The 57,671-nt window shown below is 50.4% G+C and carries 13 protein-coding genes and 2 pseudogenes (1 of these 15 running past the window's edge); 14 read left to right on the forward strand and 1 reads right to left on the reverse strand.

The annotated features are described in order from the left end of the window. A partial coding sequence (locus tag IQ256_RS30315) for an energy transducer TonB (RefSeq protein ID WP_193854951.1) occupies positions 1-1,316 on the reverse strand: 1,316 nt, incomplete at its 3' end. A gap of 512 nt (positions 1,317-1,828) precedes the next feature. On the opposite strand from IQ256_RS30315, the gene IQ256_RS07660 reads away from it, so the two are divergent. The 14 genes and pseudogenes from IQ256_RS07660 to IQ256_RS07720 all read left to right on the forward strand — a co-directional run. Next, positions 1,829-2,488: a MotA/TolQ/ExbB proton channel family protein gene (locus IQ256_RS07660; RefSeq protein WP_193854952.1), complete on the forward strand. Its 660-nt coding sequence runs from the start codon at positions 1,829-1,831 to the stop codon at positions 2,486-2,488. After that, complete coding sequence (locus IQ256_RS07665) at positions 2,469-2,879, forward strand: biopolymer transporter ExbD (RefSeq protein WP_193854953.1); 411 nt, start codon at positions 2,469-2,471, stop codon at positions 2,877-2,879. Before IQ256_RS07660 ends, IQ256_RS07665 begins: the two co-directional genes overlap by 20 nt. 458 nt (positions 2,880-3,337) lie before the next feature. Then, positions 3,338-7,456 carry an AMP-binding protein gene (locus tag IQ256_RS07670; RefSeq protein WP_193854954.1) on the forward strand — a complete coding sequence of 1,373 codons (4,119 nt, stop codon included), beginning with the start codon at positions 3,338-3,340 and terminating at the stop codon, positions 7,454-7,456. After that, the gene (locus IQ256_RS07675; RefSeq protein ID WP_193854955.1) at positions 7,453-15,195 is read left to right on the forward strand and encodes a type I polyketide synthase; all 7,743 of its coding nucleotides are present in this window, start codon (positions 7,453-7,455) and stop codon (positions 15,193-15,195) included. The genes IQ256_RS07670 and IQ256_RS07675 overlap by 4 nt, the downstream gene beginning before the upstream one ends. Then, complete coding sequence (locus IQ256_RS07680) at positions 15,195-22,985, forward strand: type I polyketide synthase (RefSeq protein WP_193854956.1); 7,791 nt, start codon at positions 15,195-15,197, stop codon at positions 22,983-22,985. Before IQ256_RS07675 ends, IQ256_RS07680 begins: the two co-directional genes overlap by 1 nt. A gap of 49 nt (positions 22,986-23,034) precedes the next feature. Then, positions 23,035-27,726, forward strand: coding sequence for a type I polyketide synthase (locus IQ256_RS07685; RefSeq protein ID WP_193854957.1), 4,692 nt, complete (start codon positions 23,035-23,037; stop codon positions 27,724-27,726). Further along, positions 27,716-28,798, forward strand: coding sequence for an LLM class flavin-dependent oxidoreductase (locus tag IQ256_RS07690; RefSeq protein ID WP_193854958.1), 1,083 nt, complete (start codon positions 27,716-27,718; stop codon positions 28,796-28,798). Before IQ256_RS07685 ends, IQ256_RS07690 begins: the two co-directional genes overlap by 11 nt. Before the next feature lie 86 nt (positions 28,799-28,884). Continuing rightward, positions 28,885-33,747: a non-ribosomal peptide synthetase gene (locus tag IQ256_RS07695; RefSeq protein ID WP_193854959.1), complete on the forward strand. Its 4,863-nt coding sequence runs from the start codon at positions 28,885-28,887 to the stop codon at positions 33,745-33,747. Then, positions 33,744-41,747: a non-ribosomal peptide synthetase gene (locus IQ256_RS07700; RefSeq protein WP_193854960.1), complete on the forward strand. Its 8,004-nt coding sequence runs from the start codon at positions 33,744-33,746 to the stop codon at positions 41,745-41,747. The genes IQ256_RS07695 and IQ256_RS07700 overlap by 4 nt, the downstream gene beginning before the upstream one ends. Further along, positions 41,744-45,178: a non-ribosomal peptide synthetase gene (locus IQ256_RS07705; RefSeq protein ID WP_193854961.1), complete on the forward strand. Its 3,435-nt coding sequence runs from the start codon at positions 41,744-41,746 to the stop codon at positions 45,176-45,178. The genes IQ256_RS07700 and IQ256_RS07705 overlap by 4 nt, the downstream gene beginning before the upstream one ends. Beyond that, positions 45,175-49,821, forward strand: a complete 4,647-nt coding sequence (locus tag IQ256_RS07710) for a type I polyketide synthase (RefSeq protein ID WP_193854962.1) — start codon at positions 45,175-45,177, stop codon at positions 49,819-49,821. Before IQ256_RS07705 ends, IQ256_RS07710 begins: the two co-directional genes overlap by 4 nt. After that, positions 49,818-56,720 (forward strand): annotated as a pseudogene (locus tag IQ256_RS07715) (amino acid adenylation domain-containing protein); the annotation flags it as partial. The gene IQ256_RS07710 and the pseudogene IQ256_RS07715, both read left to right, overlap by 4 nt. Positions 56,721-56,813: 93 nt before the next feature. Continuing rightward, positions 56,814-57,158, forward strand: a pseudogene (locus IQ256_RS30320) (phosphopantetheine-binding protein); the annotation flags it as partial. Further along, on the forward strand, positions 57,155-57,671 hold the beginning of the coding sequence (locus IQ256_RS07720; protein WP_193854964.1) for a non-ribosomal peptide synthetase. 7,394 nt of this gene lie beyond the right edge of the window; only the first 517 of its 7,911 coding nucleotides appear in the window; it begins with the start codon at positions 57,155-57,157; its stop codon lies off the right edge, out of view. The pseudogene IQ256_RS30320 and the gene IQ256_RS07720, both read left to right, overlap by 4 nt.

The following is a 57,671-nucleotide window of genomic DNA, read 5'->3' on the forward strand; positions in this document are numbered from 1 at the left end:
GGGCTTGAGGGTGCTGGCGTCTCTGGTGGAACGGTAGATGGTGAGCCAGGGAGATTGAGCAGTGAGGCGGGTGCTGGCGTTTCTGTTTCTGGTGTTGGAGCGTCTGGTGTCGGAGTGCTTGTTGTTGGAGTGATGGGCGTGGATGGCCCTGACTCGGTCGCAGGCTCTGTCAAATTCTCCTCAACTAAAGAGTTGCTAACTTCACTTTGATGGGTAGTGTCAGTCTCTGAATCGTTAGCATCTGAGGTTCCAGTATTCAGGTTTTCAGGGTCTTGGTCTTGAGTGTCTGAATCTCCAGTCTCTAAATCTTCAGTATTTATAGAGTCAGTGTCAGAATCAATATCTTGGTCTATGGCATCTTGACTAGCGTCTTGACTTGTAGCCGACGATCGAGTGGTTGGCGGCGCAGTCTGATCGGGCGAAATATCTCGAACCTGCTGACCTACGGGTAGCTCTACCGCGCGAATCTCACCCGCCTGCTCGGCCTCTTCAGACTGCTCAGAATCATCGATCACATAGACTACATCCACCGAGATCTGACCGCCTAGCCCCATCGGATCTTGAAAGCGCCAGTTCCTTCTGGCTTCTTCTAAAGCCGCTTGATCAAAGGCCGCATTGCCGCTAGACACTTCAATCTCTGCTGAAATGACTCTACCGTTCGTATCAAAGATCGCGTTGATCACAGGCTGGCCTTCAACTTTCTCTCGGCGAGCCGTCATTGGGTAGTCTGGCAAAGTGCAAGGGTTACAGCTCACTACACGGGAGGACGGTGCTCGGCGAGCGGCTAAGGAAATCTCTTCTACCGGAGCGCGGGGTCTGCTCGGGGGCGCTTGCGGCGGGGGCAGATTAATGTGATCGCCTGTTACCGGCTCACCCGAACCCGGCACCAGACCCACAGCAGTAGAGTCTCCGACCGCGCCTTCCCCATCGATCTCTCCATTTTCAGTTGCGATCGCTGGGGCCGCCGCCACCGTATCGGCAGCAGCGACCTCAGGCGTGGGGACTGGCTCCGCGTTGGTTGCCAGCGGCGCGGCAGACGGTCTTGATGCAGAGGCCGCTGGCTCCGGCTCTGGTTCGGGCGGCTCCGGCTCTGGTTCGTCAGGTGCTTGCTGTACCAGCTCCTCTTCTACTATGATCTCAACCGGCACAGCCGTTACCTGGGGATCATCAGTGGGCGCACCAGAAATCATCCGAGAGATGAACGGCAAAGAGAAAAAATGAACGCCACCAGCCACCAGCGCTCCCACACCGAGAACACGCCACATGATGCGGATTTCTCGACGATATTGTTCAAATGTATCTTTAGAAAATCCCACTAAAAAACCTCACTGAACATTGGCTTACCCTCTGCTCACAACAGAAATACGGTCACCGGGCTCAAGCTTGCTATGCCAAAGTTTCTGATTTCTCCACCGCTCATGTAGCTTATCAGTAATTCCTCCTGATTAGATACTATCAATTAAGGAAGTTAGTATAAAAATGAAGCTACCTCTATGTATCTATTTATTTAATGTACCGACTCAGTACTGATAGAGAAGGAATAGAGCTTGAATAAACCGCTTGATGGTTAAAGGTTCTCAGCCGCTGCCCACGCACTAAGCTTAGATAGCTTTGGTAAAGCGGGTCTTTCAGATAGGCGTTTAAGCGCGAGAATTGCGGCTGGCAACGCTTTCTACTTGACAATAAATTTCATTTACAGATAAGCTAACAGGACTATAAAATTGTCCTAGTGTTGAGAATAACTCAGTGTGCGCTGCTCAACAGTGTGCGCTGCTCATCGCTGGGGTGGCCCTTCCCCCATTACTAGTATCATAGGACTAGATTATCGATGTCTACGAGTGAAATGTTTGCTGCGGGTGGCATCGTCATGTGGCCCCTGCTTTTGTTTTCGGTGCTAGTTCTGATTCTAGCGATTGAGCGAGCTGTCTTTTGGAGCCGTATTAGAAGGCGGCAGCGTTCGCTAATCAAGCGGGCGCTAGTGCTGTACGAAGAAAGACCTGGAGATGCGATCGCCTTGCTCAAAAAGAGCTTGAACTTTCCAATCGCTCGGGTCTTCTTAGAGGCACTAGAAGTTAAAAACGCCTCTCCTAATCAGTTTCGACTGGCCTTAGAAGGCGCTACGCATGGAGAAATTCCGCTGCTCAAGCGATTTTCAAGTGTGTTTCAAACGGTCATTGCGATCGCCCCCTTACTAGGTCTGCTAGGCACTATCTTGGGCCTAATTAGATCGTTTGCGGCGGTTCGCATTGGCGAGATGGGCGCTGATGCGTCTCAGGTGACAGGCGGTATTAGCGAAGCTTTGGTCTCTACGGCAGCGGGTATGGTGGTTGCCATCTTTGCTCTAGCCGCTTTCAACATATTCAGGTCGTGCTATCGTCGTCAGCTCTCTCTTTTACAAGAATATAGCAGCCAGCTAGAGATTCTGTACGAGCGCCATAACAGTTACCACTATTCAAAAGAGTCGGCCTATGCGTCTGTTCAACGATGACCTAGAAGAAGAAGTCTCAGTTAATATTCTGCCGATGATAGACGTTATCTTTGCGATATTGTCTTACTTCATTATTTCCTCTCTCTTTTTGACTCGGGCTGATGGTCTACCGATCAATCTTCCCAACGCCCAGACCTCTCAGCAGCAGCCTGATGCTAACTTCACCATCTCAGTAGACGCAGACGGCCAGGTTACTCTCAATCAGTCGCCTATTCAAATCTCAGAGATTCAGAGCGTCATCGAAGAGCAGCTCGATCCTGAACAGGCTGCTGTTGTCACCATTCGTGCAGACGAAGCGGCTTCTCATGGAGAAGTGGTTGGGGTAATGGACGAAGTGAGGCAGATTGAAGATGCGAGGTTGGCGATCGCCACTCGCCCCGGCGATCGCTAGCACCTCATATCATGATGGGTTTTGACGGCTTCAGAATTATTTAATATTTCAGCATAGGCTAGATGATAGGTCGAAGCCGCGCCGTACTTACATCTGTGACCTCAGAGAAACTACTGAGAAAAACGATCAAAATAGGGGTGAATGGGTCTATACTTATTGACAACGATTACTAATTAACTTCGTGGGTCAGAAAGCGCATTCTCGTAGCTCACGAAATTTTGCCCCTTCTCAGCAGACAACGCCTTTGGTGGACAGGCTGCTCAGATGGAGATATTTATCTGTGGAATACGTCTTTTCCTCCGAAAGACTTTCTCTTTTGCCAAAGGGCTTTCTTTTTCAGAATGTTTGTGAACCACTCAACTATCGACAGCTCACGAAAAGGTCATGAACGAGGTATTGACAACCATTCTCTGTGGCAACAACCTCTGGGGCAAAGTGCAGGTTGGCCCTTAGTACAAATGAGCACTCAGGGGAGCACTCAGGCAGCGACACCACTTTTGGACAGGCTCTACTGGCGCGCCGCTCACCAGCCTGAACGGATTGCCTATCAGTTCTTAGCCGATCAGCCTGCTGCTGTTGCTCAGTCAGATCTAACGGTTTGGACGTACCGAGACTTATTTTTGCAGACTCAGCAGGTTGCTCAGTCAATTTTGACAGTATTTGGTGAGAAGTGCGGTGAGAATACTGTTGAGGATGCCTCAGGTCAGGATGCTTTAGCCCGGCAAGTTCTACTGGTGTACCCGCCGGGGTTAGAGCTGGTTGCAGCGTTTTTGGGATGCCTGTCGGCAGGGATGGTCGCGATTCCTGTTCCCCCACCGCGTCGGCACGAAAGCCGATCACGCTGGCAGCACATTCTTTCTGATGCGAAGGTTGACAGCATCTTAACCACTCAGTCACTATCCGATGAGCTAGCACCTTTGATTCAAGCTGCCTGTGGGCAAAAGCAGGCAGCTTCTATTGGATGGATTATTACAGATGCCCAGACAATTACTAAGCCAACGTCAAAAATAGCAAAAGATACGCTGCATACGCCTCTAGAACAGAAGGATTTAGAGAAGAAAGATCTAGAACAGAAAACAAGCAACCCGGCAGACGTTGCCTTTTTACAGTACACGTCTGGCTCTACCAGTCAGCCTAAAGGCGTGATGGTGACGCATGGAAATCTGGCGCACAATTTACAGCAGATACAGCAAGCCTTTGGCCATAGTGAGCAAACTCGCTGCGTCATTTGGCTGCCGCCGTATCACGATATGGGACTGATTGGCGGCATATTGCAGCCCCTCTACGGGGGATATCCGGTGACGCTGATGTCGCCTGCTTCTTTCTTGCGGCGACCGGCGCGATGGTTAGAGGCAATCTCTCACTTTGGCGGCACGACCAGCGGCGGGCCAAACTTTGCCTACGACTACTGCGTTCAAAAGATTTCACCCGCCGATCGGCACAAGCTAGATCTTTCCACGTGGCAGGTTGCCTTTACTGGCGCTGAACCTGTGCGATCGCAGACGCTTCGGCGCTTTACTACCGCTTTCTCTGGCTGTGGATTTAGAGCCTCTGCTTTCTATCCCTGCTATGGGCTAGCTGAGGCGACTTTGTTGGTCTCGGGCGGATTGCCTACGACTGCGCCTAATGTTGTTACGCTTGATCGTCAGGCACTCCTCGGCAACCAGGCTGTAGACGTTGAGCGGGTTTCCGATTCGTTCGAGGCGACAGAAGACGCTGATAGAAAGGCATTGGTTAGCTGTGGTAAGGCTGTAGATCAACAGATTAGAATTGTTGATCCCCAAACAGGTATTGCTTGCAAAGAGAAAGAAATTGGCGAAATTTGGCTGACGGGTGAGAGCGTTGCTGCGGGCTATTGGAATCGGGAGAGAGAAACGCAGCAGGTTTTTCAAGCTACGCTACCAGACAGCGATCTTTTGTTCCTAAAAACAGGCGATCTAGGTCTTCTTTTTCGAGATGAACTGTTCGTCACCGGACGGCTGAAAGATTTAATCGTTATACGCGGTCAGAATTACTACCCTCAAGATATAGAGCAGGTTGTTCAATCAGCTCATGCTGGCTTTGCTTCAGTAAGCGCGGCCTTCAGCCTAGTAGAAGACGGTAAAGAGAAGCTGATCGTCGCGCAAGAGGTGACACGATCGGTAGTGCGATCGCTTCGCAAAGGAACAATAAAATCGGCTGATATGATGGCCGCTATTCGCGCCGCCGTCTCGAACGAGTTTGGCATTCAAGTCGGCGCGATCGCCCTGCTTAAACCAGGTAGAATTCCTAGAACCACTAGCGGCAAAGTGCAGCGACACCGCTGTAAAGCGCTGTTTGAGTCGGATGAATGGGACGCGATCGCTCAAGATGGGCAAGTACAAAGCGGACAAAAGCAAGAACAAGAGATAGCGCATTCGGCAGACAGCGAAAAAGAGCAGAAAACTGTCGCCGAACTGCTGAGCTGGCTAAGAGACTACGCGCATGAGCAGATTGACTCTCGGCAGATGGACGAACGCCGCTGTCTCAACCCTGGCCTGATCCTAGACTTTGGCAACAAAGGATTACTCGGCATGCAGGTGCCCGAAGCCTATGGCGGACTGGGGCTAGGGCATCAGGCGACGCTCGATATTATTCAGCAGCTCGGCGCAATTGATCTGACGCTGGCGCTCTTTGTGGGGTTGAACAACGTACTCGGCATTCGCCCGATCCTGCGCTACGGCTCAGACGAACTTAAGGCAAAATGGCTGCCCAAATTAGCCACTGGCCGCGAGCTAGCCGCCTTTGCCCTGACCGAAGCAGGCGCTGGCTCTCATCCGGTTGGCATAGCGGCTCAGGCACTGCCGACTGCAGCGGGCTGGCAGCTTCAAGGAGAGAAAATTTGGAGCGGTTCAGCGGCGTGGGCTGGCATTATCAATGTGTTTGTTCAACAGGTTGATGATGCCGGTCGTCCGCTGGGGATTACGGGCTTCGCGGTAGAGAAAGGAACGCCTGGGCTGAAGCAAGGGCCAGAGGCGCTGACCATGGGCATGCGGGGCATGGTGCAAAACACGGTGCTTCTAAATCAGGTGCCAGTAAAAGATTCACAGCGACTAGGAGAGACTGGTGCGGGAATGAGCGTGGCGCAAGATGCAATGCGCTATGGACGACTGGCGATCGCAGCCGCCTGCGCGGGTGGAATGAAGCGCTGCGCTCAGCTGATGCTGCGCTATGCCCAGCGACGACAGATTTCTACCGGGCGGCTGATTGATAATCCGGTGATGCTGACCCGGCTAAACTGGCTAAGTCAGGCCACAGCAATGGTGGAAAGCCTGGTGACGCTAATGGCGACTCGACTCGATCGATCGCTATCGGTGCCAGAAGATCTCTACGCCGCTTGTAAAATCATCGCCCCAGAGCTCTACTGGCAGGCGACTGACGACTTGGTGCAGTCGCTGGGCGGGCGAGGATATATAGAAACAAACCTAGCACCGCAGATGATGCGAGATGCAAGAGTGCTGCGGGTGTTTGAAGGGCCGACAGAGGCGATCGCGATGCATTTAGGTGCTCGAACGATGGCTCAGTCTAACCATCTCCAGGCGTTCTGGACGGATATTGAACAAACAGAAGTTGGCCAGCGACTGTCTGATGCAATCTTGCCGCTAAATACCGCTCGTCAATCGTCGAGTCACTCAGAACAACAATCAAAACAACGAGTAGAACAACAAATAGAACGAGGAATAGAGCAGCGAACAGAGCGGCAAATGAGCCAGTATCAGGTAGGGCAAATTACGGCTTGGGCCATCGGCGTAGCTGCGTTGAAGCATACCCAGGCACCGCACGCATCGATTGCCTGGGGCGAACAGCAGCTCGATCAACAAATTGAGCAGGCTTTGCGACTCAGCGCTGATCAAACCACGGCACTGAGCGCTGAACAAATCGCTCGACGAATTGAGGACTATCAGGCAAACATTGGCTGCGTAGATCCTTTGGCAGCAGTGGCTGGGCTAGACGAGTGGCTGCAACCTGATCCTTCTGGTTCTTTTGGAGATCATCTAGGCGATCAGCGCTTTCAGGCTGAAAGTCAGCTGCAAAATTCTGTTCTATCTCATGTAGGTTCTAGCGCGGGTTCTGAGGCGATCGCAAAACCCACCGTCAGCCGCGCCGCTGCCCAGCCAGAAAAACAATTAACCCAGTGGATAGTTGCATGGATGGCAGCGCAGCTTGGAATTGAACAAACTCAAATCGACCCAGATAGAGCCTTTGCCGACTATGGATTAGACTCGGTAATGGCGGTTGAACTCGCAGAAGCTCTTACTCAGCATCTAAAGCTCGCAGCGCCACTAGAAGCGACTTTGGCTTGGCACTTTCCAACCCTCTCAGCGATGGTAACTCACCTGATAGCTGTGGCATCGCCCAAGAAAGAGATATTGAAAAAACAGCCAGAAGAACAGTCGAAACAGATAGCAGAGAAAGACTCTGAAAAGAGCGCGCTTCTAGAGAGAAAACCGCTGGCGATCGCAGGCGACCATACAGCCGAGCTCAGTCAGCTTTCAGAAGCCGAGCTAGCCGCCACACTTTCAGCCGAACTAGCCGCCGCTAAGGGAGGCAACCCATGACCTACCCACGCGCTTTTAACAACAGAGTTAACCGCGATCAGCAGTCTGCTGGCCTCGCTCCGGCTAACTACCGCGACCTTTTGCAAGAAGCCACCATTCAGCTTCGCAAACTGCGCGGTCAGATCGGTGATTTAGAACAGAAGCAGATCGAGCCGATCGCCATTGTCGGTATGGCCTGCCGATTTCCGGGCGGTGCCAACAGCCCAAAAACCTATTGGCAACTGCTACGAGATGGAATAGACGCGGTTAGTGAGATTCCGGCTCAGCGCTGGAATGCAGATGCCTATTTTGATAGCGATCCTGATGCTGTTGGAAAAATGTACACCCGCAGCGGCAGCTTTATCGATGGTGTCGATCAGTTCGACCCGCAGTTCTTCGGAATCTCGCCCCGCGAAGCACATCAGCTCGATCCGCAGCAGCGCCTTTTGTTAGAGGTGAGCTACACAGCCCTAGAGAATGCTGGACTGCCACCGTTTGATTTACAAGGTAGCGCCACGGGCGTTTTTATTGGACTTTGTTTTGATGACTATGCCCAGCGCAGCGTTCACTCAGGCGATTTGACTCGCATTAACGCTTTTAGCAGTTTGGGCAACACGCGCAGTATCGCCGCTGGCCGCATTTCCTATACATTCGGCTTCCAGGGGCCAACTTTACAGCTCGATACTACCTGTTCTTCTTCTTTGCTAGCGGTGCATCTAGCCTGTCAGAGTCTGCGTACTGGGGAGTCTAACTTGGCACTAGCAGGTGGTGTAAACCTGATGCTATCGCCAGAAGTGACGGTCGGCTTTTGTAAGCTAAAGGCGCTGTCTGTGGACGGACGCTGCAAGCCCTTTGATCAGAGTGCGGATGGCTATGGCCGAGGAGAGGGCTGTGGCATAGTAGTGCTAAAGCGGCTATCAGACGCGATCGCCAACCAAGACAATATCCTGGCGCTAGTGAAAGGCTCTGCTGTCAACCACGACGGTGTGAGCAATGGCCTTACCGCTCCAAATGGCTCGGCGCAAACCGCTGTGATTCGACAGGCGATCGCCAATGCCAAGCTAAACGCCGACCAAATTCAATACGTAGAAGCCCACGGCACCGGCACGCCTTTGGGCGATCCGATAGAAATTCTCTCTTTGAACCGGGCAATCGGGCAAGAGCGCTCAGCGCCGCTGTGGGTCGGGTCGGTGAAATCGAACTTTGGTCACTTAGAAGGCGCGGCGGGCGTGGCTGGCCTGATCAAAGTTATTCTCTCTTTGCAGCACCAGCAGATCCCACCTCACCTGCACTTTTCAGCACCGAATCCGCGCATTCCCTGGCAGCAGATACCCATCGAAATTCCTAGTCAGCTTACCCCTTGGCCAGAGACATCAGAGCCTAGACGAGCGGGCCTTAGCGGATTTGGCATGAGCGGCACCAACGTTCATCTGATTATCGAAGAAGCCAATGTTGCATCTGACGACGTATCACCTATTCAGCTAGCCGAGCCAGAAGCATTCTCAAGCGATCGCCCGGCTCATCTCTTGGCGATATCAGCTCGCAGTCAAAAAGCGCTGCGGGCACTGGCTCAGCAATATCTCGAATGGTTGCCCACAGCGGCTGTCGACCCAGCAGACATCTGTTTTACGGCCAACACTGGGCGATCGCATTTCTCTTGCCGCCTCGCGCTAGTTGGCTCAGACAAGCCGCAGCTGATTCAACAGATCCAACACTTTCTTAATGACAGCGCGGCTCGTACAGGCAAGTCGCGCTCTGTTGCCCAGCCGCAGCTCGCTTTCCTTTTCACCGGACAAGGTGCCCAATACGCTGATATGGGCCGACAGCTCTATGAAAATGAGCCTGTCTTTAGCGCTGCGCTCGATCGCTGCGCCGATCTGCTCAAAGCAAATGGTGAGGGGAGAAATATTGACCTACTCTCTGTTCTATATCCAACATCATATCCAACATCAACAGATAGCGAAGAGACTATTGATCAAACGACATCTGCCCAGATGTCGCTATTTGCAATTGGCTACGCGCTCACCGAGCTTTGGGCCGATTGGGGGATCTATCCAGACTACGTTCTAGGTCATAGCGTTGGAGAATACGCAGCGGCAGTGGCGGCTGGCGTGCTCAGCCTAGAAGATGGACTGAAGCTGGTTGCCGCCCGAGGCCGACTGATGCAGTCACTGCCCGCAGGCGGCGGTATGGTCGCGGTGATGGCCTCAAGCGAAACGCTTGAATCTCTAGGCGCGAGCAAAGAGTCAGATACCGCCCTACTTAATGATGTCGAAATCGCGGCGGTTAACGGGCCTGAGAATACAGTGATTTCGGGCGAGTTAGCGGCACTTGACAGGGCGATCGCGCAGCTAAATTCACGCGGTATCAAAACAAAACAGCTACAGGTTTCTCACGCTTTTCACTCGGCGCTAATGGAGCCAGTGCTAGAGGTCTTTGAACAGATTGCTCATACCGTCCAATACCACCCGCCTCACAGATGTGAATTTGTCTCTAGCATGACGGCCAGCATGACAGGTAGTGCAGTGGAAGCGAATGAAGATTGGCCCCGCTATTGGACGAACCAAATTCGCCAGCCCGTGCAGTTTGCCGCCGCCATGCAAACACTCGCACGGCAGGACTGCACTCACTTTATCGAAATCGGGCCAAAACCAACGCTGCTAGCGATGGGACAGGTCTGTGTGCCGTCTCTATCGGCGGCCTGGTTACCGAGTCTTTCACCTGCTAGAAAACAGACTGCTCAACAACAGACCTCCGAACAACAAACTGCCCGAAAACAAACAATTGCAAACGATGCTGAAACCATTCTCTCTAGCCTAGGCAGGCTGTATGAAACGGGCGTCAGTATAGACTGGGCTGGATTTGACCGGGTCTATCCAAGGCAGACGGTGATTATTCCTAGCTATCCGTTTCAAAAGCAGCGCTACTGGATAGAGACGGATGAACCCATAGTACGATCTGCGAGCAAGAAACCTATAGACGCTCGAAGAATACATCCGCTGTTAGGGCGATCGCTTTCCCTAGCGGGCAATATCCAGTGTTTTGAAGCTGAAATCGGTCTTGGCTCGCCGCTCAGATGGGCAGAACATCAGGTATTTGGCACCGCGCTAGTGCCGACCGCCGCCTATCTTGAGATGGCGCTAGCTGCTGGAGAGGTGTGCTTCCAAGGTAATTGCGAGATAGAGGCTATGACCCTCCATAAGGGACTATGGATCGACTCTTCAGCGTCTTATCGTCTACAGACACAGCTCGCTCAAAAAGGGTCAGCAGCTTACACCATTACGATCTACAGCGCAAAAATAGAAGACGAGCAAACAAAAGATTTGGACTGGACGCACCATGTCACAGCAACGCTAAAGAGAAAACCCAGCGTAGTCTTTCCAGCGTTTTCTCTTACGGAAATTCAGGAGCGCCAAACGGATATGCTCTTGGCTCCCCAGCTTTATCAGATGTTCTCTCAGCGTGGCATTGACTACGGCGCTGAATTCAAAAGCATGAGACAAGTTTGGTTTCAGCCAAATTGCGAGGCGATCGCAGCCGTTCATCAGGCGGACTTCACTCAGGTAGATTCTTCTACTGAAACTGTCGCTTTCCAGTTTCATCCTATGCTTCTAGATGCGGGCTTGCAGCTCGCGGGCGTTACGCTCTCTGGCGAGGCAGGCAACTATTTGCCAGTCGCTGTTGAACAGTTCTGTCAGTCTCATTCTGTACCGAAGGGCGAGATCTGGGCGCATGCAAGCCGCTGTGATGATGGTGACGCGATCAAAGCAAATGTTTGGTGGTATGGCGAGAACGGACAGCCCTTCGCTGAGATGAAGGGACTGACGCTTCAACCAGTGACATCGATCCAAGTAAATGATCAGCCAAATAGCCAGCTAAATAACCAGATTCAGTGGCTACACAAAATTGATTGGCAGCGTTCGAGTTTGCCTCAAGCGCCTACTGATTGCTTGCTGGCTCCAGAAGAGGTGAAGCGGGCGATCGCACCTCAATTCACCCAGCTTATCCAGCAGCCTGACTTCCTCACCTACCAATCTCTGCAAGGCGAGCTCAACAAACTTGCCAGTGCCTACATTCAACAGGCACTAGCCGCTTTAGGATTAGATATCCTATCTACATCGCCGAGCGCAGTTGATTTAAATGTGGCCCTTCAGCATACACAGCTCCTCAACCGCTGCTTCGCTATTCAGTCGGCAGCAGATGCCAGCGTGATAAACGCAGCGCAACAGCACGAACAGCTACAGCAAAATCACCCAAGCCTTAGGTCTGAGCTGAGCTTACTAAAGCGCTGCGGAGAGAATTTGTCTGCTGTCTTACAAGGCCATATCGATCCAGTTGCAATTCTGTTTCTAGAGGGCGACTTATCTGAGCTAGGAGAGCTTTATCAAAACTCGGTTGGGCCACGGGTGATGAATCAAATTGTGCAGGCGGCTATTCGTGCGATCGCCTCCCAGGTGACAAACCAGGTGACACTCGATAGACCGCTACGAGTTCTTGAGATTGGCGCGGGCACAGGTGGAACAACTGCCTATCTGTTGCCGGAGCTAGCAAAGCTGCCTTGCGAAGTAGAGTATTATTTCACAGATATCTCACCTCGATTTATCAGCGCTGCTAAGACGCAGTTTCAAGCGTTTGACTGGATGCGCTACGGCCTGCTGAATATTGAAGATGAGCCGCAGGGAAAGGAATTCTCTGACTTCGGCTCTGAGTTCGACATTGTTATCGCGGCGAACGTTCTTCATGCGACGGCTGATTTGCAACAAAGCCTGTCGCACGTAGGCGAACGGCTGGCTCCCGGCGGACAGCTCATCCTGCTAGAGGGTACGCAGTCTGTGGCTTGGATAGATCTAATCTTCGGATTAACCCCAGGCTGGTGGCGATTCACCGATAAAGACCGACGCCCTGAGCATCCTTTGATTTCTGTCGATAGCTGGAAAAGCGTTTTGGCATCGGCAGGATTTGAAACATCTGTTGAATTAGTGCCTGAAAGCAGAAATGAAACAGACATAAAACGCGCTCAGTCGGTAATCGTGGCCCAGTGGAAGGAGCGGAAGCCCGCACAGTGGACAGTTACTGGTGCGAACGCAGGTTCTGTTGTATCGCTATTGAGAGAGAATTGCCAGAACGCTGAAGCTGTTTCTTTGCTAGAGGCGGCTGATGGAGACACTGTTTATGACGATTATGTTGTCTATTGTCTTGATAGTGAAGAGACCGTGGCGGATAGTGCGATCGCCCCTACAGCAAGCGCCACCTACAGCCGAGCCTTGAAGCTGATTCAATCCATCGCACAGCAGCCCCATGCGCCCCGGCTCTATTTCACAAGTATCGCATCTAATCCCAAAACGCAGCTGATTCACTCTGGCCTATGGGGTCTACTGCAAACCGCACAGCTAGAGCACCCCGACCTCTGTTGTTCTTATATTCAAGTAGAAAACTTAGCGCAACTTACCCAAGAGCTGCTGGCTGATTCACCCGAGACTCAGGTGCTCTATCAAAATGGACAGCGAAAAATTGCTCGAATAGAGGATTTCTCTCCAGATAACGCACCTACAGAATTGCCTACTCAGCTTTTCATTAGCAACCCCGGCACGCTTTCTAGCTTGAGCTGGCAGTCTGTATCCCGCCGCCAGCCGAGCGCTAACGAAGTTGAAATAAAAGTCAGCGCCACAGGGCTAAACTTCCGCGATGTGCTGATTGCAATGGGTCAGTATCCCGAAGCCGCGCCATTGGGCTGCGAATGTACAGGCGAAGTGGTTGCCATTGGCCAGCAGGTGAGCGATTTAGAGATTGGGCAACAGGTGATGGCGATCGCCCCCGACAGCTTCGCCCAATACGTAACGCTTAACCGCGCACTGCTCGCACCCATTCCCAAAACAACAACCCTTGTAGAAGCAGCCACTCTGCCAGTCGCGTTCACGACGGCTTACTACAGCCTGTGTGAGCTAGCACAGTTAAAAGCAGGGGATAAGGTCTTAATTCACGCGGCCACTGGCGGTGTGGGACAGGCCGCGATTCAGATCGCCCAGCAAATCGGCGCAGAAATATTTGCAATTGCTAGCCCTAGCAAGTGGAATACGCTACAGGCAATGGGCATCACTCACATCATGAACTCTCGTACCCTGTCATTTGCTGATGAGATTATGGCCGCGACAGCAGGTAAGGGCGTAGATGTGGTGCTCAATTCTCTTCCCGGCGAATTTCGCGCTAAAAGCCTTGAATCGCTTGATAAGAAAGGCCGATTCATTGAAATTGGTAAAGGCAATGGCCTAAGCGTAGAACAGATTGCTCACATCCGCCCGGATGTAGATCATTACACTGTTGATATCTCTGAGCTGTGTACGCAGCAGCCTCAACAGGTTCAGTCTATTCTTCAGCATCTGAAAGCAGAGGTTAAACAAGATAGATGGCAAACAATCCCCTTTACCTCTTTTGCTCAAGCCGACACGGTTCAAGCCTTTCGCACCTTGCAGCAAGCGAAGCACACAGGCAAAATTGTTCTCAGCCAAAACACGCAAGCATCAGAAACGCAAGCACCAGCGCCACAAATATCAGCTAACAGCACGTATCTGGTCACGGGCGGATTAGGCGGACTGGGCCTACTCACGGCGCAGTGGTTAGCAGACCAAGGAGCTAAGCGTATTGTACTGTTGAGTCGCAGTGAGGCAAGCGATACGGCTCGATCTGTTGTTGATCAGCTAGAGTCTCAGGGCGTGAGCGTTGAGATGATATCGGCAGATGTCGCGAATAAGGCTGCTATGGAGCGCGTGATGGTGAATCTTACAGGCTCACAGTATCCTCTGAAAGGAGTGATTCATGCTGCTGGCGTGCTTGACGATGGGCTGATGCAGCAGCTCACAGAAGAACAGCTTGAAACTGTACTAGCGCCTAAAGTGACGGGCGCTTGGAATTTGCATACACTCACTCAAAGCTGTGAGCTAGATTTCTTTGTTCTCTTTTCTTCTGCCGCCGCGCTGCTTGGCTCTCCTGGCCAGGCAAACCATGCTGCTGCCAATGCCTTTTTAGATGGTTTGGCCCACTATCGCCAGCAGCAAAACTTGCCTGCACTTAGCATTAACTGGGGCGCATGGTCTACCGTTGGCTCAGCGCTTAGATACCAGCAGCAGGGCAGGCTTGAGCAGTTTCCGGGTGTAGACATTATTACCCCAAAAGAGGGCATCGCCCAGCTCGAAAGCATTTGGAGGACAACAGCCGCTCAAGTAGGAATTGTACCGATTAATTGGCAAACGTTTCTCTCAGTTCCTACGGCTAAAAATCATCCTCTGCTTAAGGGAAAACCTGCAGTGACATCTCGTCCCGCCATCAGCACAGGTGGAGCAACCTCTAACTTTCTAGCCAAACTCAATAACGCGCCTACAGCGCGAAAAAGAGAGATACTTGACAGCTACGTTTGTAAGAAAATCTGCCAGTTACTTGGGTTCTCTGCGAATGAGCTAAATCGTCAGACCGGATTTTTTGACTTGGGCATGGACTCACTCACCGCCCTAGAGCTGAAAAACAGCTTACAAACAGATTTAGAACTTTCTTTGCCCAGCACCCTCGCTTTTGACTATCCGACGGTAGAGGCATTGCTAGACTATCTCTCAGATCAGCTCACACCAGAGCCAACAGAAGCCGAATTCAGCACAGTTGAGAATTCCTTTAGCAATCTACTTGAAGACGATCTGATGGCCCAAGTAGAAGCCCGGATGGATCAAAAGCTTTCTGATCTCGACAGTCTTTTTGAGGAGGATGCACCCTAATGAAGCCGACCTCCTTACAGTCAGCAAACAGCAGTCAAAGCAACAATCAGCAGCGGATGACCCGCGCTTTGCAAGCAATAGAAAAACTTCAGGCCAAGCTCGCTAAATTAGAAGCTGCTCTAGGATCTATCAAGTCAGAACCAATTGCGATAGTGGGCATGGGCTGTCGTTTTCCTGGCGGCACGAACAGTCCAACAGATTTTTGGAAGGCTTTATCACAAGGGAAAGATGCCATCACACAGGTGCCGAGTGATCGCTGGGACGCTGATGCTTACTACGATCCTAATCCAGACACTCCGGGCAAAATCATCACCCGCGACGGAGGGTTTGTCGATCACCTGAAAACTTTCGACGCCGATTTCTTTGGTATCTCGCCCCGTGAAGCCGTCAGCCTAGATCCTCAGCAAAGGCTGCTGCTGGAAGTGAGCTGGGAGGCGATGGAGCATGGCGGCATTGTGCCGAGCCGATGGACGAACCGCCCGGTTGGAATTTTTGTTGGCGTTAGCAGTAACGACTATTCACAGTACCTCTCAAGCCGCGCTGAAGAGGAGATTGGTGCCTATTTAGCCACGGGGAATGCTCACAGCGTGATTGCAGGCAGACTTTCTTATAGTTTGGGGTTCACCGGGCCTAGTTTGGTGGTAGATACGGCCTGTTCTTCTTCTTTGGTGGCGGTGCATTTGGCCTGTCAGAGCCTGCGAAATCAAGAATGTGAGATGGCGATCGCAGGCGGCGTAAATCGCATTCTTGCACCCGAGTTCAGCATCAATTTCTCTAAGGCACACATGCTCTCGCCCGACGGACGCTGCAAAACGTTTGATGCGGCTGCCGATGGGTTTGCGCGGGGCGAAGGCTGCGGCGCTGTTGTGCTGAAGCGGCTATCAGATGCGATCGCTCACGGTGACAACATTCTGGCGCTCGTGCGCGGCGCGGCAGTGAATCAGGACGGTCGCAGCGGTGGTTTGACTGTACCTAACGGGCCATCGCAGCAGGTGGTGATTCGTCAGGCTTTGGCGAGTGCTGGGGTGAAGCCGGCGCAGGTGAGCTATATCGAAGCGCACGGTACGGGAACAGCGCTAGGAGATCCGATTGAGATCGGCGCTTTGGGTGCTGTGTTTGGGCAAAGTCATTCTGTTGAAAATCCTTTGAAAATTGGCTCGGTGAAAACAAACATTGGGCATTTAGAAGCAGCGGCTGGTATGGCGGGGTTGATTAAAGTTGTGCTGGCGATGCAGCATGACACGCTACCTGCACATCTGCACTTCAACACGCCGAGCCCTCACATTGACTGGGCCGCGCTGCCTGTTGAAGTCACTCAGAAATCAACCGCCTGGAGCAACGATAGCGATTCGAGATTTGCAGGCGTTAGCTCCTTTGGATTTAGTGGCACTAATGCCCATGTTGTTGTGGAATCTGCGCCTAAATTAGCTGTATCCAACAAAGTAAGAGCACCTAAAGCGGGCCAGCCTGAAACCGACTCTCACTTACTCACGCTGTCAGCGAAAGATTCAGCAGCACTAAGAGAATTAGCCGCGCAGTATGCTGAGCGGTTAGCACAGACGAGTGACGATCTGACTTTGAGAGATTTTTGCTGGAGTGCGGGTACCGGGCGATCGCACTTCTCCTATCGCCTCGCCCTTGTTACTGACTCTCTTTTTGAAGCTCAAAATCAGCTTGCCGCATACGCGCACGGCTCCGCAAGCGAAGCGACTATAAACAACGCTAGCTGGCAACTGGCCAACGTCGCTTTTCTCTTCACCGGGCAGGGCGCACAGACGGTGAGAATGGGCCAGGGGCTATACGACAGCGAGCCTATTTTCCGAGCCACCATCGACCGCTGTGACAAGATCTTAACTACAGAGTTTGATCGCTCTCTTTTAGGCATTCTCTATCCTTCAGATGCCTTATTAAAAAATGCTGAGGCGCTGATTGACCAGACCGAAAACACGCAACCGGCGCTGTTTGCGATCGCCTACGCCCTCGTCGAACTTTGGAAATCTTGGGGCATCAATCCCAAGTGCGTTCTAGGTCATAGCGTTGGAGAATATGCGGCAGCCGCTGCTGCTGGCATCATGAGCTGGGAAGATGGGCTAAGGCTGATCGCTCATCGCGGACGGCTTATGCAAAAGCTGCCTGCCGGGGGTGGCATGGCCGCAGTCATGGCCGCAGCGACTCAGATACAGCCATATCTACAGCCGGGCGTTGCCATCGCAGCGGAAAACGGCCCTACTAATACGGTGCTATCTGGATCGCAAATGGCTTTAAAAGCTGTGCTGTCGTCGATAGCGGCCAAAGGCATTCAGACTCAAAAACTCAAAGTTTCCCACGGGTTTCATTCGCCCTTAATGCAGCCAATTTTGAAAGAATTCGAGGCGATCGCGCAAAAATTCACCTACCATCGCCCTCAACTCGAAATGATTTCTACCGTCACTGGAGAAAGCGTAGGCGCTGTCAGCGATTGGCCCAAGTACTGGACAAAACATATTCAGCAGCCGGTTCGATTTTGGAAAGGCATTGACACGCTGATAGAAAAGTATGAGCAGTTTGTAGAGATTGGACCTAAGCCTATTCTGTCTGCGATGGGGAAAGCTTGTTCCGCTCAAACAAGCAATCTTCAGCATCAGCGTCAGCAAGATCAATCAACAGAAACATCTTCTGTAAAACGAGAAAAGCGGTGGCTGCCGAGTCTCTATCCTAATCGCTACAGCACAGAGAACGACAGACAAACGATACTTTCTAGCCTAGGCCATCTGTATGTTCAGGGCGCAAACATCGCTTGGCCACGCGAAGCGACTTATCGGGTTGAGTTGCCAACCTATCCATTCCAAAGAAAGCGCTACTGGATAGATATTGATAAATCTCATCAGACGGCAAATCATACTCCACCAAGATTAGGTTCAATAGCAGCGCATCCGCTGGTAGGTCAACCGATTCCGCTCGCAGGGACTCACACGCTTCGTTTTCAATCGTTGATTACGCCGACAGCTATTCCCTTTTTGCAAGAGCATCAGGTTTATGGCAAAGCCGTACTTCCTGCCGTCGGCTACCTAGAAATGGCACTGAGCGCTGTGCTAGAAGGGCAGAGTAACCCGCGATCGCTTAACAATATCAACTTCTATCAGGCGCTGCTGCTCGATCGGCCTCAAACCTTACAGACTGTCATCACACCGCTTGAAGCAGACACAGCACAGCAGAAGTTTGAAATTTTCAGTTTGCAAGATCATCATCAATGGCAGCTTCACGCCAGCGGCTATCTCACCAGTCAAGAGCGCATCGTTCATCACGACTCATTAGAACAGTTACAAAAGCGCTGCAATACAGAGGCTTCTGTTGCCAACTGCTATCAGCGTTTAGAGCGTAGAGGCATTACCTATGGGGATAGTTTTCGCGCTATTCAACAGATTTATGTGGGCGATCGCAATGTTCTCAGCCGCTTGCAGCTACCCGTCAGCTTGCAGACAACTCTGAGCGACTACCAGTTCCATCCGGTGCTGCTAGATGCTTGCTTGCAGAGCATTGTAGCCGCGTCTGAGGATGAGCAGGAAACAGAAACTTACCTGCCAGCGGCAATAGAACAAATACATGTTTACGTTGAAAAGATTGAAGCTGTTGCAGCTTGGAGCTATGTAGAAGTTTCTACCGAGCAGCAGTGGCCAACTGCAAATATACAGCTCTTTTCTCTAGCGGGTGAGCCGCTGATCAGCATTGTTAATCTGCGCCTTCAGCCAGCGACAAAAGAGAAAGTCATCGGTGCGATGCAGCCCGCTCAGACTGTTGAAAATTGGGCTATTGAAGACTGGTTCTATACAATTAACTGGCAGGCGCAGCCGCTGCCGGAACCTGTGAATGTATCGGCGCTCATCCATGCGCTAGCCGATGATTTTGGGGATGCGATCGCCCAACCCGCTATTCAGTCCTATCTCGCCTTTCTGCCGCAGCTCGAAGCCCTCAGTCTCAGCTATATTAAAGCAGCGCTAGCTCAGCTAAACGAGAATGTAGACATCAGCCCTGTCCATCATCCTCTCTTCCGCAGGCTGCAAACCATTGCCTCAGCAAACCCACCAATAGTTTCAACACCATCCACGCAACAGCAGATACTTTCACAGTATCCAGAAGCGAGAGCAGAGCTGTCTTTAATTCAGCGCTGCGGAGAGAGTTTGGCTCAAGTGCTTCAAGGCAACGTTGACCCGCTAACGCTCCTGATACCGTCCGGCGACCTCAGCGATCTGACTCAGCTCTATCAAGCTTCTCCAGGCGCTCTTCTAATGAATCAACAGGTTCATCAGGTCGTAGAAAGGCTGATCGCGAACAACCCCCAACCCATCCGCATCTTAGAAATTGGTGCGGGCACAGGCGGCACCACAGCTCACCTGCTACCGCTGCTAAGCGAAGCAGCCTACACATTCACCGATATTTCGCCGCTGTTTCTGGCCAAGGCAAAAGAGCGCTTTGCTGATTATTCAAATCTCATCTATCAACAGCTAGATATAGAACAATCGATTGAAGCACAGGGCTTCTGTCTTAATAGCTACGACTTAGTTATTGCGGCTAACGTGCTTCATGCCACTGCAGATATTGAACAGGTTCTGGCACGGGTGCGATCGCTCCTCATCCCTGGCGGACAGCTCATCCTGCTAGAAGGCACTCAACCACTCATCTGGTTAGATCTGATCTTTGGCATGACCGCAGGCTGGTGGAAGCGCTCAGAGTATCCTTTACTCTCTGTTTCAAAATGGCAACAGCATTTGCGCTCCGTTGGATTCGAGTCCGCTGAACTGATGAAAGCTTCTAATCCATCCAAGTCTGAGGCTCTGCCGCAATCCGTGATAGTCGCTAGCGTGTCATCAGCCGAGCAGACTTTGGTAGAGCTGGCGGAAAAAGTTTTGGTTGTAGCCCATGCCGATAGCGCCTTGGGTACGCAGATCACTCAAGCTACTAGAGGGAAATTTGTATTGATAGAAGAGATTTCGTCAGTAAGTAATCTTCTTTCATCAGAGACATGGCCCGAGCAGATTGTTTATATTGCGGGCAGAGAAGGTTCTGCTGTGACAGAGACAAATTCTCTTGAGGTGCTGGTAGAAAAAGATGCTACAGGGCTGCTGAATTTGGTGCGATCGCTCTCCGCCCAGGCGCGGCCCAAATGCCAGCTAAATATCGTCACTCAAGGCATAGCTGATGGAAATATCACCGGCAGTATCGCTGGACTAAGCCAAGCACCCCTTTGGGGTTTAGCGCGCGTGGTTGAGCTTGAGTATCCCAGATTAGATTGCCGTCGCATCGACTTAGACCCCAACAATTTAGCAGTAGATAACGCTGAGCTGCTTTGCCAGGAGCTAAAGGCTCGTTTACCAGAGAAATCTGTTGTTTACCGCCAGAGAACGAGACAGGTTGCTCGATTGGCGAGCGGCTATTCTCTTCAGTCCAAACAACAAAATCAGCTCACTGTTCCTAACGAACCCTTCAAGCTGGCGCTATCTACGAAAGGTAGTCCCGATAATTTGCAGCTCGTACCCTGCCAGCGGCGACAGCCAGAGGCGGGAGAGATTGAAATTCGAGTACTGGCAGCAGGACTCAACTTTATTGATGTGCTAGATGCGTTGGCGCTGCTGCCGTTTGAGCGAGATTGGCTGGGTGTGGAATGTGCAGGTGTTGTGGTCGCAGTCGGGGTGAGCATTGAGCACTTTGCTGTGGGCGACAGGGTGCTAGCGCTGGCGGCAGGTAGCTTTAGTCAGTATGTAACCGTGCCTGCGGAGCTAGCGATCGCACAGCCTCAAAACCTCAGCGCTCAAGCCGCCGCCGCCATTCCTGCGAACTTCCTGACGGCCTACTATGCTCTGCAAATTGTCGCGAAGTTGAAAAAAGGCGATCGCGTTCTCATTCATGCTGCCGCAGGGGGCACAGGGATGGCCGCCGTGAAGGTTGCCCAGCTTGTAGGTGCTGAAATTTATGCAACGGCCAGCCCGCGCAAGTGGAAGGCACTGAAAGAAATGGGCGTTCAACACATTATGAATTCTCGGACGCTGGATTTTGCGGATGGGATTATGGCGAAGACCGGTGGGCAAGGCGTTGATGTTATTTTGAACTCGCTGTCAGGTGATTTTCTTGAAAAGAGCACGTCTGTGGTAGCTGAGGACGGATGCTTTGTAGAAATTGGGAAGCGAGACATTTGGTCTCAGCAAAAGATGAACACAGCTAGAGCAGACGTAGACTATCACATTGTTGATCTAATGTCGGTGGCACAGCAGCAGCCTCAGACGATTCAGGCAATGCTTCAGACACTTAAAGTACAGTTTGAAACGGAAGCATTAAGCCCTATTACTCAGCGCGTATTTCCGCTAACGCAGGCGACGCAGGCTTTTCGACACATGCAACAAGCACAGCATATTGGGAAAGTTGTGCTTGCTTTAGAACCTACTTCAGGCGGTTCTAAAGCGTCTGTTTCTGAACAATCTGGAGCCCACGTAGTAGCGAATGGAACCTACCTTATCACTGGCGGAACGGGCGGACTGGGACTAGCAACGGCAAAGTGGCTAGTTGAACAAGGCGCTAGGCATTTGGCTTTGCTGAGTCGCGGTGTGAGTCCGAACCCGGCGGTAGAAGATTGGCTAAAAGAATGCGCGCGAACAGGCATTGAAGTATTGGTTTTGCAGGCAGATGTTTCGAGCAAACCGCAGCTAGCCTCTGCACTGAAAATCCTGAGAGAAAAGCTGCCGTTTCTAAAGGGTGTTGTTCATGCAGCCGGACAGTTGCATGATGGCGTTCTGCAACAGCTAGACTGGAAACAAATGGAGCAGGTGCTTGCGCCAAAAGCCTGGGGTGCTTGGCATCTTCATCAGTTGACCAAGCAAGATAAGCTAGACTTTTTCATTCTGTACTCCTCGGCGGCTTCTCTACTGGGCTCGCCTGGACAAGGCGCTCATGTCGCGGCAAATAGCTTTTTAGATGCGCTGGCACATCAGCGTCAGGCTGAAGGACTGCCTGCGCTCAGCCTCAACTGGGGCCCTTGGACAGAGGTTGGTTCTGCCCAAGGCAAAGCGACACAGCAGCAGATGAAGGATCGAGGAATTGGCGCGATCGCCCCTCAACAGGGCATACAGGCGCTCGAACAAATCCTCACTCAATTTGAGGTGCCACAAGTTGGTGTGATTCCTATCGACTGGCCCCAATTCAACCGGCAGATACACACCCAGGGAAGCCCCAAAGATCTGTTCTTCTTAAACTACACAAGCAGCGTCTCAAACGATGATGAAACTATTCGACGCTCAGCCAACAGCATAAACAGTGTTTTATCCTCTCACAACCCATCTTTATTATTAGAACCCTCTTGGCGGCAGCAGCTTAGCGCCTTACCCAAACGGCGACATGTTGCCTTCATTACGCAAGCGCTTCAGTCAGAAGTGGCCAAGGTGCTGGCCGTTCAAGATTCGACCCAAGTAGATCTCACCACCAGCTTCTTTGACTTGGGTATGGATTCACTCATGGCCGTGGAGCTAAAGAATCGGCTAGATGCTCAGACGGGTTATTCCATCGCGTCTACTGCTATCTTTGAGTATCCAACCCTTCAGTCATTAGCCGCCCATTTGGCAGATACTTTCAACAGTTTTGATAGCAGCATTGCTGAAAATAGTCCTAGTAGCAAATCTCAAACGCCGCTACCGGGAGGAACTGAGCCATATTCAAGGCCGTTCTCAGAGCCGTCTTACGAGCCATCGCAAAAGTCTAATAATCTATCACCACCCGATATTGAATTAGAACTAGCCGCCTTGGAAACGTTGTTAGACCGGACATAGCCCATTCATCTCCCTTTTTAACTCTCTTTTTATCTTTTCAAAAAACGTCATGAGCGAAGTCTCTCGAAATTCAAACTTACCTACGCAGACTTCTGATCGCGTTTTGAAGGCGCTGAAGGCCGCGCGATCGCAAATAGAAGCCATCGAGCAGGCCAAGAATGAGCGCATTGCGATCGTCGGCATGGCAGGTCGGTTTCCAGGTGCAAATAATCTCAAAGAATTTTGGACGCTGATCAGCCAAGGCCAGTCGGGAATTCAGTTTCTCTCAGACGAAGCGCTGCTGGAGGCGGGCGTGCCTGAAAGCACTTTTCAACAGCCCAACTATGTCCGCGCCTATGCCAGCTTCCCCGACCCAACAGGCTTTGATGCCGCATTCTTTGGCTACTCTCCCCGCGAAGCAGAACTAATCGATCCGCAGCACCGTGTATTTCTCGAATGTGCATGGAGCGCTCTGGAAGACGCGGGCTACGACAGCCAACAGTACGACGGCAGCATTGGTGTTTATGGCGGCGCTGCTCTCAACAGCTATGTGGTCAATCTCCATTCTCAGCCAGATATCCGAGAGTCTATTAGTCCTGTACAAGCGGTTGTCAGCAACGTCATGGGACTGATGCCTACTCGGGTCTCCTATCAGCTAGATCTAAAAGGGCCAAGCTGCGGCATTCAAACAGGTTGTTCAACCGCGATAGTCGCGGTTCATTCCGCCTGCCAAAGTTTGCTTAGCCATGAGTGTGATATGGCCCTAGCAGGCGGCGTCACTATCAGCAGCGCCCAGCCACAGGGCTATCTATATCAGTCTGAAAGTATTGCCTCTCCTGACGGTATCTGTCGCGCCTTCGATGCCGAGGGTCAGGGAACAGTCTTTGGCAATGGGGTTGGGATTGTTGTGCTTAAACGTTTGCAGGCTGCGATCACAGACAAAGACCACATCTACGCCGTCATCAAAGGCTCAGCGATTAACAACGATGGCGCAGACAAAATCAATCTGATTGCACCCAGCGTTTCAGGTCAAGCCACAGTGATTAAATCGGCCATTGAGCAGTCAGGTATCTCACCAAACACCATCGACTACGTAGAAGCGCATGGCACAGGTACACATTTGGGCGATCCGATTGAAGTCGCAGCGCTCAACAAAGCATTCAACGACCTTTCAACAACAGACTTCTCAACAGCCGCAGAATCTAAAACAGTTCGTACAAGCTGTGCGCTGGGATCGGTTAAAACCAATGTCGGACATCTCGACGCTGCTGCCGGAGCCGCTGGACTGATCAAGACGGTTCTCTCACTTCAGCATAAAACTATTCCCGCTAGCCTCAACTATCAGCGACCAAATCCTAAAATCGATTTTCAAAACGGCCCCTTTGTCGTCAATCAGCACCGTCAGGACTGGACAGCCAACGGCACTCCCAGGCGTGCAGGCGTCAGCTCTTTTGGCATGGGCGGCACTAATGCTCACATGATTCTAGAAGAAGCACCCGAAGCTTGTACATCCGAAGCAGGTCGCCCTTGGCAGCTGATTCCGCTATCTGCCAAAACGCTCACCGCACTCGATACGCTGACTCAGAACCTCGCAGATCACTTGCTGCGTCACGCTGATTTATCCATCGCCGATGTTGCCTACACGCTGCAAGTTGGTCGGCGATCGCACTCACATCGTCGCTTCTTTGTGTGCCAATCGACTCAAGACGCGGTTCAACAGCTCAGCAAACCAGACGGCAATGCGCCTAACAATGCAATCAACAATGCGCTGACTGCTTCTGCGAATAAATCTGTTGTGTTCATGTTCCCGGGGCAAGGCGCTCAGCATATTGATATGGCAAAAGGACTGTATCAAACAGAACCCGTCTTCAAGCAGGCTATCGATCAGTGCGCTAGCATTCTCGCCAGAGAAAATATTGCGCTTTTAGAGCTACTTTATCCTTCTCCACAGCCAGATATAACATCTGGAAAAGCACCTGAGAAAACTACTGAAAAGCTCTATCAAACCGCCTACGCACAGCCCGCTCTTTTTGCAATTGAATACGCCTTAGCTCAACTCTGGATGAGCTGGAACGTCCGTCCGCAGGCCATGATCGGTCACAGTATTGGAGAGTACGTTGCGGCTTGTATTGCTGGTGTATTTTCTTTAGAAGACGCGCTGTGGCTAGTGGCAGCGCGATCACGACTGATGCAGAATGCTCGCCCCGGTGCAATGCTCTCAGTTCTCGCCGCTGCCGATACCCTTCGGCTGCCAAAAGATGCTGAAATCGCAGTGATTAACGCCCCTCAAAGCTGCGTCATATCTGGCCCCACAGACACCATCACCGCGTTTTCACAGCAGCTCGAATCACAAGATATTCCCTGCCGCTTGCTCGCAACCTCACACGCTTTCCATTCGGCCATGATGGAAAGCGCACTCAGCGAGTTCTCTCAGGCACTGAAGAAAATCACGCTCTCACCGCCCGAGATAGACATCATCTCCAACCTAACTGGCACTTGGCTAGCAGATAGCGAAGCAACAGATCCTAACTATTGGGTGAAGCACCTGCGTTACTGCGTTCGCTTCAGCCAAGGCATCACAGAAGTATTGAATATGCCAAACACTGTACTGCTAGAAGTTGGCCCCGGCAACACATTGACCAAGCTGGCACGGCAAAACCTAACTGCGACAGATCGTAGTGATGACATACCAATTCTATCTTCTCTGCCACATCCCAAAGACAGTAATACCGATCTCAATACGCTAACAGAAACGCTCGGAAAGCTTTGGCAGACAGGCGTTCCCGTCAACTGGAGAGATCTCTATCAGCAGCAGCAGCAGCCAAGAAGACAGCGCCTTTCATTGCCGACATATCCCTTTGAGAGAAAGTCTTATTGGATACCGCTGCGATCGCCTCAAGATACGCCAACGCCATCAACCCCAAAAGAGAAAGCCCCCGATCAAGCAAACTGGTTCTACATACCCTCATGGAAACGGCTACCGCTAGTGGCTGTACCAGAAAAGCTCACAGCACATCAGCATCTAGTTTTAGCGGATCAAATACTGCAGCCTCAGTTAAATGAACAATTAGAGAAACTGCCAACGCAGCCAGAGTTAGCTTGGACAGATTTTAGCGACTTCCAAGCGCTAGTTTCCTTCATCCAAACTCACCTACCACTCAAATCATCCACTACCCTCACACTTCTCACGACCAACAGCTACGCAGTCACCCCCCACGATTCACTTGATCCCAACAAAGCGAAAGCACAGGGACTTTCTCAAGTCATCGCCCAAGAATATCCAAGCATCTGCTGTCGTTTCATCGATATTGACTCATCGCCTTCAGCGCATACGCTGCAAGCTGTTAGCCGAGAACTAACCTCTCCTTATAATCTCGATCAAAGACAAGTGGCTTATCGCAGCGGGCAGCGCTGGGTACGCGCCTATGAGGCACTGCCTCTGCCAGAACAATTACCTTCGCAGCTCAAGCGCGGCGGTACCTACGTGATTGCAGGCGATCTGATTGAAGGGCTAGGTATGGTATATGCCCAAGCTTTGATAAAAGAGTGGGACGCTAAGCTCATTCTGTTGGGTAGAGCAGGGTTACCGGCGGCGTCAGAATGGGAAAAGTGGCTGCTTACCCACGGGCCACAGCACGGCGCGAGTCAGTTAATTCGCAAGCTGCAAACGCTTGGACGAGAAGATGAACAGTTCTGTTGGTTTAGCGGCAGCTTGGCAGATGCAGACTGGGTGAGTGCTAGTATCAGAACAGGATTGGAACGGCTGGGCAAGACTTCAGGCAATGAGATTACTGGCGTTTTTCATGCGGATGTGATGGGCGATCGCGCTAGCTGCGAAATTGCTCAGCTTACCCATGCTGAAATTGACCGAATTTGCCAAAATAAAGTAGATGGAATGCGATCGCTCCAACAAGCCCTCGTCCACCACCCCGTCGGCTTCTATGTCCTACAATCTTCTTTATCCTCAGTAGTTGGCGGCATTGGGTTCGGAGCCTACGCTGCGGCCAACAGCTACCTAGACACCCTTGCGATCCAACAAAACAATGCTAGAAACGGCGCATCAAAAACGCCATCCCCTCACTGGCTGAGCCTAAATTGGGATGCCTGCAAGCTAGACGATGTAGCCCCTTCGGCATCTGAACTTATGGCTCTAGCCATGACCGCAGAAGAAGTTTGGCAAACAACACAGCGGGCTCTATCGCAACCAGGACTCTCCCAATTGATCATTTCACCCCGTCCTTTAGCGCCCAGACTTACCGCCGCCTTTACGCCTCAGCCAATTCAATCAACCGCTAACTCTCATGAAACATCCACCTCATCTATTGCCCCCTCTATCCATAGCCGCCCAACTCTAGCAACAGAATACGCTGCCCCTCGCACTCCAGTAGAGCAAGCGGTAGCGCAAGCAATGGGCGATTTACTAGGGATTGCCGAGGTGGGTATTCACGACAACTTTTTCGAGCTGGGGGGACACTCCCTCTTAGCGATTCAGGCGGTCACACAGCTTAGACAAAAATTTCCGGTAGAGCTACCCATGCGAGCATTTCTTTTTGAAGCGCCTACCGTGGCAGGCATCGCTGGCATCATTCAGGAGCAAATAGATGAAAGTGAGAAAACGGCTCTATCCGAAGAAAACAAAGCCACTATGGAGAGTTTGCTAGATCAAATAGAGAGTATGCCGCCTGAGAGCATGCCGCCTAAAAATCCGACTGAAGATACGACATCTAAAAATGCAGCACTAGAGGTGAGTCATGAAGTTTAGTCTGTTTTATTTCGATGGCGATGGGTTAAACATTCAGGGCGATCCTTACAAACTGCTGATGGAAAGCGCTAAGTTTGCAGACCGCAACGGTTTTAGCGCCGTTTGGACACCCGAAAGACACTTTCACGCCTTTGGCGGACTATACCCTAATCCAGCCGTTACCAGCGCCGCACTTGCTGTTGCTACCGAAAGAATTCAGCTCAGAGCGGGGAGTGTTGTGCTGCCCCTGCACCATCCTGTGCGAGTTGCAGAAGACTGGGCCGTGGTCGATAATCTCTCAGGCGGGCGAGCCGCGATCGCCTTCGCCTCCGGCTGGACAATGGACGAATTTATTCTCTCTCGTGAACCGCACGGCAGCCGCAAATCTGTGATGTGGCGGGGCATTGATACGGTGCAAAAGCTTTGGCAAGGTGAGGCGGTGGAGTTTGAGGATGTAACAAATAGAACAGTCAGCGCCAAAACGCTACCGAGACCCGTGCAGCCTAAGCTGCCAACATGGGTTACGTGCCAGTCTATGGAGACCTTTATTGAAGCCGGTCGGCTAGGGGTAAACGTGCTAACTTCTTTGCTGGGAGAGACTTTAGAGCAGGTTGCGCCCAAGATTGCCCGATATCGAGAAACCTTACAGAAAAATGGGCATGAGCCAGGCGACTACACGGTATCAATGATGATGCATACCTTTCTGGGTGAAGAAGTTGAGCAGGTAAAAGAAGAAATTCGTCAACCTTTTTGTGAATATCTCAAGACTCACTACGGCCTGCTAGAAAATCTTGCCAAGGGCATGGGATTAAACGTCAGTTTGGATGATTTTTCTGACGATGATCTCGATAGTTTGTTATTATTTGGTGTAGAAGGATTTATGAAAGGGCGCTCTCTGATTGGCACACCAGAGAGCTGTATGCCATTTGTTCAGCAGTTGCACGAAGCGGACGTCGATGAAGTCGCCTGCCTGATAGATTTTGTTCAGGACTTTGATGCTGTGATGAAGTCGCTGCCTTATCTAGCAACGCTTCAAGCGCAGTGTAATCAAAGCACTCAGAAAGAACTACTAGCGACTGTTGGCAGTTCCTAACATGCCTTTTGTACTGCTTCCTCTAGCCACTGAACATAAAGGTCGAATCGGTGGTCGCTCCTTAAAAGAATCAAGTTATTCTCATCATGGTCGATAGCCAAATCAGTCTAAATCCGCAGCTCACCGCTTCGCTAAGAGAAAGAATTTCTGCGCTTTCGCCTGCTCAGAGACAGCTTTTTCGCCAGCAGCTAGAGGCCAAAGGCATTGCCTGGGATCAGACATTAGGAGACGCTGCTGAAACGCTTTCATCCTCTGAAAAAACGCCGCTCCCACGCCCGAATAAGCTGCCGCTCTCAGCTTCTCAGAAACAGCTCTGGGTCTTTCAACAGCTACATCCTGACAGCAGCGCCTACCATATCGCATTCATGCTGACCCTCGAAGGGAATCTGGTAGAAAGTGCCTTACAGCAAAGCCTACAGCGCATTGTCAACCGCCACGAATCTTTGAGGACTATCTTTCTCCAGGAAAAGAATCGGCCCTACGCTAAGGTATTGCCTTCTCTAGAACTCACTTTACCCATCGCAGACTTGCGAGACGGCGAAAAGGCCGAAGAGATTGAAGTTCAGCAATGGCAGGAGAGATTAGTTACAACGCCTTTTGATTTGGAACAGGGTCCGATGCTCCGAACTCAGCTACTCAAAAAAACAGGCGATCACTTTGAACTAATTGTGGTATTGCACCATTTGATTGCAGACGGTTGGTCACGGGGCATTTTACTACGCGAGCTAGCGAAGAACTATTGCGACCTGGTTGAGAACAAGGCCAGCTCAAAGAACTCCATCTTTGCTCTACCCGCCCTGACTATTCAATATGCCGACTACGTTCTTCAGCAAGAGCAGTGGCTGAAAAGTAAGGAATGCGACGTGCATCGCCGCTATTGGAGAGAGCAGCTTGCAAATTTACCTGAGCTGAACTTACTCAGCGATTATCCAAACAGCGCTCATTTCGCTAGCAAAACCTGCACTCGCTTTTTCTCAATAGAAGAAACAAACGCAATCAAGACATTGGCAAGGCGCTCGGGCGCAACAGTCTTTATGCTGCTGCTAGCTATCTTCAAACTACTGCTTTGCCGCTACAGCAATCAGCAAGATATTGCAGTAGGCGTGCCCGTAGCCGGACGAAATAGCGCGGCTGTTGAACCTCTAATCGGCTTTTTTGTAAATACGCTAGTCATACGTTCGCAGGTCGAACAAAAGCTTTCTTTCTCTGAGTGGCTTCAGCGGGTGCAAGCCACGCTTTCAGATGCCTTGCAGCACCAAGCGCTTCCTTTTTCTGAGGTGATAGAGGCCGTAGGTGCAGACCGCACGATAGGGAAAAATCCACTCTTTCGAGTAATGTTTCAGGTGCAGAGCAGCGGCTATCAGCTCCAAAATGCTGAACAGCTCAGCTCAGGCTTGTTAAGAGAGATGCCAGGGCTATCGCTGAGCCAGCAATGGATTGAGCCAGGAGAAACAAAGTTCGATATGAGCTGGCATGTGATTGAGCGTGATGGTCAATTGCTGAGCGCGGTTGAATACAGGACGGGTTTGTTTGAGGGCGATCGCATTCAAACCATGCTCAACAGCTTCCATACGCTAGTTGCCGCCGTTATCGCCACACCCGATCAGAAACTTTCTCAGTATTCTCTTTTAAGTGGGGAACAAAGACGCATTGTTGAGAGCTGGAGCAGGGGCAGTAGTGTTCAAGATTTGGAACTTTGCCTGCCTGCAAGATTTGAGCAGCAGGTGAGAGAGACTCCTGATGCGATCGCTACCTGCCAGTTCACGACCGAAAATCATACACAAAGGTCTCTTACTTACCAACAGCTCAATCAAAAGGCGAACAAAACAGCGCGTTGGTTACAAAGCAAAGGAATCGGCTCAAAGAGCTTAGTCGGTGTCTGCTTGCGGCCTGGAACAGATCTGATGGCGTCGCTGTTAGCAGTACTCAAGGCAGGCGGCGCGTACGTTCCCCTAGACCCGGCGCTACCCACAGAAAGACTCCGCTACATGGTAAAAGATACAGAGAGCGCAGTCATCATCGCACATCGCGACTGCTTACCATCCGAGTTGTTAGAAGAGGTAGAAGGAACAGATGTTCTTTATCTAGACACAGAAGAACACCTAATCGCGCAGCCAGGCGATAACCTAAACATTCCCATAGCATCTGAAGACCTCGCCTATGTCATATATACGTCAGGATCTACGGGTAAGCCCAAGGGAACACAGCTCACCCACGGCGGCCTAATCAACTATCTCGACTGGTGCCTCAGTGCATATCCAATAGAGGCAGGCTGCGGCGCACCCGTTCAATCTTCTATCGGGTTCGATGCCACTATTACCAGTCTATTCGCGCCTCTGCTGGCTGGAAAACAGGTTGTTTTCTACAACAAAGATACAGAAATCGAATCTTTTTTATTAGCACTGTCGGGTGGGTTTAGCTTTCTCAAACTGACGCCCGCTCACCTCAGCGCTCTGCAGCCCCTGCTGATAGAAAAAGAAATCGAGCGCAGCCGTTTGCCAAAAGCTCTGATTATTGGTGGAGAAGCCCTGCACGCTCACCATATCTCTTTGTGGAGAGAGCATTTTCCCGAAGTCGCTTTGTTCAATGAATATGGCCCTACTGAAGCTGTAGTTGGCTGCTGCGTTCACAAAGTATCTTCAGAAGATAGTGGCAACATTCCTATTGGCAAACCTATTAACGGCGTTCAGCTTTATGTTTTAGACAAGAGTGGGCAGCTTGTGCCTCCGGGTGCTCCGGGAGAGCTGCATATTGGCGGCGTAGGCGTTGCGAAAGGATACCTGAATCAGCCGACGCTAACAGCAGAACGGTTTGTTGAAAATTCCTTCAAACTAGGAAAAGCAGGCTCTGCAGGGTCTATGCTTTATAAAACGGGCGATCTTGCAGCTTATAAATCTGATGGTAGCTTGGAGTATTTGGGTCGAATTGATAGTCAGGTGAAGCTCAGAGGCTTTCGTATCGAGCTAGGCGAAATAGAGCAGGCTTTGGTAAAGCATTCACAGGTTGAGCAAGCAACCGTGATAATCAGAGAAGAAAAGGATAAAAAAGAACTTGTTGGTTATGTTGTCGCCAACAAGCAGCCGGACGATTTATCAACGTCGAACGCGCTTACTGCTGAGCTGAAACAAGCGCTGAGTCAGGTATTGCTTGGCTATATGGTACCGACTCACATCATGGTACTAGAGTCCTTCCCGCTGAGCGTCAATGGAAAGATAAACTATCAGCAGCTACCGACACCGACTGTAGAGGCCGATTCACAGCAGCCAGTGAAGCCGCGAAATCAAAGAGAAAGCATTCTTTTAGACGTGTGGGAACAGATTCTGGGCGCATCAAAGATTAGCATTTATGACAACTTCTTTGATCTAGGTGGCGATTCAATCTCTGGAATGCAAATCGTTTCAAAGGCGAGAGAACAAGGATTGAAGCTGACGCCCGCGCAGCTATTCCAGTATCAAACAGTCGTGGCACAGGCCGCGATCGCAACAGAAACCACACCCGCTACCGCCCATAGCCTATCCACAGAAATCCCTATTGGAAACATCTCACTTAGCCCCATTCAATGGGATCTTTTTGAACAAAAGCTACCTAGCCCTCACCACTACAATCAATCTCTTCTGCTAGATGTCCAAGTAGGATTAAACGCTGCTTCTCTGCGGATTGCGTTGAATGCACTTATTAGCCATCACGACGCTTTGCGCCTTAGATTTAGCCACACAGAATCCGGTTGGACTCAGCGCTACGCGCCACGTACCACAGATACTACGGTGCTAGAAGAGTGTGTCTTACCTTCTTCAAAATCCGTCAGGAGAAACGAGACAATTGCCCGCTTCCAATCAAGCCTAAACATCGCGGAAGGTCCACTGTTCCGTGGTGTCTTGCTTCGCTCAGAAGATGATACAGACCAACTGCTGCTAGTCGCGCATCACCTAGTTATAGATGGGGTCTCTTGGCGTATTCTGCTGACTGATTTAGCCACTGCTTACGCTCAAGCGGAAGTAAAACAAACTATTTCCCTTCCTGCTAAGACAGTCAGCTTTGGAGAGTGGATAAACCGCCTGTATCAACAGAACTTTGAGGCTGATTTGGACTACTGGACTGATGTTTGTCGCCAGACGTCAAATTTGCCGATAGAGATGGCCTCAGAACAAAATACGACAGAGCAAAACACGATTGCAGACGAGCGAGAAAGCGCTATCTCTTTGAGCTTAGAAAAAACAGCAGTTTTACAGAAACTAACGCCGCCAGTAGATGTTCTTCTATTGACGGCATTAGCTCAAACACTCAGTCAATGGAGCAATCAGTCTAGCCTTGTGATTGATGTAGAAAGGCACGGTCGCCAGCTTCAAGGTCACAACGAACAGACTAGTCAAGCATTAGACCTATCACGCACCGTGGGGTGGTTCACTTCTTTATATCCTCTGCATCTGTCGCTTTTACCCGATGAATTGAACGAGCAAATCAATTATGTGCAACGGCAGCTTAGCCAAGTGCCGCATCAGGGCATTAGCTACGGTGTGCTGCGCGTTCAACACAGTAGCGATGGCGTTCAGTTGAATTCTCCAGCAGAGGTAAGCTTTAACTATTTGGGCCAGATGGGTCAGATGATTGATAGCAGTAACTTTGTTGAGAAGATTGAAGCCGCCCCTGGATCTCGCAGTTTAGACGGCGATCGCCCCTATCTTTTCAACATCATTGCCATCATTCAAGACGGTCAGCTTCAGGTGAAATGGCGGTACAGCCAGCGGCAGTATCAAAGCCACACCATTGACCAGCTCACACAGCGATTTATCAATCACCTAACCTCTCTTATCGCCTACTACAGTCATTCTCAGACGTCTGCTTCGGCACAGTCCAAGCCAAAAGCTAACTTTTCTGCTGCCCGAGTAGATACCAGCCAGATCAATCAGCTAATGGGCAAGCTTCAGCGTAGAGGAGGGCGGCGATCATGACAGTCAATCAAGCTACGAATGACAACAATGTCGCATCGCTGGAAGTGAAAGACATTTACGAGCTTTCTCCCATGCAGCAGGGAATGCTGTTTCACACGCTGTATGAGCCTGAAACAGGGGTTTATTTTGAGCAGCGTCACTGCCTGCTAGAAGGAAATCTAGACGCACAGGCATTTAGACAAGCCTGGCAACAGGTGGTGAATCGCTATGATATTTTGCGTAGTGAATTTCATTGGGAAGAGACAGACAAGCCGCTTCAGGTAGTATATGAAAGCGTTGAGCTGCCTTGGGTCAATGAAGATTGGCGATCGCTAGGTAAAAAGAAACAAATAGAGGAGCTAGAGACTTTCTTACTCGCTGAGCGTCTGCAAGGATTTCAACTAGACTACGCGCCGCTGATGCGCTGTGCATTGTTTCAGCTAGGCGATCGCCAGTACCGCTTTGTGTGGAGCTACCACCATCTGCTGATGGATGGCTGGTGCAACGGCGTTCTGATTAGAGATGTTCTCACTATCTATCAGGCCAATCTCTCTTCGGAGCGTACTGTCTCACTGCCGCCTGTCAAGCCCTATAAAGACTATATTCTTTGGCTTCAGGGGCAGGATAGCGATCGCGCAAAAGCCTACTGGCAAAGTATCCTCGAAGACTTCCAAACCCCTACCTCCTTAGGCATCGATAGGATACAGACAAGAGAAGAGAATAGCGATCGCAGTACGCCACTTTATAGAGACACTCATAGAGAAAAGCAGCAGGCGATTTCAGTCTCTCTCTCACAAAAGCTAACGGCCTTTGCTAAACAAGAACGCCTCACTCTCAACACGCTCATGCAGGGAGCATGGGCTATTGTTCTCAGCCGATACAGCGGCTCAAACGATGTCTTGTTTGGCATCACCGTCTCAGGGCGGCCACCAGAACTCTCTGGTGTTGAGTCAATGGTAGGACTGTTTATCAACACGGTTCCATTAAGGGTTAATCTACCAGATGGTGCAGAAATTTTGCCCTGGCTACAGCAGCTACAGCAAACGCAGCGAGAGCGGGAGACTTACAGCTACAGTAATCTTAGTGACTTGCAGAGCTGGAGTGATATCCCAGCAGGTTCGTCATTGTTTGATAGCTTGCTCATCTTTGAGAACTATCCCACCTCTATAGAAGCTGTCACTCAAAGTTTTGAAACAGGGTTTTCGCTAAAGGATGGACAAGGTTATGAGAAAACAAACTACCCTCTAACGCTCGTTGTTATTCCAGGAGAGACTATTCAGCTCAGCGGCAGGTATGACACGCAGCACATCTCTGAGGCTGCTATTGATCGGTTGCTTGAGCATTTAGCAGCGGTTCTAGAAAGTTTTGCTGATAATCCTCAGCAGCGGATTGATCAAGTATCGCTGCTCGCGGCTAAGGAGCGCAGTCAACTCAGAGAGTTTGCTCAGGGCAAAGCTGTTAAGGTTGAGCCACGCTGTGTGCATCAGCAGTTTGAAGATCAGGCTGTATTTACACCGGATGCGACAGCAATAACTTATTCGACTGATCCGTTTGTTCCTACGGCTGTCGAACCTTATTCAGATAAACCTTATTTAGATAATAGATCGCTCACTTATCAGCAGCTCAACGAACGAGCTAACCAAATTGCCCGTTGTCTATTAAGCCAGGGTGCAAAGTCAGGTACTCGCGTAGGGGTCTGCTTAGAACGCTCGATCGATATGATAGCGAGCTTGCTGGCTATCTTGAAGGCAGGAAGTATCTATGTTCCACTAGATCCAGCGCATCCAAAAGACCGGCTAGACTATATTTCTCAACAGTCGCAGATAGAGATATTAGTGACTACTTCTGACGTTTATGAGGCGCGATCGCTCAGCATCTGTCCAACTACTATTTGCTTAGACAACAACAGCGAAATCGATTCACAATCCATAGGGAATCTCGCACTTACAGCTACTGAAGATGACACCGCTTATATTCTCTACACTAGCGGCAGCACTGGCAAGCCTAAAGGCGTACCCGTTACACATCGCAGCCTGACCCATTTCCTCGCAGCAATGTCGCATAATTGCCGCATCACTGCACAAGATAGACTGTTGGCGGTCACTACGCTAGGGTTCGATATTGCAGCTCTAGAGATTTTTCTACCGTTAGTCAGTGGCGCTCAGGTCGTCATCACGCCTCAAGAGATTACTTTAGACGGAGAACGGCTAGCGCAACAGATTGAGGCGAACAACATCACAATCATGCAGGCAACGCCCGCAACTTGGCGGCTGTTGCTAGATGCTAGCTGGTCAGGACATCCGTCATTGACGATTCTATGCGGAGGAGAAGCCTTAGACATAGAGCTAGCCAAAAGACTGTTGCCGTGTGGCCAATCTCTCTACAATTTATACGGCCCGACAGAAACAACTATTTGGTCAGGCGCGTTAAGAGTGAATGCGGACTTTCTAGCCCAAAGCACCTTCTCTGGCAGCGTTCCTATCGGCGCACCTATTGCGAATACGCAGTTTTATGTTTTAGACCAGCAGCAGCGTCAGGTGCCCGTCGGTATCGCAGGCGAGCTGTATATCGGCGGGGCAGGCTTGAGCGATGGCTACTGGAATCGTCCAGATTTGACGGCGGAGCGGTTTGTGGACGTTGATGTGTCAGGTGCCTCTCAAAGGCTGTATAGAACGGGCGATCGCGTTCGATATAGAGAAGATGGCACGCTCGATTTTCTCGGCAGGCTAGATAGCCAGGTCAAGCTGCGTGGTTTTCGTATCGAGCTAGGTGCTGTAGAAGCTGCACTAACACAGCATCCAGATATTACTCAGGCAGTTGTTGTCGTACAATCCGAGCAGTCTCAGCTACTAGCGTATATCAAGCCGATAGGAGAAGCTCATCCTACGCCTACAGAAGAGCTGCGACAGTGGCTCGGACAGTATTTACCAGACTATATGCTGCCAAGCGGCTACATGCTTGTAGACACGTTTCCACTCACGCCAAACGGTAAGATCGATAGGCGATCGCTCCCTGCTTTCGCACCTACCACTGCAAAAGAACAACCTCCCAGCACCCAAAATGAGAAATTAGTGGCAGGCATTTGGTCAGCCGTTTTGGATGTGGAAGGGATTAACTTAGACGACAGCTTCTTTGAACTAGGCGGACATTCCCTGTTGGCAACTCAGACTATCTCTCAAATTCGTCAGGTCTTTAATGTAGATTTGCCCTTGCGATTGCTCTTTGAGAACCCAAAACTACAGGACTTTGTCGCCATACTAGAACAGGCCCAAAACGCTGGTTCGCAGCTATCCGCTCCGATCACTCGCTCTGAACTGATCGGTTCTCCTGTTCTTTCCTTCGCTCAGCAGAGACAGTGGCTCATATATCAGCTCGATCCAAATAGCCCTGCTTACAATATTCCGATTGCAATTCGTCTCATAGGTAATCTCTCTATAAAGGGATTAGAACAGAGTATTGCTCAGCTTATCAATAGGCACGAAACGCTAAGAACTATCTATCCTAACGTAGAGGGCGCACCGACTCCGGTTACGCTCGCCCCTCAAGCTGCCTTTGCTTTAGAAGTTGTTGATCTACGTCAACTAGATACCAAAGCACAACGGGCTAAGGTTATTCAGGACATCCGTCAGCAAGTACAGCAGCCGTTTGATTTAGAGAAAGAGCCACTGCTGCGATCGCACCTCCTACAGTTAAACGAGCAAGAACACATTCTTCTATTCACCCAGCATCATATTGTGACCGATGGCTGGTCGATAGGGATACTACAGAGAGAACTCACTGCGCTCTATCAGGCTGCGAGTTCTGGCAACGAACTTGACAAAGTACTGCCACCATTGTCCATTCACTACAGCGACTATGTGGCTTGGCAAAAATCTCTCGATCTCAGCGGCCAAGTCGCCTATTGGAAACAACAGCTAAACGGCCTTGCTCCGCTGCTAACGCTCTCTACAGACTATTCTCGTCCGGCTGAACCGAGCGGTGTCGGTGCCAGCTATGAGTTTCGCCTTTCACAAAAAGAAACCGATGCGCTACAGCAGTTTAGTCAGCAAACCCAGGTGACGCTGTACATGACGCTGCTTGCTGCCTTTAATATCCTGCTGTATCGATACAGCCAGATTACAGACTTAGCCGTTGGTACACCTATCGCTAATCGACAGCGACCAGAGCTTGAAAAGCTGATTGGTTTATTTGTAAATACATTAGTGATACGCACATCTGTAGAGAACAATCCTAAAGTTAGTGACTTTCTCACGCACATTCGCCAAGTCACCTTAGATGCCTACGCTCATCAAGATTTTCCCTTTGAGCAGCTTATTGATGAGCTAGCTATCTCGCGCAGCCGTAGCCATACGCCGCTGATTCAGGTAATGTTTGCGCTACAGAATGACTCGCTGCTTCAGCAGTCCTCAGCAAAGACTGAAGTAGCAACATCTGATGAAACAGCCATAAACTGGTCACCCATAAAAATACAAAGTGAAACGGCAAAGTTCGACCTGACACTAGACATGAGAGAAACCGACAGAGGACTTGTCGGACAGTTTGAATATCGGGCTGATTTGTTCTCGCCAGAGACTATTCATCGAATGGCGGGGCACTTCCGTAACTTGCTGCGGGCCTTGCCACAAAACGGACAGCAAAGGATTTCAGAGCTGCCTATGCTCTCACACTCAGAAAGCAAACAGCTACAAGGCTGGCAACAGGGCGAAGCCTCTAAACCCCTTTCTAATCGGGCTATTCATCAGCACTTTGAGACACAGGCAGCCGCCACACCTAATGCAGTTGCCCTCATCTACAACAACGCTCAGCTCTCATACGCTGAGCTAAATAAAAAGGCAAATCAGCTCGCTCGATATCTTCAGCAAAAGGGCGTACAGTTAGAGACTCCGGTAGGCATTTGGGCAGAGCGATCGCCCACCACCATCATCACAATTCTCGCCATCCTCAAAGCAGGCGGCACTTATATTCCCCTAGACCCTAACTACCCTATCGAACGATTGGAGTGGATGATTGCTGATACTCGGATGGTACTACTTGTCAAAAATTCTGCTGTTCCAGTTCCAACAGAAATGACGTCTCTTGTTCCTATACTCGAATTAAACACGGAGACTGCTGAACATATTGACCCATTACCTGAGACAAACCTTCCTGATACAAGTCTTTCTTCAGCATCCTTCCCACCCACTGCGCTTGCATACATTCTCTACACGTCAGGTTCCACAGGCCAACCCAAAGGCGTTTGCGTCTCTCATCAGAGCGTCACACGATTGGTCATTGCCCCCAACTATGTGACACTTACCGCTAGCGATGTTCTGTTGCAAGCTGCACCGCTCACCTTCGATGCCTCTACATTTGAGGTTTGGGGCGCACTGCTCAACGGTGGCAAGTTGGTACTACTGCCTGAGCAGTCTCCGTCTTTAGAAGCGCTGGGTCATGCAATTTCTACACACAGAGTAACCACCCTTTGGCTAACCGCTGGATTGTTCAACCTTATGGTAGATGAGCAGTTAGACAGTCTCACGTCTGTGCGGCAACTGCTCGCAGGCGGAGACGTTCTGTCTGTTTATCATTTACGCAAAGCGCTTAAAGCTCTTCCAAATACAAAGATTATCAACGGCTATGGGCCAACGGAAGGAACAACCTTTACCTGCTGCCATACAGTCACTCAGTCAGATTTAGAAGCGGCAGTGCCGATTGGCTATCCGCTTTCTCATACTCAGGTTTATGTGCTAGATGCAGATTTACAGCGAGTGCCTGTAGGCATTGTGGGCGAGCTATATATCGGCGGTGCCGGGGTCGCTCGCGGCTATCTCAATCGCCCGGATTTGACGGCTGAGAAGTTTATTCCTAATCCTTTCTATGGTATTCGGCAGCGGTCAGAAAGTGAGTTGTTTTATCTATATAAGACGGGCGATCGCGTTCGCTATAGAGCAGACGGAGCCTTGAAATATCTAGGCCGTTTAGACACTCAGGTAAAGATCCGTGGCTTCCGCATTGAGCCCGGTGAAGTTGAAGCTGCCTTAGAGCGCCATACGGCAATTCAGCAGGCGGCAGTGGTTGCGTGGGGAGATGGCGCAGAAAAGAGAGGAACAGAGCAAAAGGAGATACAGCAAAAGGAAACAAGACAAAAGAGATTAGTGGCTTACCTAGAGGCTACGGATAGGTCCGCAGGCAATATATCTTCCTTAGAAATCAGACAATTTCTGTTAGAAAAGCTGCCTGACTATATGATGCCTGCCAAGTTCGTATGGATGCCGTCTTTGCCATTGACCACAAACGGAAAAGTAGACCGACGGGCTTTGCCTACACCTGATTGGACGGCATTACAGACTGAAGAGAGCTTCCCAAAAACGGAAATCGAAACGGCCCTAGTCAGCATCTTCTCCTCACTACTGCCCGCTGAAACGATCGGTATTCACGACAATTTCTTTGAACTAGGCGGCGATTCTATCCTAGCGATGCAGATTGTCAGCAGAGCTGCCAGAGAAGGTATTACCCTCTCACCGTCACAGCTATTTCAGTATCAGACCATTGCAGAATTAGCCACTGTTGCGAGTAAAGGTGATTCTGTTCTTGTTCCACAGTCGCTAGCCGAGGGCGAAGTGCCGCTGACCCCGATTCAGCACTGGTTCTTTGAGCAAGACTTGGCGCAGCCACACCACTTCAATCAATCGGTGTACCTGTCACTGCCGCATAACTTGAATAAAGCGGCGTTAGAATTTGCGATCGCACAGGTCTTCACTCATCACGATGCCTTTCGCCTACGTTTCTATCAAACCGAACAGGGATGGCAGCAAGCCTTCTCAAAAGAGAATACCGCCCCTGTCATTCAATGGTTCGACTACTCTCACCTCAGTAGCGAACAAAAAACAGGCGCAATTGCTCAACAAATCAAAGTACAACAAACCAGCCTCAACATTCAAAACGGCTCTCTAATTGCCGTCTGCGGATTTGAGTCGGGTGAAAAGGATCAAAGCCATCTGTTTATCGCCATCCACCATCTGTTGATAGATGGCGTTTCCTGGCGGATATTGCTCGCGGACTTACAGCAGGCATATTCACAGGCGATCGCAAACCAGCCGATCCAACTTCAGCCCAAAACCCATTCCTATCAGCAGTGGGCGATCGCGCTTGCTGAGAAGGCTAATTCATCTGAAATAATCGCTGATCTTGACTATTGGCAAGCGCTCAGCAGCAGAGAATTCGCTGTCCTCCTGTCTGACTTCAACGCCGACGCAGCGGAAAACACGATTGAGAACAGCGAAACGGTCTCTGTTCAGCTCTTTGAAGCGCAAACGCATTCACTCTTGCAAGAAATTCCAGCAGCTTACAACACTCAAATTACAGATGCGCTGCTTACGGCTTTCATGCAAACTCTCACAACCTGGATAGACAGCAACGAACTACTGATAGATCTTGAGAGCTACGGACGCTTTTCTGATACGTTAGATCTTTCTCGAACCGTGGGCTGGTTCACCGCACTCTATCCTATTTCTCTCTCCTTTGAGCCGACGCTGACACTGGTAGACAATCTCAGATCCATTCAAGCTAATTTACAAGCAGTCCCCAATCACGGCTTGAGCTACGGCCTGCTGCGCTACCTCAGTACAGATATCTCCCAACGGCATATAAACCCACCTGTGAGCTTTAACTATTTAGGTCAGATAGACGCCGTTTCAGAAGCAGGGTTTACTAAAGCTCCGTTACCCAACGCGCCACACAGCCCCAATCAGGCTAACGAAAATCTGCGTGTTCATCTGCTAGATGTGAATAGCTGGATAGAAGACGGTCAGCTTCAGATTGAGTGGATATTTAGTCAGCGCCATCACAAGCGTGAGACTATTGCAAAGCTAGCTAGGCAGTTTGTTCATAATCTCTCTGTGCTAATCGAGAGCTGTCATACTCAGCAAGACGCAGACTACAGCTCTAATGATTTTGGCCTTGTAGATCTCGACTCAGATGCGATCGCAGCCGTCCTCGATCAGGTAACCTTTACCACAGCAGAACAGGAGGTGACTTCATGAATACTCCTGAGAACGCGCCCATGAATAAAACTGTTCAAGATATATATCCTCTTTCCCCAACGCAGCAGGGCTTGCTATTCCACAGCCTCAGCGATACGCAGGCTGGTGCATACATCGTGCAAGTCAGCTATACCCTCAAAGGTGAGCTAAATCGTGAAGCGTTTGACCAAGCATGGCAGCAGATGGCAAACCGCCATACTATCCTGCGGTCGGCTTTTGTGTGGAAAAATATCAAAGTGCCTGTGCAGGTAGTGGGACATCAGGTTAATGTGCCCATTCACTGGCATCAGTGGAAAATGCTTGGTACTGAAGTTCAAAAGCAACAGCTTTCAGAATTACTGGTGAGCGATCGCGCTCAAGGCTTCAATCTTTCCCATGCTCCCCTCATGCGAATCAATGCGATTCAGATAGGGCTGAACCACTATAAAGTTGTTTGGACACATCATCACATCCTGCTAGATGGCTGGTCGCTGCCCAAGCTGCTAAAAGAGTGGATTGTCTACTATCAAGCAACATGCGGACAGGTTCCGGCTACTCAGGTAAAACACATATTGAGTAAAGCTTATCCTTACCGAGACTACATCGCATGGCTGCAAAAACAAGATGTTGCTACTGCTAGGCAGTTTTGGAGAGGGCAGCTTTCTGGCCTCAGCGCACCAACGAATCTAGGAATAGACGCCGCCAAGCCAGCATCTTTAAGTAAAGCAACAAAATCTCAACAAACAACAAACCATCATAGCGCTGAACAACATTACGCACTGCCCGCTCAACTTACCGAACAGCTTAAAGCGTTTGCCAAACGGCATCGGCTTACGCTCAGCACCTTGTACCAAGGTGCGTGGGCTAAAGTGCTAAGCGTTTACAGCGGTGATGACGACGTGATGTACGGTTTGGCCTGTGCGGGTCGCCCTCAGACCCTAAAGGATGCTGAGCAACGGGTGGGCTTATTTATCAATACGCTGCCAATGCGCGTGAAGCTTGGGAGTGATATTGTTCCCTGGCTGCAAAGCATTCAGACGCAGCAGCTCGCGCAGCAGCCATACGAATACACGCCTCTGATTGAGATTCAGGCTGAAAGCGAGATTTCAAGACAGTCGCCTCTATTTGAAAGCGTTGTTGTTTTTGAAAACTATCCGCTTGAATCGATTCGAGCTGTAGAAGGGCTTGAGCTGTTAGAGGTTGAAATTATTGAGCGAACTCACTATCTGCTGACGCTGTTTGCCGTAGTCTCAGAAACCTTGGATTTCAAGATACTCTATGATGCTCAACGGTTTTCTGGGAGTGCGATCGCCCGCCTCACTCACCATTTAGAGACAGTCTTAGCGGAGATAGTGACTTCCCCGCAGCAATCTGTTGAGAAACTAAACATTCTTTCAAAAGTTGAGAAACAGGAAATCACAAGTTTTGGGCAGGGGCCAACCGTAAGCCTGTCAGAAGCTGAGTGTGTACATGTTGCGATCGCCCAAAAAGCAAAGCAAACCCCTCAAGCAACAGCGCTGATTTTTGAAGGAAATTCACTTAGCTACGAACAGCTCAACAATCAAGCTAATCAGCTTGCTCATTACCTTCTCAATAATCACGGTCTAACAAACGCTCAGAACATGCCAGTTGGTCTATGTATAGAGCGTTCCGTAGAGATGATAACTGCGTTACTTGCTGTCTTAAAAGCTGGCTGCGCGTATGTCCCACTCGATCCAACCTACCCAGCCGCTAGACTTCAGCACATCATAGAAGACGCTGGCATCACACATCTTATCTGTCACGAAGCTACCGCTAGCGTTGTTTCAACAACTTCACTAAACCGGATTAACCTTAGTCAGCAAAGCGTCAAAATTAATGCTCAATCAATATCAGAACCAGATACAAACAACAAATTAAACAGCCTTGCCTACCTCATCTACACCAGCGGCAGCACTGGCAAACCAAAAGGTGTTCCTATCACCCATAGGAGTCTAACTAACTTACTCAGATCAATGGCGACGCGCTTGCGTATCAGAACCACCGATACGCTCATGGCCGTCACCACGCTAGCATTCGACATTGCGGCCTTAGAGTTGTTCCTTCCCTTGACTACCGGTGGTTGCCTGCTGCTCGCGAGTAGTCAAACCGCCCGCGACGCTCACCAGCTCATTGCCTATCTCGATACCTACGGCATAGATATTATGCAGGCGACTCCTGCTACTTGGCGGCTTCTACTCAGTGGTGGCTGGAGCGGACAAAACGGACTGAGAATTCTCTGTGGTGGTGAAGCTTTAGACACAGCTTTAGCCGAGCGTTTGCTGAACTGCGGCGAGGAAGTTTGGAATGTCTATGGCCCTACCGAAACCACAATCTGGTCTAGTGCGCTAGCGCTTTCTTCCGCTTCGCTTACTGAGGGCAGCGTCCCAATTGGTCAGCCGATAGACAACACTCAGCTCTATGTTTTGAACGAGAAGCAACAGATGATGCCTACAGGAGTCGCGGGAGAACTCTATATCGGCGGAGTAGGGCTTAGCACTGGCTACTGGCAGCGTGAAGACTTAACCAAACAGCGGTTTGTAAGTGTCTTAATTGACTCTGATGAGAAAACGCTCTATAGAACAGGAGACCGCGTTCGCTATCGCGAAGATGGCACCCTGGACTATCTCGGCAGGTTAGATTATCAAACAAAGCTGCGTGGCTATCGGATCGAGCTAGGCGAAATTGAACGGGTATTGGCAACTCATCCACAGATTAGTCAGGCAGTCACCGCTGTGCAAGAAGAAGTAGAAAAGCAGCAGCTAGTGGCTTATGTTACGCTCATTCGTCATGAGAAAAAAGAGAATAGGCACAAAGAGACGACTCTCGCTGCCAAAGGCCAGCCGCTGACACAGGAACTGCGATCGCACCTGACTCGACAGCTACCCCACTACATGGTGCCAACCGCCTACCAGGTGCTAGATGCCTTCCCACTTACACCCAACGGCAAGATTGATCGCAATGCACTTCCTGCCCTCACATCACCATCAAATCAAGCGGTCCTTACCCCGGATTCACGACCTAAAACAGCCATCGAAACTACGCTGCTGAGCATTTGGCAGTCTCTTTTACCCACTCAAACTATCAGCATTCACGACAACTTTTTTGAGATTGGCGGACATTCACTGCTAGTCATCAGCGCTCAAGACAACATTCGTCAGCAGCTAGCGGTAGAGCTTTCTCTGGTTGATTTATTCCGCTATCCTACCTTGCGATCGCTCGCACTTCATATCAGTCAAATCAAGGCGCGGCAGCAAGGGGAAAGTGAATTAGAAGCAGCCGTTCAGCCTCAAGATGGACTGACGGGTTCTAGGTTAGCCGCAGGTAAACAGCGCCTGAGACAGCGGCTAGGTCAAAAGAGAAATAAAGGGCAGCTATCCACACAGAAAACAACCCATGAAACAACACGTCGCTTAGAGGAGGAAGCAAAATGAACAACATAGAGAACATAAACGAACCGTTGAACGATTTTGATTCTAAATACTCTGGGCTAGAGATCGCAGTCATCGGCATGGCCGGGCGCTTTCCGGGGGCGCAGTCTGTCAATGAATTTTGGCAAAATCTTCAGCAGGGCGTAGAGTCTATCTCTGCCTTGAAAGATGAACAGCTTTTGGCACAGGGCGTATCGCCTGAGATGCTGCACGACCCCAACTACGTGAAAGTAGGCGGCGTTGTAGAAGACGCTGATCTATTTGATGCTGATTTCTTTGGCTATAGTCCGCGTGAGGCAGAAATTTTAGACCCGCAGCAGCGGCTGTTTCTAGAAACAGCGGTTGAAGCCTTAGAGACGGCAGGATATGATCCCGAGCGCTATCCGGGCAGCGTCGGCGTGTTTGGCGGGGCCGGGATGAATGGCTATTTGTTGAATTTATACAGCAATCCTGAAGTGCGCGATCGCGTTAGCCCTTACGAACTCTTCGTCTCCAATGATAAAGACTTTTTGACCACTCGGGTATCTTACAAGCTCAACTTAAACGGCCCCAGCGTAGATGTTCAAACTGCCTGTTCATCTTCTCTGGTATCGGTGCATATGGCGGCGCAGTCATTGCTAAGTGGGGAATGCGACATGGCGATCGCGGGCGGTGTAGCCATCTCTAAACAAATTGGATACCGAGCCCAGGCGGGCAGTATTTATTCTCCTGATGGACACTGCCGGGCGTTTGATGCGGCGGCGGCAGGCACCGTTGGTGGGAACGGCGTGGGGATTGTTGTACTAAAGCGGTTAGAAGATGCGATCGCTGATAATGACACTATTGATGCCATCATCAAAGGCTCAGCGATCAACAACGACGGCGCTCAAAAAGTTAGCTACACCGCCCCCAGCGTCGAAGCACAGGCTAGTGTCATCAAAGCTGCTCAAGCGATGGCAGAAGTTTCACCGCAAAGCATCAGCTACATCGAGGCTCACGGCACCGGCACCGCAATGGGCGATCCGATTGAAATGTCTGCGCTCAAGCAAGCTTTTGGTTCGCAGGCAGAAGCTTCAACAAAATCTTCTGAACCAAGATCTTTTGAACGCCGCTGCGCCATCGGTTCAGTGAAACCTAATATTGGTCATTTAGACGCTGCCGCAGGCATTTCAGGCTTTATCAAAACGGTGCTGGCGCTAAAACATCAGCAAATTCCAGCGACGCTACATTTTCAGAAAGCTAACCCTGCCATAGATTTTCAGAATACTCCTTTCTACGTCAATGCAAGCTTAGCTGAGTGGCTTCAAGACCAAGGCCCACGCCGTGCAGGTGTTAGCTCCTTTGGGATTGGGGGCACCAATGCCCACATTGTTTTAGAAGAAGCTCCTCAAGATACGCAGGTTCAACAATCTGACAATAAGCTAACAGCAAACAATCATCTTTTAGTACTCTCAGCGAAAACGCAATCTGCGCTAGATATCGCGTCTATGAATTTGGCAGATTACTTTCGTAAAGACGAAGACATGACGCTAGCAGATGTAGCTTATACTCTACAGGTCGGACGAAAAGCCTTTGAGCATCGTCGAAGCATCGTCTGTAGAAATTCTGCTGAAGCCATCGAGAGCTTACGCAATCAAACCTCACAAAAAATCTCCGAACAGCCGTCCTTAGTCTTCTTGTTCTCTGGGCAGGGCAGCCAGTACGCTGACATGGCAAAAGAACTGTATGAAACGCAGCCAATATTTCAGCAGGCTTTCAAACAGTGTCAAGACATTCTTGAGGAAGAAAACATTGGCCTGTCAGCGCTTTTATACAACAAAGAGAAAGAGAGGCTGTATGAAACAGCTTATGCTCAGCCTGTGCTCTTCGCTGTAGAGTATGCACTTGCTCAGCTTTGGATGCACTGGGGCGCTGAGCCTGTCGCGCTGCTAGGCCATAGCTTAGGCGAATACGTAGCCGCTTGCTTAGCGGGCGTTTTCGATTTAGAGACAGCACTCAAAATTGTAGTACGCAGGGGCCAGCTCATGCAGCAGATGCCCACAGGGGCCATGCTGTCTGTAGGGCTGAGCGCTGATGCGGTTTCAGACTGGCTAAATGATGACCTGACGCTCGCTGCTAGCAACGGGCCACAGCTATGCGCGGTTTCTGGGAGTATGGAGGCGATCGCAGCCCTTCAATATCGCTTAGAAAGCAACAACATTAGCTGCCGCCCGATCAAAACGTCTCACGCTTTTCATTCTCCGATGATGGAGGATGCGATCGCCCCCTTTGTAGAATATCTCCAACAAGTCACCTTTCACCCACCCACCATTCCTTTCATTTCCAACGTTACAGGCACCTGGATTACCCCAGAAGCAGCCACCAGCCCCGACTATTGGGGACGTCAAATGCGCCAACCTGTGCGCTTTAGCGAAGGCGTTGCCACACTCTTGCAGCTCAACGATCCGCTCTTTCTAGAAGTTGGCCCAGGCAACGTACTCACCACGCTTACACAGCAACAGCTTCCCCCACAGCGAACTCACACCGCAGTCAACAGCCTACCCCATCCAAAATCAGCCACATCCGACATGGCTCAAATGCTCACAGCTATAGGCCAGCTCTGGGCAACAGGCATTGACATTGACTGGGAAGCTTTTCAGGAAAACCACAACCATCGCCGCATTCCTCTACCGACCTATCCTTTCGAGCATCAGCGCTACTGGGTAGATTTCGTAGATTCCACCACAGCAGCCCTTTCTCACAACAGTCAACAGAAGGAACAGTCAGCTTCATCTATCAAGCTCAACGCTGATATGGAAAACTGGTTCTACGCACCTAGTTGGGAGCGGCGTCTACCCGTTCTCAAGGCCATTGATACGACTCAAAAACCATGCTGGCTATTGTTTGCGGATAGCAACAAAACAGATGGCGACAAGGTTGGTCAGCAGCTTTCCCAAATGATTGAGCAAGCAGGGCAAGATGTCTTCGTTGTGCATAGAGGAAAAGAATTTGAGCAAGCGGGCTATCGCCAGTTTTCTTTGAATGCTGAACAGCCAGAGGGGTTCAAGCAGCTATTAGAAGATTTGCAGTTGCGGGAGAAAGTTCCTACGGAAATTGTTTATTTGTGGGGGGCTGGGGCGAAAACCTCTGACTCTTTCGTGGCGCTTATGAATTTATTGAAGGCGTTTTCTACAGTAGGAAACAGCCGAGATAATACGTTGCAAATTACAGTAGTTACTGAGGCTGCGTATGATGTTGCTGGCACCGAAGCGTTGAATCCTCAGCAGGCTGAAGTTCAAGGATTGATTCAGGTAGTGGGTCAAGAATATCCGTCTACAGGCGCTCGTCAAGTAGATTGGGTGAAAAGCGATCGCACCTCGAAACAAGTGGCTCAACAGCTTTGGAGGGAGTTACAGGTAGAGCAGCCAGCAGCCGTTGTTGCTTACAGAGGTGGTGAAAACAGAGGCGGTGAGAAGGTTTCAAATAGCGATCGCCATCGCTGGCAGCAAACTTATCAGCCCCTCACCCTGTCAAAAGACACGCCTAAAACTTCTGTTCGTCTCCGTCAGAAGGGGCTTTATGTAATCGTTGGTTCCACTGGGATAGAAGAAACACTCGAAAGAGGACTTTCTTTTTCGAGCGGATTAACTCACGTGTGGGCGACACATTTAGAAAAGGACTATCGGGCAAAGGTCGCATTTGCAAACGGTACCGACCTAAACGCCTTAGAAAAAGCGCTTCAGCAGATAGTGACTGAATTTGGCCCGATCCACGGAGTATTTATCAGTAGCCCAATGACCAACGAAAAGTCTGCGGCTCCGCTTGCTTTACTTCAGTCTCATCACTGGGAATACAACTGTCAAAGCAAAAAAGAAGTTCTACAGAATCTTGCTGTGGCACTGGCCGACCTCAATCCCGATTTCTGTTGCGTCCAGTCGTCTCTCTCCTCTGTTATCGGTGGGCTTGGGCTAGCAGCCTACGCAGGTGCCAATCATTTCATAGATGCATTCGTCGCCCAGCAAAACCAACAGTCTCCCTTTTCCTGGTTTAGCATCAACTGGGACGCGATCGCCGAGAAAGAAGAAAACTCTCTACAGCAAAAAAGCTGGGGTGATGCGCTTGCTAATTTTGCGCTCACGCCTACTGAAGCTTGGCAAGCGACCGAACGCATCCTCACGCAGGCCACTCCTGGCCAAATTATTGTTTCAAAAGGCGATCTGTTCGCCCGCCATCGCCGCTGGATAAAGGCAGTTCCTTCAGTACAATTAATTGAAGAAACAAATAATTCGCAATCAGACGGCTCTACTCAATCGGACAAAAGCTATAGCCGCCCACAGCTCTCCACCGCTTACGCTGCTCCTCGCAATACAACAGAAATCACCATCGCTGCTATCTGGCAAGATTTGCTTGGGCTAGAGAAAATAGGCGTAAACGACAGCTTCTTTGATCTAGGGGGCCATTCATTGCTTGCGATTCAGGTCATCTCACGCCTTAGAGAAGCGTTTCCAGTAGATATTGAGATGCGTAATCTTCTCTTTGAAGCGCCCACGGTCGCTAAGATTGCGGCAGTCATTGATGAACAGCTTCCCCAGCAAAGCGAGCTAGACGAAATGGCCGTGCTGCTCGCAGAGGTGCAAACCCTTTCGATTGAGGAAGTTCAAACCCAACTCGCAGGAGGTGACGCATGAGTCAGTTTTATCGGCAGCTAGCCACGCTCACTCCTGAACAACGGGCGCTATTTGAGAAAAAGCTTGCCCAGAAAGGCTTAGACAAAAAGCTAGGTCAAAAATTGGGCTCCGGTGCGATTCAGCCTTGCGCCAAAGACCAGCCCATTCCGCTGTCCTTTGCTCAACAGCGGCTATGGTTTGTACAGCAGCTTGACCCCACGACCACGGCCTACAATGTTGCCAGCGTGCTAGAGCTAACGGGTGCGTTAGACGCTGTTGCCCTAGAAAAAAGCTTGAATGCGTTAGTTGAGCGCCACGAGACCTTTCGCACTCGTTTTGAGCTAGATAGCCAACAACCTGTTCAGGTCATTGAACCACCAAAATCTATTCACTTGCAGCAGGAAAATCTCAGCCCAGCAGCAGACTCGCAAACAGTCGCTGACCAAAGAATTCAGGCCGTCACTCAAGCGCCGTTTGACCTTGCTAAGCCGCTGCTAAGAACAGCTCTATTAAAGGTTGCAGAAAACCGCCATCTCTTTGTTCTGGCCACCCACCATATCATTAGCGATCGCTGGTCGGTCATGGTCTTTCTCAGAGAAATGACCATACTGTACAGAGCATTCTCTCAGGGGCAATCTTCGCCTTTGCCTCCGCTACCGATTCAGTATGCAGATTGGGCCGTTTGGCAGCGTCAGCAGCTTCAAGGAGAAAAACTCGACCAGCAGACAAACTACTGGAAAGATCAGCTCTCCGGCGAACTTCCCGTTTTAGATCTGCCGCTGGATCGCCCTTACGAAGCAGTGGCAACCTACAGCGGCGCTCAAGTCCCTTTGGCGCTGCCGCTAGCGCTATCAACAAAGCTCAAGGCACTGAGCGCTCAGCAAAATGTCACCCTGTTTACGCTGCTGCTAACCGCGCTTAAAGTATTGCTTCATCACTATACGGGCAGTGAGGATATTGTGGTGGGCAGTGATATTGCAAATCGCGATCGCACCGAAACAGAAGGTCTCATTGGCCTGTTGGTAAACACGCTCGTATTCCGCAGCGACTTGTCCAATAATCCTCGCTTTTGCGATCTGCTACAGCAAGTAAGAGAGACTGTGTTGGGTGGCCTCGCCCATAAGGAATTACCCTTTGAAAAGCTGATAGAAGTCATCAACCCTGAGCGGCACCTTAGTCAAATGATGCCGCTGTTTCAGGTAAAGCTAGATTTGCAGCAGGTGGACGTGAGACCGATGCAGATGGACGGGCTAACGATTGTCCGCTATCCGCTACCTGAAACCCAAGCCAAATACGAGCTGCGGCTGAACTTACAGGACACCGAGTCAGGCATTGCTGGACAGGTAGAATACAACAAAGACTTGTTTGATGAAAGCACCATCGTTCGCATGGTTTTCCATTTTCAAACGCTGCTTTCTGGGTTAGTAGACAATCTCGAAGCACGACTATCTGAGCTACCCCTATTGAGTGAGAAAGAGCAACAGACGCTTTTAGTCGATTGGAATCAAACTCACCAGCCTTATCCGACAAATGTCTGTATTCATCAGCTATTTGAGGCTCAAGTAGAGAAAACGCCAAACGCGATCGCGCTGAGCAATCCATTAGCCAACGATCGAACTGCCTACACCTACACAGAACTCAATCGAAAAGCTAATCAGCTCGCACATCATCTCCGAGAACTTGGCATTGGAAATGTTCAATCTACCCAAACCATAGGCATCTGTATGACTCGCTCGTGCGAGATGGTCATCAGCATGTTAGCCGTCTTAAAGGCAGGCGGCACCTACGTTCCACTCGATATTGCCTATCCTGCCGAGCGACTAAGCTTTATTGCCGAAGATGCTCAGCTTCAGGTTTTGCTAACTCAAGGAGAAGAAGTCACCTTTGAAGTAACCCAATCTCTCAAAGTTGTTGATATCACAGCGATTGAAAATGATTCAGCTAGAACAGAAAATATGGCCTCGGCCTCTACACCTGAAAGTCTTGCCTACGTGATCTACACATCAGGCTCCACAGGTCGTCCTAAAGGAGTCGCGATAGAACACCGTAGTACAGTTTCATTCTTGCACTGGACAAAACAACAGTTCTCAGCAACTGAGCTATCCGGCGTTCTAGCCTCAACCTCCATCTGCTTTGATCTCTCTGTCTTCGAGATTTTCGCACCTTTAAGCTGGGGCGGGCGTGTCATCGTTGTAGAAAACGTCCTAGCCATACCCAACCTGCCAACTGCCGCCAACATTAGCCTACTCAACACTGTTCCTAGCGTACTGACTCATCTTTTAAAGGTCGCTAAGCTACCCACTTCTATCCAAACCGTTAATCTAGCGGGTGAATCGCTCCCTGTTTCTCTTGTAGAGCAGCTTCACAATCTCTCTCACATTCAACACGTCTACAATCTCTACGGCCCCTCAGAAGATACGACTTACTCCACCTGTGCCCCTTTACACAAACACCAGTTCTCTACTAATGAACATCGAGTACCCATTGGAAAACCGATTGCCAATACTCAAGCTTTTGTCCTCGATCGCTATCAACAGCCTGCGCCCGTTGGCATTTCCGGTGAGTTATACCTATCAGGTTCAGGGCTGGCACAGGGCTATCTGAATCAGTCAGCGCTGACAGCTGAGCGCTTTATTGAGCAGTCTACACTGGGGGAAAGGCTGTATAAAACAGGCGATCGCGTCCGCTACCGACCTGACGGTGCGCTAGAGTTTCTAGGCCGCTTTGACCATCAAATAAAAATTCGAGGCTTCCGCATCGAAACAGGAGAGATAGAAACGGCGCTTCGTCAGCATAGTGCTATTCAAGACGTGGTTGTTGTTGCACACAGTCCAATGGAGAACCAGACAGAAAAACAGCTTGTCGCGTATGTCGTCACTGACCTGGAAAGCCCACAGATAGCCCTTCGGAAAGATCTCGCCCAGCGTCTGCCCGACTATCTCATTCCTACGGTGTGGATAACGCTGGACTCACTGCCTCAACTGCCCAACGGTAAAATTGATCGTCGTGCCCTGCCAGTAACTACTCAGCTCAGCAGCTCACAGACTTATGTCGCGCCCAGTTCCCCAAAAGAGAAAACACTTGCGAATATTTGGTGCAGCGTACTTAGTCAAGAAAAAGTTGGCATTCACGACAATTTCTTTGAGCTAGGTGGACACTCTCTCCTAGCGATTCAAATTGTGGCTCAAGCGGAAGATGCTTTGCAAACAAAGATTCCGCTCCGCGCATTCTTCCAATCTCCAACGGTTGCAGGTCTAATAGCGACTATTGAAGAAAACACATCAGACAGCCAAGACTTCACTCAGGACGTTACTCACAAACAACGGATTGAGATTGACTTAGCCCATAGGCATGAGCCTTTCCCACTGACCGATATTCAGCAAGCGTATTGGTTAGGGCGATCGCAAGCCTTTGATCTTGGTAACATTGGCACCCACGGCTACCGAGAAATAGAGGTGATGGGCCTATCTGTACCAGATGCCGAGGCCGCGCTAAACAAACTGATTAAGCGCCATGACATGCTGCGGGCGGTGGTGAATACAGACGGGCAGCAAATGATTTTGCCAGAGGTGTCTGAGTACAGGGTTCAGGTAACAGATATAAGTGAGTCATCTGCTCAAAAACAACAGATTAGACAGATTCGCGATCACCTCTCTCATCAGATATTCAAACCAGAGCAGTGGCCCCTATTCCATATCGAAGCTGCCCGCTTGCCTAGCAACAAAATCCGCTTCTTTGTCAGCTTCGACGTACTCATTGGCGATGCCTGGAGCTTTCAGCTTTTGGGTCGAGAGATGGCGATGCTGATCATGGGTCAATCGTTGCCGCCGCTTAGCCTCAGCTTCCGCGACTACGTAATGGCAGAGCAAGCCTTTAGAAAAACGCCTGCTTATGAAAAGTCGCTTCAGTACTGGCAGAGCCGCCTTGCTACATTGCCATCTGCGCCAAGCCTACCGTTGACGATGGCACCAAGCCAGGTGATCGCCCCCCGTTTTGAGCGGCGCAGCGGTCAGCTTGAGGCGGCTGAGTGGGCCAGACTAAAACAGCTCGCGAACAAGGCATCTCTGACTCCATCCGGTGTTGTTCTAGCTGCCTTTGCCGAAGTGCTTACCACATGGAGCCAAAGCCCTCAGTTCACGCTGAATCTCACATTGTTCAACCGCCTGCCGCTACATCCAGAGGTAAATCAAATCATCGGCGATTTTACGGCTTCTCTTCTGTTGGCGATTGATAACAGTGGCACTGATAGCTTTACTGGCCGTGCTCAACGCCTACAAAACCAGCTTTGGGATGATTTGGAGCATCGCGCTGTCAGCGGTGTACAGGTGCTAAGAGAATTGGCTAAGCTGCCTCAAAATGGCGGCGGCACTAAAGGTCGTGGTGCACTGATGCCTGTAGTGTTCACGAGTACGCTCAATCAGGCCATTCCGAAGAAAGAACAAAATATTTGGCAGAGTGAGACGGTCTACAGCGTGAGCCAAACGTCTCAGGTGTATTTAGATCATCAGGTTTCAGAAATTGAAGGCGCGTTGGTTTTCAATTGGGACGCGATCGCCGATCTGTTCCCGGCAGGTCTCCTAGACCAAATGTTTACAGCCTATACTCAACTGCTACATCAGCTCGCAACAGACGAAACTATCTGGCATGGTCTACCACAGCTTGCACCCACCAATCATGTGCGCGAGCTAAACTCAGGCGGCCATGCACCTTTTGAGAAAGGCGATCGCCTCCTGCACGAACTGTTCTTCGAGCAAGCACAGCAGCAGCCCGACCAGATTGCGGTCATCACATCTGAGAAGTCTTTAACATACGCACAGCTCGCTGATCAATCACTTCAGCTTTCTCGTCAGCTTCAACAGTTGGGCGTTCGTCCTAATCAGCTTGTCGCAGTCTCTATGCCAAAGGGCTGGCAGCAGGTGATCGCGGTTCTAGGCATCTTAAGCTCAGGGGCCGCTTATGTTCCTATCGATCCAGCCCTTCCACGGGATCGCCGCTGGCAGCTTATTGCCGATACTGCCGCCGAAATTGTGTTGACCACAGACAGCAGTATTCTGGACTGGCCGACAGGTCTGACGCAGATCTGCGTTGGCGAACGATTCAATGCAGATACAACAGAGGCTGAAACAACACTTGTTCCAAAGAGAATTCAGTCTTCAACAGATTTAGCCTACGTTATTTACACCTCTGGCTCTACGGGAATGCCCAAGGGTGTGATGCTAGATCATCAAAGCGTAGTGAATACCCTTTTAGATATCAATCAGCGGTTTGAGGTGACTCAGCGCGATCGCGTCTTTGTCCTCTCCTCTCTCAGCTTTGATCTTTCCGTATACGATATTTTCGGCACACTAGCTGCTGGCGCGACCCTCATCATCCCCACCGCCGAACAAATCCAAAACCCAACCCATTGGCGACATCTGATCACAGCGCATCAGGTCACCATCTGGAATTCTGTTCCCGCTCTTATGCAGCTACTCACAACAGAATTAGCCGACTCTAATCAAACGCATGATGCGCTTCGCTTGGTGACGCTCAGCGGTGACTGGATTCCGCTTACGCTACCTGAGCAGATACAAAAGCATGCTCCTATGGCTCAAGTAGTCAGCTTGGGAGGTGCAACAGAAGCAGCGATTTGGTCGATTGCTTACCCCATAGAATCTGTTGATTCTAGCTGGCGCAGTATTCCTTACGGGAAGCCGCTGGCTAATCAAGAGTGGTACGTTTTAGATGAGAACCTAAACCCTTGTCCTTGTTGGGTTCCCGGACAGCTCTATATCGGTGGCATTGGGTTAGCCAAGGGCTATTGGAACCAGCCTGAGCTGACATCGGAGCAATTTGTTGACCATAGGCAGCGAGGCAGATTGTATAGAACGGGCGACCTGGGGCGCTACCATCCCGATGGAACACTTGAGTTCTTAGGTAGAGAAGATTTTCAGATTAAGGTGAATGGCTACCGGATTGAGCTGGGCGAGATTGAGAGTGCGTTGCAACAGTATCCAGCGATTGAGACGGCTGTGGTAGAAGCCGTGGGAACGCCGCCTGAGCTAGTGGCGTATGTTGTTCCTGCGCTGAAGAAAGGGACGGATGCGATCGCTCAACCCCTCTCAAAGCTAGACTTCAAACAAAAGCAGATAGGCATACGCAAAGATGAGGCTGAATCGCAGCGAGTTTTACTACCTCAACCAAACGCAACTGAAAGCGACTACTTACAGCGCCAGAGCCATCGTCAGTTTTTGACAAACCCAGTTGAGACAAACCACTTCAGCGATTTTCTCTCTGTGCTAGGCGCTCGCCCTCTGGTCAACGCGCCCTTACCCAAATATCGCTATGCTTCGGCGGGAAGTCTCTACCCAATTCAAACCTATCTTCACGTCTGTACAAATCGCATCACAGATGTTGAGGCGGGCTGGTACTACTATCACCCAGTCGAACATTGTCTAGTAAAGCTCTCTTCAGAAGAGAATGATGAGGATAACGAACTGTTATATGGACCTAACTACTCACTCAGCGAAGACAGCGCGTTCTCTCTTTTCCTCGTTGCCAATTTAGATGCCATTGAACCTATCTACGGAGACAAAGCCCGAGATTTCTGTCTGATTGAAACGGGCTATATGGGACAGCTTATGATGGAGAAAGCATCCAGTTTTGAGCTAGGTCTATGCCCGATTGGAGGCTTCAACGCGGCGGCGCTCCAGCAACAGCTTACTCTAGGTCAGCAGCATCAGCCGCTTCATGCTTTAATCGGTGGAGCCATCGATCCAGCCTGGAATCAGCAGTGGCAGGCGGTTAGTCAACCTGCACAAACTGTTTCTATCAAGGAAACGCTGAGACAGCATCTAAGCGAAAAGTTGCCTGGCTATATGGTGCCAGCTCGCTACCAGATACTGGAAAATCTGCCGCTGACAGCCAACGGGAAAGTGGATAGGCGATCGCTCCCTATTCCCGATTTTAACGAAGTGGAATATGTTGCACCCACTTCACCTACCGAAAAGACTATCGCTGAGCTGTGGAAAACCGTCCTAGAAGTTGAAAAAGTGGGCATTCACGACAACTTCTTTGAGCTAGGTGGCAATTCTCTCACTGCTATGCAGCTCCTGTCAAAGCTTCAAAACGCCTTTTCTACCACGCTAACCATCGCTCAGCTATTTTCAGCCCTTACGCCTGAAAAGCAAGCTAAGCTGGTAGACCAGTCTCTATCCTCTCAGCCTTCTCGTGCCAAAGCTGATGTGATTCCACGGAGACAAGCGAGCGCTGATACACCATCTGTTGATATATCATCTATCGACGCACTATCTGATGATGATGTAGACGATTTGCTCACGCAGTTATTGAATGAACAGAATCAGGAGGTAGGCTCATGAATTCAGTAAATACTCCTGATATCAAGAATCTAACGGCTGAGCAGAAGCGCGACCTGTTGACGAAGCTGATACAGCGTAAGGCGTTAAAGAAAGCGGTTTCTAAATCGGCTTCTGAATCAGTCTCTGAATCAAAGACTGAACAGAGTGCGCCTCTCTCTTTCGCACAAGAGAGATTGTGGTTTATTGATCAGCTTCAGCCCGGAGAGTCGGTATATACCATTCCTGCGGTTATTCGGCTTGTCGGAGCGCTGCAAGTAGAGACGCTACAGCGTTGCCTAAATGAGATTGTGGTTCGTCATGAGATCTTGCGGTCGCACATCACCACACAAGATGACGAGCCAATCCAAAAGATACTGCCTCAGCTTGAAATAAAGCTCGAAATTAAAGACATTCAGCTTAACGTTGACGAAGATCTCACAGCTCAGCTACATCCTTACCTAACAGAAGTGGTCTCACAGCCTTTCAACTTAAATGAAGCGCCGCTTTTGCGCTGTCGGCTTCTCAAGCTAGGCG

The sequence above is a fragment of the cf. Phormidesmis sp. LEGE 11477 genome, assembly GCF_015207105.1.
In the GTDB taxonomy this organism is placed as follows: domain Bacteria; phylum Cyanobacteriota; class Cyanobacteriia; order Phormidesmidales; family Phormidesmidaceae; genus Phormidesmis.

Bases quoted from the DNA above. Each gene is read 5' to 3' on its own strand.
- IQ256_RS07660 (WP_193854952.1), top strand. From the start codon at position 1,829: ATGTCTACGAGTGAAATGTTTGCTGCGGGTGGCATCGTCATGTGGCCC.
- IQ256_RS07665 (WP_193854953.1), top strand. From the start codon at position 2,469: ATGCGTCTGTTCAACGATGACCTAGAAGAAGAAGTCTCAGTTAATATT.
- IQ256_RS07670 (WP_193854954.1), top strand. From the start codon at position 3,338: ATGAGCACTCAGGGGAGCACTCAGGCAGCGACACCACTTTTGGACAGG.
- IQ256_RS07675 (WP_193854955.1), top strand. From the start codon at position 7,453: ATGACCTACCCACGCGCTTTTAACAACAGAGTTAACCGCGATCAGCAG.
- IQ256_RS07680 (WP_193854956.1), top strand. From the start codon at position 15,195: ATGAAGCCGACCTCCTTACAGTCAGCAAACAGCAGTCAAAGCAACAAT.
- IQ256_RS07685 (WP_193854957.1), top strand. From the start codon at position 23,035: ATGAGCGAAGTCTCTCGAAATTCAAACTTACCTACGCAGACTTCTGAT.
- IQ256_RS07690 (WP_193854958.1), top strand. From the start codon at position 27,716: ATGAAGTTTAGTCTGTTTTATTTCGATGGCGATGGGTTAAACATTCAG.
- IQ256_RS07695 (WP_193854959.1), top strand. From the start codon at position 28,885: ATGGTCGATAGCCAAATCAGTCTAAATCCGCAGCTCACCGCTTCGCTA.
- IQ256_RS07700 (WP_193854960.1), top strand. From the start codon at position 33,744: ATGACAGTCAATCAAGCTACGAATGACAACAATGTCGCATCGCTGGAA.
- IQ256_RS07705 (WP_193854961.1), top strand. From the start codon at position 41,744: ATGAATACTCCTGAGAACGCGCCCATGAATAAAACTGTTCAAGATATA.
- IQ256_RS07710 (WP_193854962.1), top strand. From the start codon at position 45,175: ATGAACAACATAGAGAACATAAACGAACCGTTGAACGATTTTGATTCT.